Source organism: Roseobacter cerasinus (assembly GCF_009811755.1).
Lineage (GTDB): Bacteria > Pseudomonadota > Alphaproteobacteria > Rhodobacterales > Rhodobacteraceae > Roseobacter > Roseobacter cerasinus.
Window position 1 is genome coordinate 167,941 of record NZ_BLIV01000002.1, and the last position, 55,411, is coordinate 223,351.

At 61.7% G+C, this 55,411-nt stretch carries 60 protein-coding genes (2 of these 60 running past the window's edge); 28 read left to right on the top strand and 32 right to left on the bottom strand.

All coding sequences use genetic code 11. The annotated features are described in order from the left end of the window. The 6 genes from So717_RS04635 to So717_RS04660 form a co-directional block, all read right to left on the bottom strand. Positions 1-2,329, bottom strand: the 5' portion of a protein-coding gene (locus So717_RS04635; protein ID WP_159975046.1) for a GcvT family protein. It extends 122 nt beyond the left edge of the window; the window shows 2,329 of its 2,451 coding nt (coding positions 1-2,329); the start codon lies at positions 2,327-2,329; its stop codon lies off the left edge, out of view. A gap of 2 nt (positions 2,330-2,331) precedes the next feature. Further along, positions 2,332-2,706: a GFA family protein gene (locus So717_RS04640; protein ID WP_159975047.1), complete on the bottom strand. Its 375-nt coding sequence runs from the start codon at positions 2,704-2,706 to the stop codon at positions 2,332-2,334. Position 2,707: 1 nt separating this feature from the next. After that, positions 2,708-3,328, bottom strand: coding sequence for a LysE family translocator (locus So717_RS04645; protein ID WP_159975048.1), 621 nt, complete (start codon positions 3,326-3,328; stop codon positions 2,708-2,710). Beyond that, positions 3,328-3,900, bottom strand: coding sequence for a helix-turn-helix domain-containing protein (locus So717_RS04650; protein ID WP_159975049.1), 573 nt, complete (start codon positions 3,898-3,900; stop codon positions 3,328-3,330). The genes So717_RS04645 and So717_RS04650 overlap by 1 nt, the downstream gene beginning before the upstream one ends. 199 nt (positions 3,901-4,099) lie before the next feature. Further along, the gene (locus So717_RS04655; protein WP_159975050.1) at positions 4,100-4,564 is read right to left on the bottom strand and encodes a free L-methionine (R)-S-oxide reductase MsrC; all 465 of its coding nucleotides are present in this window, start codon (positions 4,562-4,564) and stop codon (positions 4,100-4,102) included. Between the two features lie 135 nt (positions 4,565-4,699). After that, complete coding sequence (locus So717_RS04660) at positions 4,700-5,095, bottom strand: RidA family protein (RefSeq protein ID WP_159975051.1); 396 nt, start codon at positions 5,093-5,095, stop codon at positions 4,700-4,702. 89 nt (positions 5,096-5,184) lie between these two features. On the opposite strand from So717_RS04660, the gene So717_RS04665 reads away from it, so the two are divergent. Then, on the top strand, positions 5,185-5,904 hold the full coding sequence (locus So717_RS04665) for a helix-turn-helix transcriptional regulator (RefSeq protein ID WP_159975052.1): 720 nt from the start codon (positions 5,185-5,187) through the stop codon (positions 5,902-5,904). A 22-nt stretch (positions 5,905-5,926) separates the two neighbouring features. Here the strand turns inward: So717_RS04665 and So717_RS04670 are convergent, their stop codons facing one another. Continuing rightward, positions 5,927-7,099, bottom strand: a complete 1,173-nt coding sequence (locus So717_RS04670) for a thiolase family protein (protein ID WP_159975053.1) — start codon at positions 7,097-7,099, stop codon at positions 5,927-5,929. Between the two features lie 77 nt (positions 7,100-7,176). On the opposite strand from So717_RS04670, the gene So717_RS04675 reads away from it, so the two are divergent. The 3 genes from So717_RS04675 (at position 7,177) to So717_RS04685 (ending at position 9,813) form a co-directional block, all read left to right on the top strand. Further along, positions 7,177-7,515 (top strand): STAS domain-containing protein, encoded by a 339-nt coding sequence (locus tag So717_RS04675; protein WP_159975054.1) that lies wholly within the window; start codon positions 7,177-7,179, stop codon positions 7,513-7,515. 27 nt (positions 7,516-7,542) lie between these two features. Next, positions 7,543-8,010, top strand: coding sequence for an ATP-binding protein (locus So717_RS04680; RefSeq protein WP_159975055.1), 468 nt, complete (start codon positions 7,543-7,545; stop codon positions 8,008-8,010). Between the two features lie 228 nt (positions 8,011-8,238). Then, positions 8,239-9,813 (top strand): gamma-glutamyltransferase family protein, encoded by a 1,575-nt coding sequence (locus So717_RS04685; RefSeq protein WP_159975610.1) that lies wholly within the window; start codon positions 8,239-8,241, stop codon positions 9,811-9,813. A 36-nt stretch (positions 9,814-9,849) separates the two neighbouring features. Here So717_RS04685 and hspQ read toward each other — a convergent pair whose 3' ends face one another. Then, positions 9,850-10,176, bottom strand: coding sequence for a heat shock protein HspQ (hspQ, locus tag So717_RS04690; RefSeq protein ID WP_159975056.1), 327 nt, complete (start codon positions 10,174-10,176; stop codon positions 9,850-9,852). A gap of 239 nt (positions 10,177-10,415) precedes the next feature. On the opposite strand from hspQ, the gene So717_RS04695 reads away from it, so the two are divergent. Beyond that, complete coding sequence (locus tag So717_RS04695) at positions 10,416-11,003, top strand: transglycosylase SLT domain-containing protein (protein ID WP_159975057.1); 588 nt, start codon at positions 10,416-10,418, stop codon at positions 11,001-11,003. A 58-nt stretch (positions 11,004-11,061) separates the two neighbouring features. Here So717_RS04695 and So717_RS04700 read toward each other — a convergent pair whose 3' ends face one another. The 4 genes from So717_RS04700 to So717_RS04715 form a co-directional block, all read right to left on the bottom strand. Further along, positions 11,062-11,667 carry a LolA family protein gene (locus tag So717_RS04700; protein ID WP_159975058.1) on the bottom strand — a complete coding sequence of 202 codons (606 nt, stop codon included), beginning with the start codon at positions 11,665-11,667 and terminating at the stop codon, positions 11,062-11,064. Between the two features lie 118 nt (positions 11,668-11,785). After that, positions 11,786-14,599, bottom strand: a complete 2,814-nt coding sequence (locus So717_RS04705) for a DNA translocase FtsK (protein WP_159975059.1) — start codon at positions 14,597-14,599, stop codon at positions 11,786-11,788. An 18-nt stretch (positions 14,600-14,617) separates the two neighbouring features. After that, positions 14,618-15,799 (bottom strand): aminotransferase class I/II-fold pyridoxal phosphate-dependent enzyme, encoded by a 1,182-nt coding sequence (locus So717_RS04710; protein ID WP_159975612.1) that lies wholly within the window; start codon positions 15,797-15,799, stop codon positions 14,618-14,620. 109 nt (positions 15,800-15,908) lie between these two features. Further along, positions 15,909-17,237, bottom strand: a complete 1,329-nt coding sequence (locus So717_RS04715) for an amidase (RefSeq protein ID WP_159975060.1) — start codon at positions 17,235-17,237, stop codon at positions 15,909-15,911. A gap of 84 nt (positions 17,238-17,321) precedes the next feature. Here So717_RS04715 and So717_RS04720 point away from each other — a divergent pair, with 84 nt between their 5' ends. Next, the gene (locus So717_RS04720) at positions 17,322-18,548 is read left to right on the top strand and encodes an FAD-dependent monooxygenase (RefSeq protein WP_159975061.1); all 1,227 of its coding nucleotides are present in this window, start codon (positions 17,322-17,324) and stop codon (positions 18,546-18,548) included. On the opposite strand, the gene So717_RS04725 is transcribed toward So717_RS04720, so the two are convergent. The 5 genes from So717_RS04725 to So717_RS04745 form a co-directional block, all read right to left on the bottom strand. After that, positions 18,545-18,733, bottom strand: a complete 189-nt coding sequence (locus tag So717_RS04725; protein WP_159975062.1) for a Trm112 family protein — start codon at positions 18,731-18,733, stop codon at positions 18,545-18,547. The genes So717_RS04720 and So717_RS04725 overlap by 4 nt on opposite strands. Continuing rightward, on the bottom strand, positions 18,730-19,374 hold the full coding sequence (locus So717_RS04730; protein ID WP_159975063.1) for an LON peptidase substrate-binding domain-containing protein: 645 nt from the start codon (positions 19,372-19,374) through the stop codon (positions 18,730-18,732). Before So717_RS04730 ends, So717_RS04725 begins: the two co-directional genes overlap by 4 nt. Before the next feature lie 27 nt (positions 19,375-19,401). Next, positions 19,402-20,319, bottom strand: coding sequence for a thioredoxin (trxA, locus tag So717_RS04735; protein ID WP_159975064.1), 918 nt, complete (start codon positions 20,317-20,319; stop codon positions 19,402-19,404). A gap of 51 nt (positions 20,320-20,370) precedes the next feature. Next, positions 20,371-21,159: an exodeoxyribonuclease III gene (locus So717_RS04740; RefSeq protein ID WP_159975065.1), complete on the bottom strand. Its 789-nt coding sequence runs from the start codon at positions 21,157-21,159 to the stop codon at positions 20,371-20,373. 254 nt (positions 21,160-21,413) lie between these two features. Then, positions 21,414-22,100 (bottom strand): response regulator transcription factor, encoded by a 687-nt coding sequence (locus tag So717_RS04745; RefSeq protein WP_159975066.1) that lies wholly within the window; start codon positions 22,098-22,100, stop codon positions 21,414-21,416. A gap of 161 nt (positions 22,101-22,261) precedes the next feature. Between So717_RS04745 and ribA the strand changes: the two genes are divergently transcribed. Continuing rightward, the gene (gene ribA / locus So717_RS04750) at positions 22,262-23,350 is read left to right on the top strand and encodes a GTP cyclohydrolase II (protein WP_159975067.1); all 1,089 of its coding nucleotides are present in this window, start codon (positions 22,262-22,264) and stop codon (positions 23,348-23,350) included. Further along, positions 23,347-23,862 (top strand): L,D-transpeptidase family protein, encoded by a 516-nt coding sequence (locus So717_RS04755; protein ID WP_159975068.1) that lies wholly within the window; start codon positions 23,347-23,349, stop codon positions 23,860-23,862. Before ribA ends, So717_RS04755 begins: the two co-directional genes overlap by 4 nt. Here So717_RS04755 and So717_RS04760 read toward each other — a convergent pair whose 3' ends face one another. Both So717_RS04760 and So717_RS04765 read right to left on the bottom strand, forming a co-directional pair. Further along, on the bottom strand, positions 23,863-24,516 hold the full coding sequence (locus So717_RS04760) for a YggS family pyridoxal phosphate-dependent enzyme (RefSeq protein WP_159975069.1): 654 nt from the start codon (positions 24,514-24,516) through the stop codon (positions 23,863-23,865). It abuts the gene before it with no gap. Between the two features lie 103 nt (positions 24,517-24,619). Then, complete coding sequence (locus So717_RS04765; protein WP_159975070.1) at positions 24,620-25,615, bottom strand: porin; 996 nt, start codon at positions 25,613-25,615, stop codon at positions 24,620-24,622. 255 nt (positions 25,616-25,870) lie between these two features. Between So717_RS04765 and So717_RS04770 the strand changes: the two genes are divergently transcribed. The 4 genes from So717_RS04770 to holA all read left to right on the top strand — a co-directional run bounded on the left by So717_RS04770 (position 25,871) and on the right by holA (position 30,472). Further along, a complete protein-coding gene (locus So717_RS04770; RefSeq protein ID WP_159975071.1) occupies positions 25,871-26,368 on the top strand; it encodes a DUF3576 domain-containing protein in 498 nt (165 codons plus the stop codon). Between the two features lie 87 nt (positions 26,369-26,455). After that, positions 26,456-29,008: a leucine--tRNA ligase gene (leuS, locus tag So717_RS04775; protein WP_159975072.1), complete on the top strand. Its 2,553-nt coding sequence runs from the start codon at positions 26,456-26,458 to the stop codon at positions 29,006-29,008. Next, entirely contained in the window at positions 28,995-29,474 is a 480-nt protein-coding gene (gene lptE, locus So717_RS04780) for an LPS assembly lipoprotein LptE (protein WP_159975073.1), read from the top strand. Before leuS ends, lptE begins: the two co-directional genes overlap by 14 nt. Further along, a complete protein-coding gene (gene holA, locus So717_RS04785; RefSeq protein ID WP_159975074.1) occupies positions 29,471-30,472 on the top strand; it encodes a DNA polymerase III subunit delta in 1,002 nt (333 codons plus the stop codon). Before lptE ends, holA begins: the two co-directional genes overlap by 4 nt. A gap of 257 nt (positions 30,473-30,729) precedes the next feature. Here the strand turns inward: holA and So717_RS04790 are convergent, their stop codons facing one another. Next, on the bottom strand, positions 30,730-31,155 hold the full coding sequence (locus So717_RS04790) for a GFA family protein (RefSeq protein WP_159975075.1): 426 nt from the start codon (positions 31,153-31,155) through the stop codon (positions 30,730-30,732). Positions 31,156-31,290: 135 nt separating this feature from the next. On the opposite strand from So717_RS04790, the gene So717_RS04795 reads away from it, so the two are divergent. Continuing rightward, positions 31,291-31,875: a glutathione S-transferase family protein gene (locus So717_RS04795; RefSeq protein WP_159975076.1), complete on the top strand. Its 585-nt coding sequence runs from the start codon at positions 31,291-31,293 to the stop codon at positions 31,873-31,875. On the opposite strand, the gene So717_RS04800 is transcribed toward So717_RS04795, so the two are convergent. Both So717_RS04800 and So717_RS04805 read right to left on the bottom strand, forming a co-directional pair. Next, positions 31,854-33,038 (bottom strand): TIGR03862 family flavoprotein, encoded by a 1,185-nt coding sequence (locus tag So717_RS04800; RefSeq protein ID WP_159975077.1) that lies wholly within the window; start codon positions 33,036-33,038, stop codon positions 31,854-31,856. The genes So717_RS04795 and So717_RS04800 overlap by 22 nt on opposite strands. Beyond that, the gene (locus So717_RS04805; protein WP_159975078.1) at positions 33,035-34,369 is read right to left on the bottom strand and encodes a mechanosensitive ion channel family protein; all 1,335 of its coding nucleotides are present in this window, start codon (positions 34,367-34,369) and stop codon (positions 33,035-33,037) included. The genes So717_RS04800 and So717_RS04805 overlap by 4 nt, the downstream gene beginning before the upstream one ends. Before the next feature lie 73 nt (positions 34,370-34,442). Between So717_RS04805 and So717_RS04810 the strand changes: the two genes are divergently transcribed. Then, positions 34,443-34,736: an HNH endonuclease gene (locus So717_RS04810; protein WP_159975079.1), complete on the top strand. Its 294-nt coding sequence runs from the start codon at positions 34,443-34,445 to the stop codon at positions 34,734-34,736. Here the strand turns inward: So717_RS04810 and So717_RS04815 are convergent. Both So717_RS04815 and So717_RS04820 read right to left on the bottom strand, forming a co-directional pair. Beyond that, positions 34,704-35,348, bottom strand: coding sequence for an enoyl-CoA hydratase/isomerase family protein (locus So717_RS04815; protein ID WP_159975080.1), 645 nt, complete (start codon positions 35,346-35,348; stop codon positions 34,704-34,706). The genes So717_RS04810 and So717_RS04815 overlap by 33 nt on opposite strands. After that, positions 35,345-36,094, bottom strand: a complete 750-nt coding sequence (locus So717_RS04820) for an SDR family oxidoreductase (RefSeq protein ID WP_159975081.1) — start codon at positions 36,092-36,094, stop codon at positions 35,345-35,347. The genes So717_RS04815 and So717_RS04820 overlap by 4 nt, the downstream gene beginning before the upstream one ends. Positions 36,095-36,324: 230 nt before the next feature. On the opposite strand from So717_RS04820, the gene So717_RS04825 reads away from it, so the two are divergent. From So717_RS04825 to lpxK, 6 genes are all read left to right on the top strand, one after another. Continuing rightward, positions 36,325-37,848: a DUF2125 domain-containing protein gene (locus So717_RS04825; RefSeq protein ID WP_159975082.1), complete on the top strand. Its 1,524-nt coding sequence runs from the start codon at positions 36,325-36,327 to the stop codon at positions 37,846-37,848. A 122-nt stretch (positions 37,849-37,970) separates the two neighbouring features. After that, positions 37,971-39,317 carry a TldD/PmbA family protein gene (locus So717_RS04830; RefSeq protein WP_159975083.1) on the top strand — a complete coding sequence of 449 codons (1,347 nt, stop codon included), beginning with the start codon at positions 37,971-37,973 and terminating at the stop codon, positions 39,315-39,317. Beyond that, positions 39,304-40,089, top strand: coding sequence for an inositol monophosphatase family protein (locus So717_RS04835; protein ID WP_159975084.1), 786 nt, complete (start codon positions 39,304-39,306; stop codon positions 40,087-40,089). The genes So717_RS04830 and So717_RS04835 overlap by 14 nt, the downstream gene beginning before the upstream one ends. A gap of 57 nt (positions 40,090-40,146) precedes the next feature. Then, positions 40,147-40,389 (top strand): DUF4170 domain-containing protein, encoded by a 243-nt coding sequence (locus So717_RS04840; RefSeq protein WP_159975085.1) that lies wholly within the window; start codon positions 40,147-40,149, stop codon positions 40,387-40,389. An 8-nt stretch (positions 40,390-40,397) separates the two neighbouring features. After that, complete coding sequence (locus So717_RS04845; protein WP_159975086.1) at positions 40,398-41,645, top strand: 3-deoxy-D-manno-octulosonic acid transferase; 1,248 nt, start codon at positions 40,398-40,400, stop codon at positions 41,643-41,645. Continuing rightward, positions 41,632-42,618, top strand: coding sequence for a tetraacyldisaccharide 4'-kinase (gene lpxK, locus So717_RS04850; RefSeq protein WP_159975087.1), 987 nt, complete (start codon positions 41,632-41,634; stop codon positions 42,616-42,618). Before So717_RS04845 ends, lpxK begins: the two co-directional genes overlap by 14 nt. On the opposite strand, the gene So717_RS04855 is transcribed toward lpxK, so the two are convergent. Genes So717_RS04855 through So717_RS04865 form a run of 3 tightly spaced genes read right to left on the bottom strand, consistent with a single transcriptional unit; the run spans position 42,615 to position 44,929 of the window. Beyond that, positions 42,615-43,727, bottom strand: coding sequence for a CaiB/BaiF CoA transferase family protein (locus So717_RS04855; RefSeq protein ID WP_159975088.1), 1,113 nt, complete (start codon positions 43,725-43,727; stop codon positions 42,615-42,617). The two genes, lpxK and So717_RS04855, sit on opposite strands and share 4 nt — an antisense overlap. A 1-nt stretch (position 43,728) precedes the next feature. Next, the gene (locus So717_RS04860; RefSeq protein WP_159975089.1) at positions 43,729-44,406 is read right to left on the bottom strand and encodes a DsbA family protein; all 678 of its coding nucleotides are present in this window, start codon (positions 44,404-44,406) and stop codon (positions 43,729-43,731) included. Between the two features lie 13 nt (positions 44,407-44,419). Further along, positions 44,420-44,929 (bottom strand): DUF721 domain-containing protein, encoded by a 510-nt coding sequence (locus So717_RS04865; RefSeq protein ID WP_159975090.1) that lies wholly within the window; start codon positions 44,927-44,929, stop codon positions 44,420-44,422. Between the two features lie 84 nt (positions 44,930-45,013). Between So717_RS04865 and mutY the strand changes: the two genes are divergently transcribed. The 3 genes from mutY (at position 45,014) to So717_RS04880 (ending at position 47,794) form a co-directional block, all read left to right on the top strand. After that, complete coding sequence (gene mutY, locus So717_RS04870) at positions 45,014-46,081, top strand: A/G-specific adenine glycosylase (RefSeq protein ID WP_159975091.1); 1,068 nt, start codon at positions 45,014-45,016, stop codon at positions 46,079-46,081. Positions 46,082-46,150: 69 nt separating this feature from the next. Next, complete coding sequence (locus So717_RS04875; protein ID WP_159975092.1) at positions 46,151-47,302, top strand: alkane 1-monooxygenase; 1,152 nt, start codon at positions 46,151-46,153, stop codon at positions 47,300-47,302. Between the two features lie 66 nt (positions 47,303-47,368). Continuing rightward, complete coding sequence (locus So717_RS04880) at positions 47,369-47,794, top strand: response regulator (RefSeq protein ID WP_159975093.1); 426 nt, start codon at positions 47,369-47,371, stop codon at positions 47,792-47,794. Between the two features lie 215 nt (positions 47,795-48,009). On the opposite strand, the gene So717_RS04885 is transcribed toward So717_RS04880, so the two are convergent. The 3 genes from So717_RS04885 to So717_RS04895 form a co-directional block, all read right to left on the bottom strand. Beyond that, positions 48,010-49,104, bottom strand: coding sequence for a site-specific DNA-methyltransferase (locus So717_RS04885; protein WP_159975094.1), 1,095 nt, complete (start codon positions 49,102-49,104; stop codon positions 48,010-48,012). A 91-nt stretch (positions 49,105-49,195) separates the two neighbouring features. After that, on the bottom strand, positions 49,196-49,825 hold the full coding sequence (rnhB, locus tag So717_RS04890) for a ribonuclease HII (RefSeq protein WP_159975095.1): 630 nt from the start codon (positions 49,823-49,825) through the stop codon (positions 49,196-49,198). Positions 49,826-50,026: 201 nt separating this feature from the next. After that, the gene (locus So717_RS04895; RefSeq protein WP_159975096.1) at positions 50,027-50,494 is read right to left on the bottom strand and encodes a hypothetical protein; all 468 of its coding nucleotides are present in this window, start codon (positions 50,492-50,494) and stop codon (positions 50,027-50,029) included. A gap of 174 nt (positions 50,495-50,668) precedes the next feature. Between So717_RS04895 and So717_RS04900 the strand changes: the two genes are divergently transcribed. From So717_RS04900 to So717_RS04920, 5 genes are all read left to right on the top strand, one after another. Beyond that, positions 50,669-50,953, top strand: coding sequence for a hypothetical protein (locus So717_RS04900; RefSeq protein ID WP_174238992.1), 285 nt, complete (start codon positions 50,669-50,671; stop codon positions 50,951-50,953). Then, a complete protein-coding gene (locus So717_RS04905) occupies positions 50,925-51,629 on the top strand; it encodes a winged helix-turn-helix domain-containing protein (RefSeq protein ID WP_174238993.1) in 705 nt (234 codons plus the stop codon). Before So717_RS04900 ends, So717_RS04905 begins: the two co-directional genes overlap by 29 nt. 41 nt (positions 51,630-51,670) lie before the next feature. Further along, on the top strand, positions 51,671-52,294 hold the full coding sequence (bluB, locus tag So717_RS04910; protein ID WP_159975097.1) for a 5,6-dimethylbenzimidazole synthase: 624 nt from the start codon (positions 51,671-51,673) through the stop codon (positions 52,292-52,294). A 193-nt stretch (positions 52,295-52,487) separates the two neighbouring features. Continuing rightward, entirely contained in the window at positions 52,488-53,264 is a 777-nt protein-coding gene (locus So717_RS04915) for an HpcH/HpaI aldolase family protein (RefSeq protein WP_159975098.1), read from the top strand. 67 nt (positions 53,265-53,331) lie between these two features. Then, on the top strand, positions 53,332-54,354 hold the full coding sequence (locus So717_RS04920; RefSeq protein ID WP_159975099.1) for an aspartate-semialdehyde dehydrogenase: 1,023 nt from the start codon (positions 53,332-53,334) through the stop codon (positions 54,352-54,354). Positions 54,355-54,422: 68 nt separating this feature from the next. Here So717_RS04920 and So717_RS04925 read toward each other — a convergent pair whose 3' ends face one another. Next, positions 54,423-55,019, bottom strand: coding sequence for a hypothetical protein (locus So717_RS04925; RefSeq protein ID WP_159975100.1), 597 nt, complete (start codon positions 55,017-55,019; stop codon positions 54,423-54,425). A 172-nt stretch (positions 55,020-55,191) separates the two neighbouring features. Next, positions 55,192-55,411, bottom strand: partial view of a pyridoxamine 5'-phosphate oxidase family protein gene (locus So717_RS04930; protein ID WP_159975101.1) — the 3' end only. The gene runs 434 nt beyond the window's last position; 220 of the gene's 654 nt are visible here — the last part of the coding sequence; its start codon lies off the right edge, out of view; the stop codon is at positions 55,192-55,194.

A 55,411-nucleotide genomic window follows, 5' to 3' on the forward strand; every position in this document is an offset into this window, starting at 1 on the left:
GCAGCATGCCAAGGGCCACGGATTTGTTGATCCGGTAGCCCCAGTCACCCGATGTGGTCTCGCCCACAACCTCGTCACCGACAAACAGCGGCGACATATACGGCGCGTCCTGATCGCCCGCATCAACCGTCAGCGTGACGAACTGCTTCTTCACACCTTGCTGCTTTTCGCTGAGCAGTGCGGCCTTGCCGATGAAGTCCTGCGGCTTGTCGAAACGGATGAACCGCTCCATCCCACCTTCGAGCAGGGAATAATCAGTCGACAGATCCCCCTTCCAGCTGCGGTAACCCTTCTCGACCCGCATGGAGTTGAGCGCGTACATGCCAAACGGCGTGGCCCCCGCATCACGGATAGCCGTATACACGGCGGCGCTGTCCTCGAAGGAGGTGTGCACCTCCCAACCCAGCTCGCCCGCAAAGGAAATGCGGAAGAGCTTGGCCGGCTTGCCCGCGACAGTCGCTTCCTGAATGGTCAGCCATCCGGTGGAGAGATCCGCATCGGTCAATCCCGCCAACATCTCGCGCGATTTCGGCCCGGTCAGCAGGTGTGTCGACCACTCCTTGGTGATGTCGGTCATCGTGAGCGATCCATCGGCGGGCAGGCGGCTTTGCAGGAACTCAAAGTCATGCCATTGCGCCACAGCCGCAGTCATCAGCCAGAAGTCATCTTCGCCCCAGCGAATAATGGTCACTTCGGTCACGATCTTGCCACGGCTGTCGGTGAAATAACCCAGGTTCATACGGCCCGCTTTGGGCAGCGCGCCTGCGATCTGGCCGCGCAGCCATTCTGCCGCGCCCTCACCGCTGAGCGTGTAACGCGAGAACCCCGGCATATCGAGCACACCGGCACCATCGCGCACGGCCTCGACCTCTTCTTTCACGCGCACCGCCCAAGGACCGTTGCGGTCCCATGTCTCGGTTGCTTCCTCGGAGGTGTCGTCACCGTCCTTAGCAAACCAGTTCGCCCGCTCCCAGCCGTTGTACGCGCCCATCTGACCGCCATCGGCCAAGAGCCGCTCGTGGTTCGGCGAAAGCTTCTTGTCACGCCCGGCAGGCCATTCGTGATGCGGGAAGTGCATCGCGTATTCGTGGCCATAGGTTTCCAGCGCCTTCGACAGGCAATAGTCGTGATCCGCATAATCGGTGTAGCGGCGCGGATCGACGGCCCACATATCCAGCTCGGTCTCGCCGTGCATAATCCATTCGGAGAGGCATTTGCCAGCGCCACCGCCCTGCGCGATGCCGAAGGTGAAGGAGTGCGCCTCAAAGGCGTTCTTCACGCCTGGCATCGGGCCAATCATCGGCAACCCGTCGGGGGCGTATGGAATCGGTCCGTTGATGTTGCGGCCAACCCCGGCGGTGCCGAGCGCCGGCACCCGCTCCATCGCGTCTTCGATGTAAAACTCCAGCCGCTCCAGATCGTCCGGGTAGAGCTGGAAGGAGAAGTCTTCCGGCATTGGATCGTCCGGCGTGACCCAATGCGCCTTGCAGTTGCGCTCATACGGCCCGAGGTTCAGACCGTTCTTATCCTGCCGCAGGTAATAGCTGATGTCCACGTCGCGGATCATCGGCATCTTGTGGCCCTTTTCCTTGGTCCACTCAGCGAGTTCAGGGATCTCATCGGTCAGGAAATACTGGTGGGACATCACCACCATCGGCACGGTGCGCCCGCCGAAGGGCTTGAACATCTCGCCCACGCGCTGCGCGTAGTACCCCGCACAGTTCGCCACATATTCGCAGCGGATCTCACCCTTCTCGGTCTTCACGATCCACTCGTCGCCGTCGCGGTCGATGCCGATCACGGGGCAGAACCGCTCAATCCGCCCGCCTGCATCGCGCGCGCCCTTGGCCAGCGCCTGGGTCAGCTGTGCCGGGTCGATGTCGCCATCAAGCGGGTCCCACAGACCACCTTCGAGATCATGGATCTCCATGAAGGGGTTGTACTCGCGCAGCTCTTCCGGCGTGCAGATGTCCATCTCCAGCCCTTGGTAACGCGCCTGCGACGCGACCTTCTCGAACTCCATCATGCGGTCTTTGGAGTGCGCAAGCCGCACCGCACCGGTGACGTGGTAGTTCATCGGATAGTCCACATCCTTGGCGAGGGTGCGGTACATGGCCAACGAATAGCGCTGCATGTTCATCACGGCCCAGTTGGGCGCGAAGTTCGGGCAGTTGCCCGCCGCGTGCCAGGTGGAACCCGCGGTCAGCTCGTTTTTCTCCAGCAGCACACAGTCGGTCCAGCCCGCTTTGGCCAGGTGATAAAGCGTCGAGGTGCCGACCACCCCGCCGCCGATGATGACAACCCGCGCTGTCGTTGGAAAATCTGACATAATTAGGTCTCCCTTTGCGGCTCATCCGCCGCGATGCTGTAGTAGTCGCCCTTGGAGGCGGTATGGATATGGCCGCGCAAGCGCAGCCCAGTCGGCCCGTCGATCGAGCCGGTGGAAAAACAGGTGAAATCGTCGTCGTCATGCGCCCAGAAGAGCGCGGAGCCGCAGATGGGGCAGAACCCCCGCCGCGCCTTAGCGGACGATTGGAACCAGCGGACCTCGCCCTTGATCTCAAGCGTGCCGTCTTCCACGTAAGACGAGGCCCAAGCGTGCCCTGATTGCTTGCGGCATTGGGTGCAATGACAGGCGGCGGGCGCGCCCAACGTGCCCTTGGCCTCATAAGTGACTGCACCGCAGAGACAGCTGCCCGTTACCATCTCAGGCCCTCCCCGGTGTGGTCGACGCGCCCAGAAGCACGCCGTAGATGACGAAACAGGCGGCTAGCACGCGCCGCACCCAGATGTTGAAGACCGCGCCCAAAGCCGCGCGCGCCAGGCCCGCGCCCAGCAACGTGAAGCCGATGTAGCTCAGCGCCGTGATGGTCAGTGCGGTGGGCACGATCACCGCCATCTGCTCCCAGATCGGCACGCCGGGCTGCACGAATTGCGAAAAGGCGGCGAGATATCCGGCGACGCTTTTGGGGTTGATCGTGGCGACAGCCAGCGCGTGCAAGTAGATCGATTTTGCAGGTCGGTCGCCCACCACGACGGGCCGCTTGGCCAAGATCCAGCCACGGACACCCAGATAGATCAGGAACCCCGCCCCCACCAACTTGGCAATGAAAAACCCCGTAGGTGAGGCTGCGATCAGCGCAGTGATCCCCAGCGCCGACAGCACCAGAAACAGCGTCGCCTGCGTGAGGATTGCCAGCACACCGACCATCGCGCGAGGAAAGCTCAGGTGCATCCCGTTGGTGATGCAGTTGACCGCATTCGGCCCCGGCGTGGTCACGAAGACCACCCAGAACAGCGCGAATATGGTCCAGGCCTCAAAGCTCATCAGTACACCGGCGGCGCGATGACCCAGATGGCCACGGCGGGTTTGTCATAAGGGTTGGCCCAGCGGAAGGCTTCGCCGCGAATGCGGAAGCTGTCGCCAGGCGTGATCGTGTGGGTGATGCCGCTGATCTCCAGATCCAGTCGCCCGGAAACCAGATAGCCCACCTCCTGCGTGGGGCGCACCACAGCGTCGGTGATCTGACTGTGTGGCTCGAAGGTGGAATGCACCATCTCGAAATCATCGGTCAGATCGGGTGAGAGCAGCTCCTCCACCAGCCCCGCGACCGTGTTGCCGATCCGCCGCCGCGCCGTGTTCCGCACCACATACCCCGCCTCATGGGCGGGAGCCGCTGCATGGCGGAAGAGGATCGAGACAGAGACCTCCAGCGCCTTCGCCATCTGCCGCAAATCGGTGATCGAGGGCTCGGATTTGTCCCGCTCCACCTGGCTCAGCCAACCCACTGACCGCCCAAGCTTTTCTGCCAGATCGCTCAGCGTCAGCCCGCGCGATTTCCGCAAGGCACGCAAATCCGCACCAAGCGTATCGGGGTGAGAGGGCAGGTCGTGGCGCATCTGTTCCGTGAAAAAATCGACGTTTTATTCACGTTAGTGATTCTGGTGAAAAAATCCAGTCGTTTTTCACGCCCGGGGCTGCTTTCTTGGCCTATCCGGCGTCAGATCGCCCATGATATCAGCACTGGCACTGACGCGCGCAGACAGCGATCCAAACGTTTGTTCAAATTCCCCGCAAAGCGCGACAACCAACCGTGATCTAGACGCGCTCAAACGTCCCGAATACCGACGTAAGAATACTGCTGAGCGCTTGCGCATCTGCTTCCCGGAACGCATCGGGCTGATCACTGTCGATGTCGAAGACCGCGATCACGTTGCCCACCGCGTCGCGCACCGGCAAAACAAGTTCCGACCGCGTGGAGCTGGCACAGGCAATATGTCCGGGGAAGGCCTCGACGTCGGGCACAAGCTGGATCTCTCCGGTGCGGGCTGCCGCCCCACACACCCCGCGCGAGAAGGGGATCACGAGGCACCCGTGTCCCCCCTGATAGGGCCCGATCTTCAGCAGCTCCGGTTCGGTCACACGGTAGAACCCGGTCCAGTCAAAGCGGTCATCCGCATGGTGCACCTCGCAGGCGACTGTGGCCATCAGCGCGACAGCATCGGTTTCGCCCTCGGTCAGGGCGAGGATGGTCTTGCGAAGGTGATCATAATCAAGGCTCATCTGGGCACCTTAGTGGCAAGCCCCTGCGCCACTGTCCAGCCCCCGGGCCCGCCCGGTCCGCAGCGCAACATCGAACGCCACACGCGGAGCGTTGCTGCGGCCACCTGGCGACATGGTCCAGATGGCCTCCTTTTTTTAGGCAGCCGCAATCGCCTCAATCTCGAAGAGCAGGCTAGGAATGGCCAGGCGCGTCACACCCAAAAGGGTCATCGGCGGCGCCACCTGATGCGGCCCGAACCGCATGCCCATGAGGTCAAAATTTTTCAAGGCTTCGTCCACATCCGTGGCATAGACGCCCAGTTTGATCACATTGCTGAGGTCCATCCCCGCCTCTTTCAAAACCGCCTCCAGATTGTCCAAAGCCAAGCTGATCTGGGCGCGCATGTCGTCGGGGTGTTGCGGAGCGCCTGTGCCATCCACAGCGGTTTGCCCGGCGCAAATGACCTGGCGGGTCGCGCCCTCAATCACCTCCGCTTGATTGTAGCCCAGCTTGATCGACCAGTCCCAAGGGTTCACAGCGGTGCGTTTCATCTCTCAAATCTCCTTGTTGGGTGTTGCTAAAACAGGTCTAAATCCTAATAGTGCCAAAATATGGCACCTTTATTTGCAAATCTCACAGTATGAACATTCGCCTGAGACAAGACGCCATTATCCGGTTTTTGCGCCGCAACGGGACAACCACCATCGACGCACTTGCCGAAGACGTCGGGGCCTCGCGCCGGACAGTGCTGCGCGACATCAGCGCCCTACGCGACGAGGGGTTCGTGATCCACTCAGACGTCGGGCGCGGTGGCGGCCTCCAGCTTGATCCACAGTCCATGCAGACCACCACACGCCTGTCAGTTCCGGAGGTCTTCGCGCTGCTGATCAGCGTCGCGGCACTGCGGGCGACGCGCAGCTTGCCGTTTTCGGATCTTGCGGACACGGGGCTCGCCAAGATCGAAAAGGCGCTGCCCTCCGATAAGGTCAAAGACCTGCGTGCCCTGCTCGATTGCCTGCATATCGGCGAGCTGTCGCCCCTGCAGGATTTGTCGGGCATGGGCAGCACCGACCGCGATCTTTTGCCAGCCTTCGAGGCCGCGTTCCTTGGGCGCCAACTGCTCCGCTTCGACTATGTCGATGCGCAAGACCGCAGAACTCAACGGACGGTGGAGCCACAGGCGATGCTGATCCTGCCGCCACTCTGGTATCTTGTGGCATGGGATCCTGCGCGGGACGGTTTTCGGCACTTTCGCATGGACCGGATCAGCCAGCCCGCAGCGCTCGATGACACGAACTTCCGACGTCGCCACGTGCCGTTTGAAGACGACGTCTGCCCCTTCACCGAATTGACCCGCTGATTGTGAAACGGGTGTCTCCGGTTCAGGGTCGCTCGATCGCAATGGCCGTACCTTCGCCCCCACCAATGCAGATGGCGGCCACACCGCGTTTCACGTCGCGTTTCTCCATAGCGTTCAAAAGCGTGACCATGATCCGGGCGCCCGAGGCGCCAATGGGATGCCCCAGAGCGCAGGCGCCGCCGTTGACATTCACGATGTCATGATCCAGCGCCATCTCCTGCATGAAGGCCAAAGGAACCACGGCAAAGGCCTCATTGACCTCCCACAAATCGACGGAAGAGACCTCCCAACCGATCCGATCCAACAGCTTTTGAGCGGCGGGCACGGGAGCCGTTGTGAAAAGCCCCGGCGCTTGCGCATGGCTGGCATGGCCAACGAGCCGCGCGCGGGTGCGCAGCCCCTGTGCCTCTGCCGCAGCCTCAGACGCCAAAACAAGGGCCGCCGCGCCGTCCGAGATGGAGGACGCATTTGCCGCCGTCACGGTTCCGCCGTCCCGGAAGGCCGGTTTTAGCTGGGGGATCTTGTCAGGTCGCGCAGATCCCGGCTGCTCGTCCGCCGAAATGGTCACCGAGCCTTTGCGCGAGGTCACCTCGACCGCAGCGATTTCGCCCTCAAAAGCCCCAGTCTTCTGCGCCTCCAATGCGCGGGACAGCGAGGCAAGCGCATAGCTGTCCTGGATCTCCCTGGTGAACTGATAGGCCTCTGCACAATCCTCGGCGAAGGTGCCCATCAGACGGCCCTTGTCATAAGCATCCTCCAACCCATCCAGGAACATGTGGTCGACCACCTTGCCATGGCCAAGCCGCGCACCGCCCCGCATTTTTTCCAACAAATACGGCGCATTGGTCATGCTCTCCATACCACCGGCGATCATCACATCAGCCTGACCAAGGGCAATCTGATCATGCGCCATCATGGCCGCTTTCATCCCCGACCCGCACATCTTGTTCAGGGTGGTCGCGGGGATGTCATCACCAAGACCGGCCTTGAAACCTGCCTGTCGGGCCGGGGCCTGACCTTGCCCGGCAGGCAGCACGCAGCCCATGAGCACCTCGTCGATGGTCGGAGCGCCTGCATCCTGTATTGCGGCCTTGATGGCGGCTCCGCCAAGGTCAGCGGCACTGAGCTCGGTGAAATCTCCCTGAAAGCCGCCCATCGGCGTCCGCGCTGCCCCGGCGATGACCACGTTCCGCATAGTTCCCCCTTTTGATGCCTAACAGATTCGTAAGATTTGCCCGCTATTAAGCAAGTGAAAGAGCAGTGAGGCCTCGAATGCAACTCTCCACCAAAACAGAAGAGCAATTGCGTATCGTCTCCGTTCGGGGGGAGCGAATTGATGCGGCCGTCGCCCTTGAGTTCAAAGACGCGATGCGCGTCCAGACCGAGGACGGCCCGAAAACCGTCGTGCTGGACCTCAGCGAGGTGCAGTTCATCGATTCGAGCGGCCTTGGCGCCATTGTCGCCGCGATGAAAAACCTCGGGATGGATCGCAAGATGGCGCTGGCCGGGCTGACACCAACGGTCGCGCGTGTGTTTCAGCTGACCCGGATGGACTCGGTCTTCAGCGTGTTTCCGACCTTGGATGGCGCATTGGACGAACTGCGCCTTTGACCAGAGCAGAGCAAAAAGGCCGGGCGCATGCCGATCTTTCAGCCCTTTACGATTTCAATCCGCAGCGACCAGATGGCCGTCCGCAGTGCCTTGAAAGACGTGCTGTCGGGGCTTGGGCCGTTGGAGCTGGGCTCGGAAGAGGCCGGTACGGTTGAGCTGGTCTTGGCCGAAGCCCTGAACAATGTCGTGGAACATGCCTATACCGACACCGAGACGGTGGGCGATATCTCAATTGCCTGCTCGCACGAACGCGACGGGCTGCATGTGCAAATCACCGATCAGGGCAAAGCGATGCCAAATGGCACCCCCCCCTTGGGTCAGCCTGCCGAGGTTGACGTCGAATTCGACGACCTGCCCGAAGGCGGGTTTGGCTGGTTTCTGATCAAGGACCTCGCAAAAGACGTGTCGTATGAACGCGTGGGGTCCGAGAATCAGTTGTCCATACGTCTGGCCGTTGCAATCCCCACGTCAGACGCCGGAAAATCGCCCTCATAGGGGCCGCGCCGATCACCTTTCTCCAAAGTGCCGCGTTTCAATCACAATTTTGCCTTGATCCTTCGGCATGATCGAAGCGTAGCTCGTTATAGCTTCCCTCGACACCGCACCTAATAGCCCCCACCCAGTGTGTGGTGTCGAGGACTTCCCCAACAGACTCGCAAGCCCACCATGGACATCACAGCCCGGGCCGTTACCTTGCTCGAAAACGGATCAAGGGGCTGCACCATGCGCGATTTTCACTTTCCCGGGCGGTCGTCCGTCCTCGCCACCAACGGCATGTGCGCCACCTCCCATCCGCTTGGCGCAAAAACCGCCATCGACATCATGGAGCGAGGCGGTAACGCCATGGACGCCGCCATTGCCGGAGCGCTGGTTCTGGGGATTTGCGAACCGCAGATGACCGGCATAGGCGGCGACTGTTTTGTGCTCTGGCAACAGGGCGATGCCGATGTGCAGGCGTTGAACGGGTCAGGCCGCGCGCCAGCCGCACTCGACGCCGCCGAGTTGCGCGCGCAGGGCGAGACCGTTGTCCCCATCCAGAGCCCGCATTCGGTCACCATCCCCGGCGCCATTGATGCCTTTTGCCATCTGGCCGACACCGTCGGCAAACTTGGCCTCGACACACTTCTGGCGCCTGCAATCAAAGCAGCGGAACAGGGGGTGCCCGTCGCACCACGCGCCGCCTTCGATTGGCGCAGCGACGCGCATGTGCTGCAAGGGTCTGCGCGCGATTTCTACATGATCGATGGACGCTTGCCGCGTGTGGGCGAGATCTTTCGCGCGCCCGGTCAGGCGGAGGTTCTGCGGCGCGTTGCGACATCGGGCCGTGATGCCTTCTACAGCGGCGAAATTGCCGAAGACATGGTCAACACGCTCACGGGCTTGGGCGGGCGCCATACGGTCGACGACTTCTCCGCAGCGGCCTGCACAGAAACGCAGCCGATCTCCGGCACTTACAAGGGGATCGAAATTGTCGAGCATCCGCCAAACGGCCATGGCGCCACGGCCCTGCTCATGATGAACATTCTCGCACAATTCGACCTTGCCAGCATGGGTCCGTTGGGCACCCAACGGACCCATCTCGAAGCTGAAGCCGCCAAACTCGCCTACGACTCGCGCAATCGGTTCCTCGCAGATGCTGACTATACCACACGCCTTGATCACATGCTCAGCATGGACACCGCCAAAGCCCTCGCAGCACTGATCGACCCCAGGAAATCCATACCAAACGCCACAAAGATCAGCGAGAATGTGCACAAGGACACCATCTACATCACCACCGTCGATCGCGACGGGATGTCCGTGTCGCTGATATATTCCATCTTCAACGGGTTCGGATCCGGCATCGCCTCCGAAAAATTCGGCATCCTGCTGCAAAACCGCGGCTCCGGTTTCACCGTAGAAGAAGGGCACCCAAACGAGCTGAAGGGCGGCAAACGGCCCATGCACACCATCATCCCCGGCATGCTGCGCCGAGGCGGCAAGGTGGTCATGCCCTTTGGCGTCATGGGTGGCGCCTATCAGCCCAACGGTCACGCGCGCTTTGCCTCGAACATCGAAGACTTCGGAATGGATCCACAAAGCGCCATCGACCTACCCCGCGCCTTCTCAGATCAGGGCGATATGAAAGTGGAGAGGGGCTACTCCGATCAGGTGCGGCAAGAGCTGTCCGAGATGGGCCACAAGGTCAGCATCCCCGACACGCCCATCGGCGGCGCGCAAGCCATCCTGATTCGAGACGACGGTGTGCTCGAAGGCGCGAGCGATCCCCGCAAGGACGGTTGCGCGCTCGGGTATTGACCGGCAGGTACGGCGGGCTTCAGGCCGCCGCCTCGCTCAATTCAGTTGAAAGTGCAGCGGGTAAGATCCGTCCTCGAACGGGCCAAAAAGATCCGGAATATCCGGGTGATCCACAGGCTCACCTGAATAGTCGGCGATCAGGTTCTGCTCAGAGACATAGGCAACGTAATAGCTCTGCTCATTCTCGGCGAGCAGATGATAGTACGGCTGCTCCTTCACAGGGCGGCTGTCCTCGGGAATCGCCTCATACCACTCTTCAGTGTTCGAAAACTCGGGGTCTACGTCAAAAATCACCCCACGGAAGGGGTGCTTCTTATGCCGGACGATCTGCCCGAGATGATATTTGGCACGCGTACTTAACATCACAAACAAGCCCCTTACCGACGCACGGTAATCGGTTCAAGGGGGGTTTGTCCAATCACAGCCTATGAATCGCTGGAAACAGTTTGTGAAGGGCGCGCGCACAGTCAGATGGGGAGGCCGCGACCAAGAGGCTCAATCCTGACAAATGCATATGTCGCCCCCGCAGGCAAAACGTGATTCCCCAAGCCGGGATTTTCATGTAAACTGCCCAAAAACAAAAAATGAAAAGCGAGAGGCAGATGAGCAGAACTCTTCGCGCTTTGGGATTGGTTGTTTTGGTTGCCTCTTGCGGGGGTGGCCAGGGCACGGCACCGCGTCATCTGGATGACGCGTGCAGAATCGCCGATGAGCGCCCGGACTACATCAAAGCGTTCCAGAGAACGGAACAGAAATGGGGTGTGCCTGTGCATGTGCAGATGGCCACCATGCATCAGGAGAGCAAATTTATCTCCAATGCCCGGACCCCGCATCGCTATGCGCTTGGGGTCATCCCCATGGGGCGCGTTTCGAGCGCCTATGGCTACGCCCAGGCCCTCGATGGCACCTGGGAGGACTATAAGCGCGCCACGGGCAAACGGTTTGCACGGCGCGACCGCATCCGCGATGCGTCTGATTTCATGGGGTGGTACATGGTGACCAGCCGGTCCAAGAACGGCATCCCGCTCTCGGACGCGCGCAACCAGTATCTGGCCTATCACGAAGGCCACACCGGCTATGCGCGCGGTAGCTACAACCGCAAATCCTGGCTGCTGAATGTTGCCAACAAGGTGGATGCGCGGGCAGATGTCTACCAGGCGCAGCTGGCGACCTGTAACCTGCGCCGCTAGGGCAAACAGCGTCGAGTGATGGGGACATCTCAGGCCCGTCACCCGACGCACCGGGGCATCAACGATCGCGGTCGCGTTGTGCCCGTTGCGGGTCGAACAGGGTGCTGCTCAGGCTCATACCGGTCTCCAGCGCATCCAGTACAACGGTGGTTTGTCCACCATTGGCGTCATAAATCACCCATTGGCGCAGCTGCACGGGATCGTCGGTAAAGCTCATGCGGATGCTGCCCTGCTCCGGGTTCTTGGGGTCCTGCGCGGTCACGACCGTCGCCTCACCATCGAAATCGTGGCCCACAACCATGCGCGCCTGCCCCAGATTGACCTGGCGCGCCAGGATCAAAGACAATGGCGTCCGACGCAGCGGATAGGTCTCAGGCGGCTGGTTCGACTTTCCATCGATGATATAGACCGCATTCGCGCTGGCCAGCACCAGCGCCTGCTCGGGCGGGTCATATTCAAAGCGCATCCTGCCGGGGCGGCTGATGTAGAGCGTGCCTGTGCTGACCGAGCCGTCATCGTTGATCTGCCGGAACGTGCCCTGCGCGGTCTTGAGACTGTTCAGATAGGCCGAAATCTCGCTCAACGGCAGTTTTTCCGCAGCCGCAGATCCGGCAGCCATCACACTCATGCAAAAGGCAGCAACGGTCGAACTCAGACGTGTCATACAGGGCTCCTCAGCCAACCAATCTCCGACCCGACATAAGATCGGGCGGGCTGATATGCGATAGCAGCGGTGAAAACCCGCCTGATATCTCAGGGATCGCGGATCTAACGCGCGAGGTTCAGCCTTGTTCCGGCACCAGAATCTCGCGCTTGCCCACGTGGTTCGCGGCCGAGACCAACCCCTGTTCTTCCATCTGCTCCACAAGGCGCGCGGCCTTGTTGTAGCCAATGGCGAGTTTCCGCTGGATGTAGCTGGTCGAGCATTTGCGGTCGTTGATCACCACCTGCACCGCCTGATCATAGAGCGCATCTTCCCCATCTGTGTTGCCACCAAGCCCCAGCACAAGGTCGATGTCGCTTTCCTTGTCGTCCGACGGCCCCTCGACCACGCCCGATACATAGTCCGGCGCGCCATAGGCCTTGAGGTGGTTCACAATCTCCTCCACCTCTTCATCGGACACAAACGGCCCGTGGCACCGCGTGATCTTGGCCCCGCCCGCCATATAGAGCATGTCGCCCATGCCCAGCAGTTGCTCCGCCCCCATCTCGCCCAGAATGGTGCGGCTGTCGATTTTCGAGGTCACCTGGAAAGAAATCCGCGTGGGGAAGTTCGCCTTGATCGTTCCGGTGATCACGTCGACCGACGGGCGTTGTGTCGCCATGATCAGATGAATGCCTGAGGCCCGCGCCATCTGCGCCAGACGCTGGATGCAGGCCTCGATTTCCTTACCCGCGACCATCATAAGGTCGGCCATCTCGTCCACGATCACGACGATGTAGGGCAGCGCCTCGGGCGTGTTCTCCTCGGTCTCGAAGACCGGCTCGCCGGTCTCATCGTCAAAACCGGTCTGCACTGTGCGGGTGAACATCTCACCTTTGGCCAGCGCCTCGCGGACACGGCCATTGAACCCTTCGATGTTGCGCACGCCCATCTTGGACATCTTGCGATAGCGCTCTTCCATCTCGCCCACGACCCATTTCAGGGCCACAACCGCTTTCTTCGGATCGGTCACAACCGGGCTGAGCAGATGGGGGATGCCGTCATAAACGCTGAGTTCCAGCATCTTCGGGTCGATCATGATCATACGGCATTCTTCCGGCGTCAGCTTGTAAAGCAGTGACAGGATGAAGGTGTTGATCGCCACGGATTTACCGGACCCGGTCGTCCCTGCGATCAACAGGTGGGGCATCTTGGCGAGGTTCGCGACCACCGGGTCACCGCCAATATCCTTGCCCAGAGCGAGCGGCAGGCGCATGTTGCTGTCGCCAAAGTCGCGGGCCGACAGGATCTCGCGCAGCACGACCTTCTCACGGCTGTCGTTGGGCAGTTCGATCCCGATGACCGAGCGGCCCGGAACGGTCGAGACCCGCGCCGACAGCGCCGCCATGGAGCGCGCAATGTCGTCGGCCAGACCAATCACACGGGAGGCTTTCAGGCCCGGTGCCGGCTCCAGCTCGTACATGGTCACAACGGGGCCGGGGCGCACCGCCACAATTTCACCCTTCACGCCGTAGTCGTCGAGCACCGATTCCAGCATGCGCGCGTTTTCTTCCAGCGCCTCATCGCTCAGTTGCAGACGCGGGACGTTGATCGGATTTTCCAGCAGGCTCAGTGGCGGCAGCTCAAACCCCGGGTGCGTGTCGTCAAAGGACAGCTTGGGCTGTGCTTCAGCCTTTGCGCGGGTCGACGGCTGCACCGGCTTGCGCGACGGTTGCTGCACCACGCGACGCGGCTCAGCCACCGGAGCAGCCGGGATCTCCACAGCCGGTTCGGCGTCAGGGGCCGCCATAATATCCATATCGTCCTCGGGTGCAGGCGGAATGGCCGCGCCAACCCGTGCAGTCAGCGGCGGTTCGACCCGGGCACCGCTGGTATCAAGCACAAGCGCATCCGGCCCCCGCCCCCGCCCACGGGTCAGCGGGGCGGTCTGCGGCGTCTGAACCGCCTTGCTGGTGCGGGCACGGGATTTGATAACATCGGCGATGCGGGCGCGGATACGGTCATCGCCGGGTGCGTCCTCGACGTCCATCACCATGTCTGCCTCGACCAGTTCCGGCTCTGGCAGGGTCTCGGCCCGTTTGATCAGGCCCGGCATTCTGGAGAACAGGCTTGGCTTGGGATCAGCCTGCATGTCCTGAAACTCCGGCGCACCATGGGCGGGCGCGACCTCCGAGTGCACGGTCTCAGCAGCGATTTGCGCTGCGCGGGCTTCGCGCGCCTCGGCGCGTCGTTCTGCATGACGGGCCGACAGGGACTGCGCCGTTGCCAGCGCCCCGCTGGCCCCTCGGCCGAGCAGCGCCAGGATACCAGCATAGATCATCACCACGCCCACCAGCAGGAAGCGCCCGATGCGCATCAACTCCGGCTTGGTGAACCCGGTCACAAAGGCCCCGAAAGCCAGAATGCCCAAGGCCATCAGAATGGACATCAGCTTGACGGTGAAGGTGGACCCGATGGGCAGCAGAGTCAGCACAAAACCCATGACCGTATCGCCAAAAAGACCGCCCAAACCAAAGCTGTGGGTATCGAGCCAATTGCCATCAGGTGACAGCGTCGCGGCATAGATGGAGCCAAGCGCAATCGCGATCGGCGCAAAGATCAGCCGTCCAATCGCGCGTTCCGAGCCCTGATGCAGTGCAAACCGCAGGCCCCAAGCCAGCAGCACAAGACCGATGCCCCAGGCCCCCCAGCCCACAATCATGAAAAGCGGCGCGGCCAAAGACGCCCCCGGACGCCCCATCCAGTTCTGCACCGGCGCATCCGTGGAGACCATCCAGTTGGGATCATCCGGTGTGTAGGAGGCGATCATCGCGCAGGCCATGCACCCCAGCGCGATCAGGACCAGCCCCAGCAGTTCCTTCCCGCGCTTCTCGACCGCCTCGGCCATGGAGCTATCCAGGAGTGGGTCGCGCCCGCGTGTCTGATATGCCATGCTCTGATCCCTCGTACTTTACTGCGGATAGAGGCAGTCGCGGATCAATTCGATCCCGCGCTCCGTCTCCGCTTTTGGGGCCACCATCGCGGCCCTGATATAGCCTTGCCCCGGGTTGCCACCGTCCCAATCCTGCGCGAGATAGCCGCCGGGCAACACCCGCACACCGGTCTCGCGCCAGAGCTTGACCGCGGCGGCCTCGTCACTTTCCACTGGCAGCCACAGGAAAAACCCGGCCTCGGGGCTGGCATAGCCCGGCACATTGCCAAGGATACGGTCGGCCAGCTCGTATTTTTCCACATAGAGCGCGCGGTTCTCGACCACATGTGCCTCGTCGTTCCAAACGGCCGCCGCAGCGGCTTGCAAGGGCTGGGGCAGCGGTGTCCCGGCGAAATTGCGCAGTTGCTGGATTTCGCGGATGTTCTCGACGCCGCTCGCGACGAACCCAGACCGCAGGCCGGGCAGATTCGAACGTTTAGAAAGCGAGTGAAAGATCACCACACGGTTGAGGTCGGCACCCTGCTCATGCGCCACCTGCAGCGCACCGACGGGCGGCGTGTCGCGGTAGATCTCGGAATAGCATTCATCCGCGAAGATCTTGAAATCATACTGCTCTGCCAGCGCGATCAGATCCTGCCAATACGCCCGCGAAGCCACGGCGCCCTGCGGATTCGCAGGCGAGCAAATATAGACAGCGGTGGTGCGGTTCAACACATCCTCAGGCACGCTGGAGAAATCCGGCAGATGGCCGTTTTCCAGTGTGGCGGGCACCATGATCGGATCGGCCCCAACCGACAGCGCGGCAATCATATAGACCTGATAGAAGGGGTTTGGCATCAGGATCGCCGGGCGCTGGCCGTTTTTTGTCTCCGGGCAGAGCGCCATGACGGCATTGTAGAGCCCCTCGCGCGTGCCGTTCAGCGCCATCACATTGCGGTCCGGGTCCAGCGGCACGCCATAGCGGCGCTGGACAAACCCGGCGATGGCTGCGCGCAGTTCCGGTGTGCCGTCATTGGGCGGGTAGCTGTTGAAGCCACTCGCGTTCTCGGCAATCACATCCATAACCCAGGCCGGAAAGGCATGTTTCGGCTCGCCAATGGTCATGTGGATTGTCGGCCCGCCGCCCTCATGGGCGTCAAGCAACGCGCGCAAGCGCGGCCACGCATGTGCCGGAAGGTTCGAAAACCGCTCAGGATACACCATCAAAACTGCCTCAGATCGGGATCGTTCACGTCCCGTTTCTTTCAAACTACCGAAGGGTGGCGGCGCCGTCCACAAAAACGCGCGGCTTTGTCCGAGTTTGTGGCTTTTAGGCCAAGGCCGCCTCAGCCGCCGCGCCAAGACGCAGCAGGGCCGCTTCGCTGTTTGGTGCGGCCATCATCATCACGCCGCAACTGGGCACACCCGTGGGCAGCGTCAGCGCACAAAGCCCCATCAGATTGCCCATGCGTGTGTTGCGCAAGGTCAGCAGGTTTTCCTGCACGTAGTAGTCGTGATCACTGTTCAGCCGCTCCAGTTTCGGCGGCAGGATCGGCGCCGTCGGCAGCAGCACCGCGTCATAGGCACAAGTCGCTCGATCATAAGCCGCCCGCGCCGCATCGAGCGCCGCCCAGGCGGCCACGTAGTCCGGGCCAGAATAGGTTTTGCCGATCCGGAACCGTTCGAGGATTTCGCTGTACATTGCGTCCGGGTTCGCCTCGATCACATCGCGCCAGAGACCGTAAGCCTCTGATGTATAGAGACAACTGGCCTGCTCCATCGCGGTTTCCATCTCGGGCATCTCAATGTGCTCAACCGATGCGCCAACTGTGGTGAACGTCAACAAAGCCTGTTGAAACGCCTCGGTCGGTTCGCCCCGAAGATCGTCGAGAGCGACGGTGTTCAGCACCGCAAACCGCTTGCCCTGCAGGCTTGCGCCGTTCAAATCCGGCGCCGGACGCCCCTCCATCACCGCAAGCAGAAGGGCAGCATCCTCGACCGAGCGGCAGAGCGGCCCCACCGTATCGAATTTCAGCGCCAGAGGCACCACGCCTTCGAGGCTCAGCCGCCCGGAGGTGGTTTTTAGCCCAACCAGATCGTTCCACGCGGACGGAATGCGCACCGATCCGCCGGTGTCAGACCCGATGCCCGCTGCGGCCAGCCCAAAGGCAACCGAGGCTGCCGCCCCCGAGGATGATCCACCCGGCACCGCCTCAGCATCGTTCACGCAAGGCGGCGTGCCAGTGTTGGGGTTATAGCCGAGGCCGGAGAAGGCCAGCTCCGACATATTCGTTTTGCCAAGACAGACCAGCCCAGCCGCAGAGGCATTCGTCAGCACCCGCGCATCGGCGTCCGGCACACGGCCTTCCAGCAGTTTGGAGCCTGCTTCGGTCACAACACCCGCTGTATCGAACAGGTCTTTCCAGCTGATCGGCACGCCGTCGAGCGGCGAGAGCCGCGTGCCGGAGGCAGCCCGCGTGGCGGCAGCCGTCGCCTCGGCCAAGGCCCGCTCCGGCGTGACGCGGGCATAGATGTCATCGCGATGCGGATGGGCGTCGATGGCATCCAGGTAGGTCTGCGTCAGCGCCACGGGGTCGATCTCTCCCGCCGCGATCCCGCGCCCAAGATCCGCCGCCGTCATCTCCAGCCATGCCTGCATGATCCGCTCCTTCTCTGCCTCGCGCGACGGTAGCGACGCTTGCGCGCATGGACAATCCCCCGCCGCGCGCCCTATGTCAGACCTATGAAAACTGACAGCGATATCCTTATCGTGGGCGGCGGGCTGAACGGCCCCGCCCTGGCGCTTGCGTTGGCCAGCGCCGGGCAGAGTGTGACCCTCATTGATGCACTTCCGCTCAAGACCCGCAAGAGCACGGGGTTTGACGGGCGCTCCTATGCGCTGGCGCTCACATCAACGCGCCTTTTCAAGGCCTTGGGCCTATGGGACACGCTTGAAAACGTGGCGCAACCCATGCTCGACATCAAGGTAACGGACGGGCGTGCGGGCGAAGGCCCCTCGCCCTTCTTCATGCATTTCGACCATGCGGAGATCGAGGAAGGCCCCATGGGCTTTATGGTCGAGGACCGGCACCTGAGGCCCGCGCTCCTGCAGGCTGCAAAGGCCTCTCCGCTGATCACGCTGGTCAACAACGAAGAGGTCCTGGCGCAGGAGGTCGCGCCCACCAGGGTGACCGTGTCGCTCGCATCCGGCAAAACACTGTGCGGGCGGCTGTTGGTTGGGTGCGATGGCCGCGCGTCGGGGACGGCCAAACGCGCAGGTATCTCGCGCACGGGCTGGGGTTACGGGCAAACGGCGCTGGTCTGTGCGATCAAACACGCGCAGCCCCACCACGGGGTGGCGCATCAGTTCTTCATGCCGCCCGGTCCGCTGGCGATCCTGCCACTGACCGGGGACCGCTCCTCCATCGTCTGGAGCGAAACCGACGCCAACGCTCAGGCCATCAACGCTCTGCCCGAGGCTGCGTATCTGGACGTGCTGCGTCCCCGCTTTGGCAGCTTTCTGGGAGAGATTTCGCTGGCAGGCGCCCGGTTCACCTATCCGCTCTCGCTGTCGCTGGCCAATGCGCTGATCGCACCCCGCGTCGCACTGGTGGGAGACGCGGCACATGGGGTCCACCCGATTGCCGGGCAAGGGCTGAACGCCGGCATCCGCGACATCGCCGCCCTTGCAGATGTGATTGCGGACGCCGCGCGGCGGGGCGAAGACATTGGCTCAACGTCGGTCCTGGGCCGCTATCAGCAATGGCGACGCTTTGACAATGTAACGCTGGCCTTGGCGACGGACACGTTCAACAAGTTGTTCTCGAATGATAATTCTTTAGTACGCGGCATTCGCGACCTCGGGATGGGCGTGGTGGCCCGTCTGCCAGGCTTGCGCCGTGGGTTCATCCGCGAAGCTGCGGGGCTGACAGGTGATCTGCCGCGACTGCTGCAAGGCAAATCGCTCTAATCGAGCACCCGCGCCTCGTCCACCAGCATGACCGGGATGCCGTTGCGGATCGGATAAGCGAGGTTGGCCGCAGCAGAAATCAGCTCCTGCCGCTCCGCATCGTATTTGAGCGTGGTCTGACTGCGCGGGCAAATCAGCGCCTCCAGCATATGCCGGTCGAACTCGGTCACTGTGATATCTGTCATTGGATCATCTCACTCTCACTGCCGCCGCGCAGCTGGTATTCAATCAGGGTGATCAGGGTCTCGCGGCGGGTTGGCAAGGAAGGGGCCTCCAGCAGCGCCTGTTTGTCCTCCGGGTCGAAATCCAGCATCATTGATAACGAGTTGATCAGCAATTCATCATCGGCGTCTTTCAAGGTGTCCCAGTCGGCTGACAGCTCCCGCGCATCGAAGTAGCGCCCGAGCAGTGTCATGAACTCCGGCCGATCAAACCCGCTGTCCTTCTCGTCAGGGCCGAGGTCGCGGTCGAACCCGTCCCATTTGACATCACAGCGCCGATAGGGCGTGAACCCCTGAACCTCCTGCACCACACGAAAACGCGATACACCACCCAATGTGATCAGATAGCGCCCGTCCTCGGTTTCCGAAAACTGTGTGATCCGCCCCGCACATCCAATGGAGTGCAAGCCAGGTCCGGCCCGCCCCGGAACCTCGTTGGGTTGAATCATCCCGATCAACCGGGCCGGGGTCTTGAGCGCATCTTCCAGCATCTGCAGATAGCGTGGCTCGAATATGTGCAGTGGCAACCGCGCCCGCGGCAGCAACAGCGCCCCGGACAACGGAAAGATTGCAATGGTATCGGGGAGCTCAGCGGCCTTTATCATGGAAGAAGATCTAGCCCGTGGGCCGCGTCAGGCAAATATCATTGAGCTGAGTTTGCGCCGCCCGTTCAGGACCACCGGGTCATTTGGTTTGAGCGCATCAAAAATGGTGAAAAGCTGTGTCTTGGCAGCACCTTCGTTCCACTCGCGGTCTCGGCGGAACAGCTCCAAGAGTTCAGCGACAGCGCCATCGACATCGCCACCGGCATGCAGCGCCAGGGCCAGATCAAACCGGGCCTGATGATCATCCGGGCTGGCCTCGACCGCTGATCTCAACTCATCCTGTGGCCCTGCACTTTCGGCCTGACGCGCCAGCTCAAGCTGCGCGTGAGCCGCTTCCAATTCGGGCGAATTCGATATTTCTGCGGGCGCCCCGTTGAGGATCGCTTCCGCCTGATCCAGCTCGCCCATGGCGATATGGGCACGCACCATGCCGCCATACGCGCCCGCGTGGTTCGCGTCTTCGCCGAGGATGGCCGCAAAGGTCTGCGCCGCATCCGTCGCGGCCCCCTCGGTCAGCATCTCTTCTGCTGCGGCCACGGCCTCATCCAGCGTGTCACCCGGCGCCTCGCCGCCCGCCGCCTTGACCACCCGGTCAATGAACGCCTTGATCTCGGATTGCGGCACGGCGCCCTGAAACCCATCCACCGGCTGGCCCTTGAAAAAAGCGTAAACCGTGGGGATCGATTGGATCTGCAGCTGACCGGCGATCATCTGCGCCTCGTCAACATTGACCTTGACCATTTTCACAGCGCCCTTGGCGGCGCGCACGGCCTCTTCCAACTGCGGGCCGAGGGTCTTGCAGGGACCGCACCAGGGCGCCCAGAAATCGACGATCACCGGGACGGTCTGCGATGCCTCGACCACGTCCGCCATAAAGGTCGCCTCAGTGGTGTCCTTGATCAAATCGGCATCGGTGGGGGCGGCGCTCAGGTTCAGGTCCATCATCTTTGTCCTTCCGGGTTGCGTCAGATCTTATATGGGAGGAACGCCCCCGATTCAAAGGTCAAAACCGGCAAAGACCGGCGCATGATCGCTGGGCTTTTCCCAGCCGCGCACGTCCCGCATGATCCGGCTGGAATGGGCGGCATTGGCGATGTCCGCGCTGGCCCAGACATGGTCCAGCCGACGCCCCTTGTCAGCGGCGTCCCAGTCGCGCGCGCGATAAGACCACCAGCTGTAAAGTCGCCCCTCCGGAATGTCATTGCGGGTCACATCGACCCAGCCGCCCGCGTCCTGCGTCTGACCCAGATGCTCGACCTCGATGGGCGTGTGACTGACAACTTTCAATAGCTTTTTATGGTCCCAGACATCATCTTCGCGCGGCGCGATGTTGAGATCACCCACAAGGATCGCCTTTTCGGGGCGGTTGTCACGGAACCAGTCCCGCATATCCGTCAGATAGTCGAGTTTCTGGCCAAACTTCTCGTTCACGTCGCGGTCAGGCACATCGCCGCCTGCTGGGACATAGAAATTGTGCACGGTCACGCCGTTTTCCAGCTGCCCGGCAATGTGGCGCGCGTGTCCGAGACTTGCAAAGTCATGCGCGCCCACCTCCTGCATCGGCAGTTTCGACAGGATGGCGACGCCGTTGTAGCCCTTCTGCCCGCGCGCAACCATGTGGCCGTATCCCGCCTCGGCAAAGGCCTCCAGCGGGATCTTGTCGACCGGGCTTTTGCACTCCTGCAGGCACAGCACGTCGGGGCCATGCTCCGCCATGAGTTTCAGGACAAGCTCTGCGCGCAGCCGAACGGAGTTGATGTTCCATGTCGCGAGGGTAAAGGCCATGTGTCTGCTCCCATCAGATGTCGCGGCACCCTAGCCCGTCACGCGGCCCTCTGCCATGGCGAAACATGCGCATCCGACAAGGGTGGCGGTTCGGCCGGATTCCGGGCAAAAAAAGACCGGGCACAAGGCCCGGCCAAGTCCAACAGGGAGGTTGTATGTCATAACCCGGACATACACGGGATTCTGTAACAGGTGTGAATGACCATCACCTGAGTCGAATATAAGATCAAAATGGTTAATAAAAACCCAACATCTTAAGCAATGAGACGATATCCGCCGGATTCTGTCACCAGCAGGCGGGCATTGGAGGGGTCAGGCTCGATTTTCTGCCGCAGACGGTAGATGTGTGTCTCCAACGTGTGGGTGGTGACACCGGCATTGTACCCCCAGACCTCGTGCAGCAGCACATCGCGCGGGACCACGCCATCGGTTGACCGGTAGAGGAATTTCAAGATGTTGGTCTCTTTCTCGGTGAGGCGGACTTTCTTCTCATCCTCGGTGATCAGCATCTTCATGGACGGCTTGAAGGTGTAATGGCCCAGCTGAAACACCGCATCCTCGGATTGCTCGTGCTGCCGCAGCTGCGCGCGGATACGGGCCAGCAGCACGGGAAACTTGAACGGCTTGCTGACATAATCATTTGCGCCCGCATCGAGGCCCAGGATCGTATCCGCATCGCTGTCATGCCCGGTCAGCATCAGGATCGGACTTTTCACACCCTGTTTGCGCATCAGGCGGCACAGCTCACGACCGTCCGTATCGGGCAGACCCACGTCGAGGATCACCAGATCATAAAGCGCCTCTTTGGCGCGCAGCATGGCGTCCGCGCCATTGGCGGCTTCGAAAACGTCAAAGTCTTCGGTCATGATCAACTGCTCGCTCAGCGCCTCGCGCAGATCATCATCGTCGTCGACCAAAAGTATTTTTTTCAACTGTGGCATGGGCTGTCTCCCTTGGATTTTGAAAAAATGTGCCTTCTGCGCCTCGCGCGCAACCGGGCGGCAAAATCTCTCACGCGGTCGTGTTGCAGCCCCGGCGAAATGTTTCAATTCTGTCCGAATTGGCCTAGAACAGCAGCGAATTTTTCAGGCATTGTAACATCATGAGCATCGGACCAGACATCACCGAACAGCTGGCGCGTGCCCGCGCCGACCTGCGCATGGGCGTGCCCGTCGTCATCGATGGCGATGCTCCGGTGCTGATTTGCGCCGCCGAGGCGATGGAGGCTGCGCGGCTGACAGCCCTGCGTGACATGCCGGGTGACAGCGTGCTAGCGATCACCGCGCGCCGCGCAGAGACGCTGAAAGCACGCGCCTATGACGGCGATCTGGCCCGCATTCTGCTGCCGGAGGATGCAACGCTGGACTGGGTGCGCAGCATTGCGGACCCCGCAGATGATCTGATGACACCGATGAAAGGCCCGCTGCGCTGTGCCCGTGGGGGAGATGCGGAAAGCCATCGCGCAGCGCTCAGCTTGGCGAAATCAGCACGGTTATTGCCTGCCGTGCTTGTCACACCGTTGCACGACGCCAGCGCCTTTGCCGCAACCCATGGGCTGACGTGCTTTTCCTTGGCGGACGCACAGCCCCATCTGGCCCTGCGCAGCCCGCTGCATGAGGTCGTGAGCGCCCGGCTGCCGCTTGAGGTGTCTGAGGCAGGACGGTTGCATGTGTTCCGCCCCGAGGATGGCGGCGAGGAGCATTATGCCGTTGAAATCGGTCGCCCGGATCGCGCGCAACCGGTGCTGGCGCGGCTGCACTCGGCGTGCTTCACCGGTGATCTGATGGGATCGCTGAAATGCGACTGCGGCCCGCAACTGCGCGGTGCATTGGCACAGATGGGCGCTGCGGGCGAGGGTGTGCTGCTCTATATGAACCAAGAGGGGCGCGGTATTGGTCTGGCCAATAAGATGCGCGCCTATTCACTGCAGGATCAGGGCTTTGATACTGTGGACGCCAACCACCGGCTGGGGTTCGAGGATGACGAGCGCGACTTTCGCCTCGGCTCCGATATCTTAAAAGAGCTTGGCTTTTCGAGTGTGCGTTTGCTGACCAACAACCCGCGTAAGGTCGAGATGATGCAGGCCAGCGGGATCAACGTGACCGAACGCGTGCCCCTGGCCGTTGGGGAGAATCCGCATAACACGGCCTACCTGCGGACTAAGGCGCGAAAGTCTGGGCATTTGTTGTGAGCCCCGATGATCTGGTCCTCACTCCCCGGGGCTTGCGGTTTCAGGGGCAGCTTTATCCCTGCACGGTGGGCAAGGGCGGCTGCACAGCGCGCAAGCGCGAGGGCGACGGTGCAACACCTATTGGATGCCACAGGATTGTGGGCATGCTCTACCGTGCAGACCGGATCGCGCGGCCTGCGGATTGGGCGCTGCCCATCGGACCTTTGGATCTGTGGTCAGATGACGTGGCGGCGCCAGATTACAACATGATGGTCCGCGCCCCTTACTCCGGCAGCCATGAAAAGCTGCGGCGTGCCGATCCGCTTTACGATATTGTCATTCTGACGGATTGGAATTGGCCTTACGCCGTGACGGGCCGTGGCTCAGCCATCTTCATACATCAGTATCGGCGCCCCGGTTATCCGACCGAGGGCTGCATCGCTCTGTCGCGTCATCATCTGCGGAGGCTGGCGCGCAGCATCCGCTTTCACACCCGACTGATTGTGCCGGAAAGCAGCGCAGACTGGGCGTAGTCACCCCGGGGTGCGCGCACCAAAGATGGCGGAGCCGACCCGAACATGTGTTGCGCCCAAGGCGATGGCCCTCTCGAAATCCGCGCTCATCCCCATGCTCAGGCCGTTCAAACCATTGCGCTCGGCGATCTTGGCCAAAAGCGCGAAGTGCAAGGAGGCCTCTTCCTCGATGGGCGGAATGCACATCAGCCCCTTGATCGGAAGATCCAAGGCCCGGCATTCCGCCACAAAGGCGTCGACCTCTGCCGGTAAGACTCCGGCCTTCTGCGGCTCCTCACCGGTGTTGATCTGAACAAAAAGGGCAGGGCAGCCCCCCGTTTCCTGAGCCAGCCGTGCGAAACTCTTGGCCAACTTCGGACGGTCCAGGGAATGGATGGCTTGAAAGAGCTCGAACGCCTGCCGCGCCTTGTTGGTCTGCAGCGGGCCGATCAAATGCAGGTCGATCCCGTCGAAGTCAGCCCGAAACTCGGGCCACTTCCCGGCGGCCTCTTGCACCCGGTTTTCGCCGAAACACCGATGCCCTTCCTTGAGCACCGCCTCAACCCGCGCATTGGGCTGGACTTTCGAGACCGCGATGAGTGTGACAGAACCTACGGGCCGCCCCGCCGCAGCCTCCGCTTTAGCGATCTGTTCGGAAATATCTTGCAGTGCCATACGTGCCTCCGACCGTTCGATTTGGGCACAAGATAACAGCGGGGCACAAAAGAAAAGGGGCGAACCGAAAGGTCCGCCCCAATTTCTAAAGCTTGGTTTCGACTTAGAAGTCGAAGCGCACACCCAGGTCGGCGCGTGTGTCGCCGCCATCGTCTTCACCGACACCGCCGCGCAAACTTACGCCACCGCCGAGGCTGTGGCGAAAGCCGAGCGAGTAGGCTGTGTCGTTGTTGTCAACACCATTGTCGCTGACAACAAAGCGGATGTCTGTCGCGGCGCTGATGTCGTAGCCAAGACCAATACCGAACGCTGTGTCAACATTGTCGGTGCCATCAATATCGATGTCCGCAATCAGCAAGTCGTAGGTGAAGGCACCGGACGAACCATGCAGCCCGATCGCTACAAATTCCGCGTCATCTGTCAAGTTGGAGTTCAGACCGTTCACTCCAGTTACGTTCTGGACCTCACCGTAAGCAAAGCCGACTTTCAGGTTGTCGCTGATCTGGTAGCCAACACCGATCTGAAACTCTTCGTAGCTTACGCCATCTCTAGAGTCTGCTTGATACGAGACTGCGAAGGTGAAAGCGTCCACCGCGTAACGCGCTTTGACTGTTGGGATGACCTCCCCGTCATCGGGGTCGCTTGTACCGAAACCAGAAACAGGCAAGACGAAGTTGCTGGAAATCTCGCCGAAGTCGGTCAGACCAACGCCTGTGTTGCCGAAGTAGTCGATCACATCACCGGAGTCGAGAACGTCCGATGTGTTACCGACGTCCAGACGGAAACCACCAGATTCAACATTGAATTCTGCTGCACTGTTTTGAGCGACGCCGCCGCCGTTATTGCCTTCGTCCGACTGGAACCGAATCCGTCCGCCGAACTCAACACCACCGTCTGTCACAGACAGAACGCTGACGTTCAGACGGAAGCGCTGCTCGATGCGTGTGTCATCGCTGGAGAAGCCTTCGTCGTGTACCAGACCGAAGCGGCCGTAGCCATCGAGTGTGACTGTTGAGCTGCCGACGCCGTTCACGACGTCCGCGCCAACAACGCTCGACGTCGCGATCAGCGCTGTCGATGCGATAAGGAGTTTTTTCATATTCTGACCCTCAGATTAAGAGATTGCCAGGATCACTAACCCGATCCCGGAATATGCTGAGCTATAGTCCTTTCGGCGCGCCAATCTCAAGGGCGCGAAAAGCGGGCCAAACTCTTTCGGACTAGCTGATGCTTGATTGCCACACCACCGAAACACAGCCACATCTCCTAGTCTTCTTTTATTGGATCTCCACCGCTTGCCGCTCCTATGCATTTTAAGTATCGTCGCGCCAAACGGAACATGGGATCACCGAAAATGAGCAAATTGAAGGTGGCGCGATGGTTGGGAATCGCCCTGCTGGCCGCTGGTGTTGCAGGCTGCAGCCCTGAACCACTGACAGAGGCCGAGCAGGAAGCGCTGGATGAGCGGTTCGACCCACGCTTCCGGGGCCGCGAAGGTGACGAGCGCGATACAACCACCATCTGGGAAGCCTTCAGCCGTCGCAACACCGAGACCAATGTCGCCGTCAACAAATACATCTGGAGCGCCTCGCTTGAGGTCCTGGAGTTTCTGCCGGTGGAATCGGTGGACCCATTCACCGGTGTGATCATCACTGGTTTTGGTCGTCCGCCCGGCGGGGGCCGCGCCTACCGTGCAACCGTACTGATCAATGACCCGGCGCTGGATGCGCGCGCGCTGAATGTTTCGCTGCAAACCCAGGGCGGGCCCGCAAGTGCCGCAACCGTGCGCGCTGTGGAGGACGCGATCCTAAGTCGCGCCCGCCAGCTGCGTATCGCCGACAACCGGCTCTAGAACAAAGATTTTTCAAATCCAAGGATACCAGCACCGGGCCCCGTCATCACCACGGCTCCCGGCGCTCACACGTGAAAAGGACGCATTATGACGCGTTACACCCCCGACGAGATCGAGGCCCGCTGGCAAGAAGCCTGGGCGCGCGACGAAATCTTCAAGGCGGTGCGCTCCGCCGACAAACCGAAATACTATGTGCTGGAGATGTTTCCCTACCCCTCGGGGCGCATCCACATGGGCCACGTGCGCAACTACACCATGGGCGACGTGATCGCGCGCTACAAGCTGGCCACCGGTCACAACGTGCTGCACCCGATGGGCTGGGATGCGTTCGGCATGCCCGCAGAGAACGCCGCCATGGCCATCGGCGGTCACCCGAAGGACTGGACCTACGGCAACATCAAGGACATGCGCGACCAGATGAAGCCGCTGGGCCTCTCCATCGACTGGTCGCGCGAGTTTGCGACCTGCGACGTGGCGTACTACGGCCAGCAACAGGCGCTGTTTCTCGACTTCCTTGAGGCAGGCCTCGTTTACCGCAAGAACGCCCAAGTGAATTGGGACCCGGTTGACATGACCGTTCTCGCCAATGAGCAGGTGATTGACGGCAAGGGATGGCGCTCGGGCGCAGAGGTGGAACGGCGCGAGCTCACGCAGTGGTTCTTCAAGATCTCGGACATGGCCGGTGAGTTGAAAGACGCGCTGGAGGGTCTTGAGAACTGGCCCGCCAAGGTCCGCCTGATGCAGGAGAACTGGATTGGTGAGAGCCGGGGGATCGAGATTCCGTTTGAGCGCACCGATGGCGACGGCACGATCCTCTGCTACTCAACCCGGCCCGACACCATGCGCGGGGCGTCGTTTATTGCCGTCTCGCCGGATCATCCGGTCTCGAAGGCGCTGGAGGGAACCACCCCGGAGCTCACCGCCTTCATCGACGACTGCCGCAAGATGGACACGACCGAGGCGGCCATGGAGAAGGCCGAGAAGAAGGGCATCGACACCGGGCTGCGGGTCAAGCACCCGGTCTATGAGGGCGTGGAATTGCCGGTGTGGATCGGCAACTTCGTCCTCATAGATTATGGTACGGGTGCTGTCTTCGGCTGCCCGGCGCACGACCAGCGTGACCTCGATTTCGCGCGCAAATATGACCTGCCAGTGCAGAACGCCTTTTACATGCCTGACGATGAGACCGAAGTGGGCACAGAAGCGCTCGTGCCCGCCAAGACCGAGACTGTCGTCTATATCGACCATTTCGCCGGGATCGCCGAGGTCACCAGCCAGCAGGGCATCGACGCGACCATCGACTATTTCGAGGCAAATGGCCTCGGCAAAGGCCAGACCAAGTATCGCCTGCGAGACTGGGGCCTCAGCCGGCAGCGATATTGGGGGTGCCCGATCCCGGTGGTGCATTGCGACGACTGCGGTGTGGTGCCGGAGAAGAAAGAGAACCTGCCGATCGAGCTGCCCTATGACGTCAGCTTCGACGTGCCGGGCAACCCGCTCGACCGGCACCCGACCTGGCGCGACGTGGCCTGCCCCACCTGCGGCAAACCGGCCAAACGCGAGACCGACACGATGGACACCTTCGTCGATTCGTCGTGGTACTTTGCCCGGTTCACAGCACCGGGTGCTGAGACACCCACCTCGATAGAGGATGCCGCATATTGGATGAACGTCGATCAATACATCGGCGGTATCGAGCACGCGATTCTGCACCTGCTTTACTCGCGCTACTTCGCGCGGGCGATGCAGATCACAGGTCATCTGCCGCAAGGCACAGAGGAGCCATTCGATGCGCTCTTCACGCAAGGCATGGTCACGCACGAGATCTACATGACCCGAGACGAAAGAGGGCGGCCCGTCTATCATCTCCCCGATGACATTCATTGGACCGAATCCGGCGCACGCCTTGGGGCAGACGGCCCCATGGTCGAGGTGGTGCCTTCGGCCAAGATGTCTAAATCCAAGAAGAATGTGGTCGACCCGGTCAATATCATCTCCGCCTATGGTGCTGATACGGCGCGCTGGTTCGTGCTGAGCGATTCGCCCCCCGAACGCGATGTGGAGTGGACTGCCGCGGGCGCCGAGGCCGCGTTCAAGCACCTCACACGGGTCTGGAATCTCTGCGACCGGATCGGCGGCATGGACAAGGCCGCCAAAGGTGAAGGCGACACAGAGCTGCTGCGCGCCATGCACGGCTGCATTCATGACGTGACCCTGGGCATCGAAAGCTTCGGCTTCAATGCGGCCATCGCCAAGCTCTATGCCTTCACGGCCACCTTGCAGAAATCCAAGGCGAGCCATGCGGCACAGCGTGAAGCGGTGATGACGCTTGCGCAGCTGATGTCGCCGATGACACCGCATCTGGCCGAGGACATCTGGGCGCATCAGGGCGGCGAGGGTCTGATTGCGACGGCGCCCTGGCCCAAGGCGGATGAGGCCATGCTGGTCTCTGACACGGTTACGCTGCCCATTCAGGTGAACGGCAAGCGCCGGGCGGAAATCACCGTGCCCGCAGACATGCCGAAAGAAGAGGTTGAAAAGGCCGCGTTGGCAGATCAGGCTGTGATCAGAACGCTGGATGGCGCCAGCCCCAAGAAGATCATCGTGGTGCCCGGACGGATCGTGAATGTTGTTGTTTGATCGCAGAACCCTGCTGATGCTGCCGCTGGCTCTCTCTGCCTGCGGCTTCACACCGGTCTACGCGCCCGGCGGTGGTGCAACACAGCTGCAAAACAGCATCACTGTGGCCGAACCCAGCACCCGCAACGGGTTCCTGATCACCCAGCGCATTGAAGAGAAGCTCGGGCGCGCCGTCGATCCGGACTACCGGATGACGCTGTCGGTCAGCACTGGCCAACAGAACGTCGCTGTGGACCGCGAAGGCAGCACCACGCGGTTCAATATTATCGGTCGAGCCAACTATTCCCTGATCGAAACCAGCACCGGCAGGGTGGTCACCTCGGGCAAGGTGGAAAACTTCACCGGCTACTCCGCCGCAGGCACAACCGTTGCGACAGTGGCTGCTCGGCGCGATGCACAGCGGCGTCTTATGATCCTGCTGGCCGACCAGATCGTGACCCGGACACTGGTCGCCGATCTGGGATGAAGCTGTCCACCCGTGATGCCAATGCCTATTTCGCCAAACCGGATGCGGGTAAGACCGGGCTGCTGATCTACGGCGCGGACGGCATGCGCGTCGCGCTGAAACGTCAGCAAATGCTGGCCGCTCTTTTGGGCAAGGGTGCGGAAGAAGAAATGCGCCTCGGCCGAATGAGTGGCGCGGACATCCGCAAGGACCCCGCCATGCTGTTGGACGCAGTGAAGGCGGTAGGTTTCTTCCCCGGACCCCGCGCCGTTTTTGTGGAAGAAGTGAACGATACTGCAGCCCCTGCGATGCTCGCTGCCCTCGCGGACTGGCAGCCGGGGGATGCCCAGATCGTGGTGACGGCAGGCGCGCTGAAACCCACCTCGAAGATCCGCAAGGCGTTTGAGGCACATCCGCAGGCCTATGCCGCCGCCATCTACGACAACCCGCCCTCGCGGGACGAGATCGAAGGCGCGCTGCGTGATGCGGGCCTCGGTGATGTCCCCTCCGACGCCATGGCAGCGCTGGGAGATCTGGCGCAGGCCATTGATCCCGGAGACTTCCGGCAGACCATCGAAAAGCTGGCGCTGTACAAGATGGGCGACGCTGCGCCCGTTTCACTGGCAGATATCACTGCCTGCGCGCCCACCTCAACCGAAGCCGATATTGATGACATCCTGATGGTTGTCGCCGAAGCCCGCACGCAGGAGATTGGCCCGGTGATGCAAAAACTGGTGGCGCAAGGCGCGACACCGGTGGGGCTGTGCATCGGGGCGATGCGTCACTTTCGTGCCCTGCACCGGGCCGCCAGCGATACCTCCGGGCGCCCTGCGATTTTCGGGCCAAACCGCGACCGGATGTTGGCGCAGTCGCGAAAATGGGGTGCTGCGAAACTGGAGAACGCAATCACCTTGCTGACAGATACCGACCTGCAGCTGCGCTCCGCCGGGCAGAACGCCCCCGGCATGGCGCTTGTCGAACGTGCTTTCATTCGGCTGTCGATGCTCGGTGGGCGCTAAAGCGTCATGCGAAAAACCTGAATCACATAACGCTGCCTGAAACCATAGATTTCAACGCGTGACGTGATATGCGACGTTTCAGGTATTTCGTCAGACGCTCTAGGTCGATCAACAGCTCCCGCTACGTTGACCCGAGCCTGCGAGACACACCGCTCCGCTCAAAACACGCGCGCAACAGGCGCTGCCACGCCACCCCTCGGAGCGGCGCTTCAACAATGCTGTAGGATGTCTCAGGTCTACGGCCCGCTCCAGGCACGCTATTCCGGCGCAAAGAGCGCCATGACCTCTTCGGTGGTCATCTGATGGGTCTTTTCGGCAAAGCTGTAGCCTTTGGGCTTGTTGTCGATAAAAAGCTCACCCGTCATCTTGGCATCGCCCAGATCGTCCACTGTCCCGGCTCCGAAGTGATAGGTGCCCGCATGCGGCCCCGGAGCGGTGACCCGGTAATACACACTGCTGCCGCAGATCTTGCAAAACGCCCGCTCCGCCCACTCGGATGACGCATATGCAGTCAGGTTCTCCGCGCCTTTGAACGTGACCGCATCCTGCTTCACTTCCAGCCCGACATAGATGCCCCCGCTCCACTTGCGACACATGTTGCAGTGGCAGGCCCCGACTTCACTCGGCTCGTTGGCCAGCTCATAGGTCACGGCGCCGCACAGGCACCCTCCGGTCTTTGACATTGTCTCACTCCGCTTGGTCATTGAATGCACGATTTGGATCGCATGGGATGCTGACATTTTTTGGCACCAGTTGTCAGCAGGCGTCCTGCGTGAAACTGTACCATGATCCGCGATTGCCAGAGGAGCGATTTGTTCATGTACAAGGTCATCGGCGCCACCAAATCCCGCGCGTTCCGCGTCATGTGGATGCTGGAGGAGATGGGCGTGCCTTACGAGCACATCGCCGCCGCCCCGCGCACCGACGAGGCCCGACAGTACAACCCCTTGGGCAAGATCCCGGCGCTTGTGGATGGGGATGCGGTGCTCACCGATTCGGTCGCGATCATGACATATCTGGCCGACAAGCACGGCCAGCTGACAGCCCCCGCAGGCACCATCGCGCGGGCACAGCAGGATGCGATGACCCTATGGCTGATCGACGAATTCGATGCGATCCTGTGGTCTGCCGCCAAGCACAGTTTTGTCTTGCCAGAAGAGCGGCGCGTACCCGCCGTGAAAGACACGCTGAAGTTCGAATTCGAGCGCGCGGCGGCTGTGCTATCCGAACGAATTGATGGCCCGTTTCTGATGGGAGATGAAATCACGCTGCCCGATATTCTGTCCTGCCACTGCCTGAACTGGGCCATTGGCGCCAAGTTCCCGCGCACGGACGACAAAGTCTTTCACTACGCCAAGGCCCTGCGCGAAAGGCCCGCGTTTCAGGCAGCTTCTAACAAATAGGCCGCAGCACCCCGCCCGGCCCACCGCCCCGTCGCAATGCAGGCGGTGATCAGATAGCCGCCCGTTGGCGCTTCCCAATCAATCATCTCTCCGGCGCAAAAGACGCCCGGGCGCGCTTTGAGCATCAAATCCTCTGTCAGCGCGTCAAACCGCACACCGCCTGCCACGGAAATCGCCTGATCCATCGGGCAGAGGCCGTCATGTCTGATCTCCAACCCTTTCAACACGCGCGCAAGGTCATCGGGCGCCTGTGGCAAAGGCCGCGCACATTCCTGAGCCAGCGCGATCTTCACCGGGTCGAGGCGTAGCGCCTTGCGCAGCCGGTTGGACAGGCTTGCCTTGGCCGGGGCGCGCCCAAGGCGTTGTTCAACTTCCGCCATATCGAGGTCGGGCAGCAGATCTACCAAAAGCGTCTGACCCAGTCGCACCGCACGGCTCACCTCATAGACCCCGCCGCCTTCCAGCCCGGTTCGGCTAACCACAGCCTCCCCACGGGACGACAGTGGCCCGGCGGTGAAACGCACACCCTTGAGGGCAACGCCTGTGTGTTTCCGCATATGCGACGACCAGCCGATCTTCAGCCCGACATTCGCGGGCGCGAAGTGGCTCAGCGCGATACCGTCGGCCTGCAAGCTACTGGCCCACAAACCGTCCGCCCCCAGACGCGCCCAGCTGGCACCGCCCAGCGCCAGAACCGTGACATCCGCCGCGATCACCTCGGCTCCTTGAGGGCCGTCAAACACCGCATGTCCATCCTGCCACCCCTGCCAGCGCATGTTGGTCCGCAGGCGCACACCCGCTGCATCAAGCCGCCCGAGCCAGGCGCGCAACAACGGCGACGCCTTCATTGCCTTTGGAAAGACACGGCCCGTGGAGCCGGTGAAAACCTCCTGCCCCAGCCCGCGTGCCCAATCCTGCACCGCCTGCGCGTCAAAGGCCTCCAGCATCGGGCGCAGAGGCTCCGCCGCCTCGACGTATCGCGGCAACATCTCTTGCAGCGGTTCATCCTTGGCCAGGTTCAGCCCCGATTTCCCCGCCATCAGGAACTTGCGCCCGACCGAGGGCTTGGCCTCGCACACGGTCACGCGCACCCCGGCAGCCGCCAGTTCCTCTGCCGCCATCAGCCCCGCAGGCCCTGCGCCAATCACCAGTGCGTGGGTCACTCGGAGACCTGCGGGAGGTCGCCTTTGAACTCCACCACCCGGTGTGGATAGGGGATCTCGATACCGTTGTCCTTGAGCGCATTCCAGATCAGGAAGAGCACATCGGAGGTGTACTTGTTTGGCCCGTCATCCAGCCCGTTCACCCAGAACTCCACGGCGAAGTCGATGCCACTGTCACCAAAGCCGCGCAGCTCGCAGTCAGGCGGGTAGGGCGCGTCGAGAACATCGGGGTGCGTCGCAACCGCCGCCTCGATGATCGGCGGCACGCGGTTGATATCGGTGTCGTAGCTGACCGAGAACGGCGCCTCATAGCGGTTGGCGGACCCTGAATCAGAGTAATTCACCACCCGCGTGGTGATGAAATCCTCGTTCGGCACCACAATCCAGCGGCCGTCGAAGGTCTCCAAAATCGCGGCGCGGGCGGTCATCTTCACGATCTGCCCGGCCTCGCCGCCGTCAAGCTCCACGTAATCGCCGACGGTGGCCTGCCCTTCGATCAGCAGGATCACGCCGGAGATGAAGTTCGACGCGATCTTTTGCAGGCCAAACCCCAGACCCACGCCAACCGCGCCGCCGATGACAGCCAGCGCGCTGAGGTTGATGCCCATAATGTTCAGCAGCAGCAGGAAGGCGACGGTGAAAATCGCGAACTCGATGGTCTTTGCCGTCAGCTGCCGCAGCGAGGGCCGCATCTCCTCCTGCGCCTCGATGAATTGCGAGGTCTGGCGGGTGGACCACCCACCCAGCCAGAAGAGGATGCCGCCAGCAATCACCCCACGGACCAGCGCCATCACCGAGAAGGAGATATTGCCAAGCGTGACGGTCATTTCGTTCATTTTCGCGGCCAGCGGGTCGAGCAGCCCCACGGCATAGAGCGCTGCAACCGGCAGCAGCACATAGCGCCCCAGCAGCTTGAGCAGCGGGTCGGAAATGATCTCGCGCACCAGCGTGCGCACGGCGAGAAACAGAAAAAGCCGCTTGCCAAAAGCAATCACTGCGCCACTGTCAAAGAGCGAGCGTACCACACTTTCGCCAATGGCCGTGAACCCATAGGCCAAGAGTGGCAGCAGCAAGGGCAGACCCAGCAGCAACGTGCGGCGGGTCTGTGACAGCATCGTCTCGGACCCCGTTGGCGGGGTCAGCACGCGGGTCAACATCCCGCGCAGCCGCCGGGCGACCAGCACGGCCAGCAGATACGCGACGATCAGCAGCGCAAACTGCGACCACGCCGCCGGGCTAAGCGCCCAGCTTTTGGCCAGCTCCCAGACAATCAGCGAATATTCCGCTGCCTGCTGCACGATCTCCGGCTGTGCCGATAGGTCAAACTCCACCCGCGCGCTCTCTTTCCATTTGTGATCTGCCCCCTAGACTCTTGCCGATCAGCGACTTGTGGAGCAAGCCCGGATGTCAGACCCGATCTGTCCGTTGTGCGAACGTCCGATCCCTGCGGAGGTCAAACAGAGCCTGCATCACCTGATTCCCAAGCTGAAGGGCGGCAAGGGCGGGCCGACAGTGCTGCTCCATCACATCTGCCACCGGGAGATCCACGCAACACTGACGGAAGCGGAACTGGCGCGTGATTATGCAACTGTAGAGGCGCTCCGTGCGCATCCGCGGTTGCAGAAGTTCGTCGCCTGGGTGAAAAAACGCCCACCCGGGTTTCTGTCAAAAGTGCCCGGCGGGCGGCGCAAGCGATAGCGATGCGTGGCACATGTCCTTGATCTGGCGGGCAAGCTCAGACTCAGCGGCAACCGTATCGGCAACCAGCGTCTGCGCGTGAGCCAGCAGATCCTCCGGCGGCACAATCCGGTCAATCAGACCAAACCGCAGCGCTTCCTCTGCGTCAATCTTCTGTCCGCCCATCAGGATCAGCTTGGTGCGCGCCGGCCCGGTCAGCGCGGCCATGCGCGGCGGATCGCTCGGCTGCGGCAAAAAACCCAGCTTCATCACCGGGTAGAAGAACCGCGCAGACGGCACGGAAATGCGGATATCGCAGGCCAGCGCCATGCCCATGGCGCCGCCCGCCAGCGTGCCGTTCAGCGCCGCGACCGACAGCCCCGGCAGGCTGACCACGGAGGCTGAGAGCTCTTCCCATAAAGGCGACGTCGCCAACCCTGCCCGTGCGGCCTCCAGATCGGCACCCGCGCTGAAAACCTTGCCCGCCCCGGTCAGGATCACCGCGCGAGCGGCCTGCGCGTCGCGCATCACGTCCGTCAGACCGCGCAACATCTCTTCGGTCAGCGCGTTGGCCTTGTCAGGCCGGTTCAGCGTGACGGTCCAGACCTCACCGGCGCGGTCGACGTCGATCATATGAGGCCCGCCTTGCGGCGAATGTCCTCATCACGCAGCGAGATCTCCTGCCCGCACCAGCCATCCGCCTCGGCGCTGCACATCCACAGCATCGCACGTGCGGGCCAATCAGCGGGAATATGCACATCCCAATCCAACTGGCTCACCGGGTTCACACCGCTGGCCTTGATCTCGCGCTGCATCTGCGTGGCGACCGTGCCGGGAGACAGCCCCATCGCGCGGATGCCATGCTCCGCCTCCTCCTTGTCGAGACAACGGGTGAGCATGTTTACCGCCGCCTTCGAGGCGCAATAGTGACTCCAGGCCTCGACCGGCCCATGTGCCGCCCCCGAACTGATCGTCAGCACTGTACCCCCGCCCGCCGCCTTCATCACCGGCACAGCCGCGCGCATGCCGTAATAGACCCCCTTGAGGTTGATATCGATCACATCCCCCCAGGCCTCGACGTCAGAGGTCGTCAGATGCGAGATTGGTTCGATCACACCTGCGTTATTGATCAGCACATCCAACCCGCCGAAAGTATCCACCGTGGTCTCTACCGCAGCACTGACCTCGCGGTTGCTGGCCACATTGCAGGGAATCGCAATCGCCTGCTGACCAATCTCACCCGCCAGATCGGCAATCTGCGACTGCCCGCGCGCAACAAGCGCCACATTGGCCCCCGCCTTGGCAAAGACGCGTGCTGTCTCAGCCCCGATACCCCGGCTTGCCCCGGTGATCAGAACAGTCTTTCCCGTCATATCCATCGGTCACCCTCCATTTTCTTGGCCTCAGTCGTAGAGGGCCAAAGCAGGCGGGTCCAGAGCCACTTCCCCTTGACCATCCCGGAGCCTTAGCAGAGCATGCGCGCGGTAAAGCGTTTCGACTTTGCATTGGATTTCGGTTCGCGGTCTTTCGCCTGTGGCTTGCACGCCACCGACGATCATCTGCGGTCAATGACATCCGAAGCGCTGGAGTTGGTGATAAGGACAAAAGCATGATTTTTTTTGGTATCCGGACGGCCCTGGGCATGACGGCATCTCTGGCTTTGGCTGGGGTCGCGCAGGCAGATGTGACCGCGCAGGACGTCTGGGGCGACTGGCAAGCCTATATGGCTGGTGTCGGCTATGAGATGACGTCGGAGGAAAGCCGCTCAGGAGATACTCTGAGCGTGGAAAACATTCAGATGACGGCCCCCGATCTTGGCGACGACAGCTCAATGGTCATGCGTCTCAGCGGGCTTGAGTTTCGTGAAAACGGCGACGGGTCTGTCAACGTGATCTACCCCGAAACGCTGGCCATAAACTTGCTGCTGTCGGACCCCTCCGGCACCGACTTCGATATCGATCTGGAGGTGCGCGCGGGTGATATGGACATGGTGGTCACCGGCGTGCCGACCGACATGAAAAACACCTATGCCGCAGACACCCTTGAAATGGTGCTGACGGATGTCACCATGGACGACGAGGACATTGACCTTGACGACGTGGCTGGGCGACTTGTGATGTCCGATCTCTCCGGCACCACGCAATCCATCGTCGGAGGCAAGCGTGTTTACGATCAGAAGATGCGCGCCGCCAAGACATCCTACGAGATTAAATTCGCCGATCCTGAGGGCACCGGCACCTTCGCATTCAACAGTGACATCGATGATCTGACCTTTTCCGGCAGCAGCGCATTGCCGCTGGCGGTTGTACAGGCGAGCGACATGTCGGCGCTCCTGAACGCTGGCATGACGGCCGACGGGCGTTTTGGCTATTCGAGGGGATCTTCGAACATGCGCATCGAGGAAGATGGCACGGAGGCCTTACTGGCCGAGACCTCTTCCTCCGGCGGCACGCTGGGTGTGGAAATGACCGCAGACGGGCTGGCCTATTCCGGCACGCAGGATGACTTCAAGATTTCCGCGTCGGGCAGCGAACTGCCGCTGCCCATGGATTTTAATATGGTCTCCGCGGCGTTCAACCTGGCAATGCCGGTGCAAAAGTCGGATGACCCGCAAGACTTTGCCCTGGGCTTTTCTTTCAACGACTTTTCAATGTCCGAGACCTTGTGGTCCATGTTCGACCCAAGCCAACAGCTGCCGCGCGACCCCGCAACGCTTGTCCTCGATCTGGCGGGCAAGGCACGGCTGTTGTTTGACTTTCTCGACCCGTCCGCAGCCACAGTGGCTGCAAGTCCGGGCTTCACACCCGGAGAGCTCGATGCGCTTGACATCAACCGGTTGCAGATCAGCCTGGCCGGGGCCGAGTTGACCGGGGAAGGTGCCTTCACCTTTGACAATTCCGCACCTGTCGGCCCGCCGCAACCCATTGGTGCCGCAGATCTGAAGCTGGTGGGGGGAAACACGCTGCTTGACCGTCTGGTGGAAATGGGCCTGCTGCCCCAGGATCAGGCTATGGGTGCCCGCATGATGATGGGGCTGCTCGCGGTCCCGGGCGACGCACCGGACACGCTGACCTCCAAGATCGAGGTCAATGATCAGGGCCATGTGCTGGCCAATGGCCAGCGCATCCAATAGCGCGAAAAATACGCGCTGACATTGCAGGCAAGGGGCGCATCAGGCGCCCCTTTTTGCGTCGTGACCTTGCAGCAGGGGCATCACACCGCTACGTGACGGGTCATTGGTTTGGAGCAGACGGCATGACATCACCCCCCGAAGGCCTGTGCGCACAGCTTCTTGATGCCGCTCGCAGCGCTGGCGCAGATTCCGCTGATGCGGTTGTGATGCAGGGCACATCGCTCAACATCGACGTGCGGGCCGGCGGGTTGGAGCAAGCGGAGCGTGCGGAAGGGGTCGATCTGGGACTGCGCGTCTTTCTGGGGCAGCGCAGCGCCACCGTCTCGGCTTCGGACATCCGCGAGGCCACGCTCGCTGAGATGGCCGAACGCGCGGTTGCGATGGCGCGGGAGGCACCCGAAGACCCGCATGTGGGTCTTGCAGACCCGGAGCAACTGGCGCGAGACCTTGATGCCGCATCGTTGGAGCTGAGTGACCCGAGCCCGGAGCCGTCGCCAGACGCGCTGCAACAGGACGCGCAGGACGCCGAGGCCGCAGCCCTGGCCGTCGCTGGCGTCAGCCAGGTTCAATCCGCCTCTGCGGGTTACTCCGCACGCAAGCTGCATCTGGCCGCAACCAACGGGTTCTCTGGCAGCTATGCGCGCACCAGTCGCGGCCTCTCCTGCGTTGCCATCGCCGGAGCGGGCGTCGATATGGAGCGCGATTACGATAGCGACAGCCGGACCTTCCAGTCCGATCTGCGCAGCCCGGAGGAGATTGGCAGACAGGCGGGGGAACGTGTCTTGCGACGGCTGGATGCACGCAAGCCACCGACCGGCAGCTACCCGGTGCTCTTTGACGAACGCGTGTCGGCCACGCTGATCGGCCATCTGTTGATGGCGGTGAACGGCGCGTCCATCGCTCGTGGCGCCTCCTGGCTGCGCGACGCCCTGGGAGAACCGGTGCTGCCGGATCACCTGTCGCTGGTGGAAGATCCGCATCGCCCGCGCGCCGCAAGCTCCCGCCCCTTCGACGCCGAAGGGTTGCCGACGCGGCCCCGCACGATCATCGACAAGGGCGTCCTGACGGGCTGGACACTGGATCTTGCGACCGGTCGCAAACTTGGCCTGCCCTCGACCGCGAATGCCGGGCGGGGCACCTCCTCAGCCCCCTCACCTTCCACCTGGAATGTGGCGCTGACGCAAGGAACGGCGAGTCGCGGCGATCTGATCCGCGATATGGGCACCGGGCTGCTGGTCACCTCGATGATCGGCTCGACCATCAACCCCAACACCGGCGACTACTCACGCGGTGCCGCGGGCCATTGGGTCGAGAACGGCGAAATCACCCATGCGATCAACGAATGCACCATCGCCGGCAACCTGCGCGACATGCTGCGCAGCATCCTGCCCGCCAACGACGCCCGCCCGCATCTGAGCCGCGTTGTCCCCTCCCTGCTGGTTTCGGGAATGACCCTTGCAGGACAATGACCTCGCCCTGATCACCGATGCCATCCGGCTGGCCGGGCGCGTGGCCACGGGCTTTGTCGGCAAGGATGCGCAAAGCTGGGACAAACCGGGCAACGCCGGGCCGGTCACCGAGGCCGATCTGGCTGTGAACACGGCTTTGGAGCGGACCTTGCGCAGCGCGCGGCCTGACTATGGCTGGCTCTCCGAGGAAAGTGAGGATTCAGGCGCGCGACTGCAACAGGACACACTGTTCATTATCGATCCGATCGACGGCACGCGCAGCTTTGTCGAGGGCTCGCGCACCTGGGCGCATTCGGTGGCCGTTGCCCATCGGGGGGAAATCACTGCCGCCGCCGTCTATCTGCCCTTGCGCGACAAGCTCTATACCGCTGCGCGCGGAGGCGGTGCCTTTTGCAATGGCGTGCCGCTTAGCACCTCCAACGGGACGGATCTGAATGCCGCTGAGGTGCTGGCCACCAAACCGGTGATGGAGCCGCGCCACTGGGCCGACGGCGAGCCAGGTTTTCATCGCTCCCATCGCCCTTCGCTGGCCTACCGGTTGGGGCTGGTGGCTGAGGCCCGGTTTGATGCGATGCTGACCTTTCGCCCCAGCTGGGAGTGGGACATCGCCGCAGGCGCGCTGATCGTGAGTGAGGCAGGCGGGATCTGCACCGACAAATCCGGTGCACCGCTGCGGTTCAACAACGTCCGCCCCCAGCTCAACGGGGTGATCGCCGCGGGGCAGCATCTGCACCCCGAAGTGCTCGCCGCCCTTGCGCCCGACGCGTCTTGACCCCGGCTGCCAGACACGCGACATTTCGCCAACTCTCCGTTTCAAAGGACAAAACCCATGACCCAACGGCTGCATCTCGTGTTCGGGGGTGAATTGATCGACCCTGCGCACAATACCTTCAAGAATGTGGATGACATTCATATCGTTGGGATTTTCCCGAACTACCAGGCCGCATTCAATGCCTGGAAATCGGAGGCACAGCGTACGGTCGACAACGCGCATATGCGCTATTTCATCGCGCACCTGCACCGTCTGCGTGACGAGGAAACGGCGGCCTCTGCTACAGAAGAGCTGGGCTGACAACCGCCATGGGCCGCTCATTCAGCATGGCGGCGTACCGCGCGCTGTCACGCAGATCAGCGGCGCGCGGGTTCACCCCCGCAGAACCCAGACCAGAGGGGGAGCTGGTCTGGCTGCATGCGGCCGAGGCGGGCAACCTGCTGGCGATCCTTGATCTGGCGCAACGACTCTGCACCGCACGCGATGGTTTGCATGTGCTGGTGACACTGCCCGAGCGCGGCGACCTCCAGCAGGCCCGCTCCGCCGTCAATCGGACGGATCTTGTCCACATCGAAGAGCTGCCGTCAGAACACCCCTCCGCCGTGGATACGTTTTTGGGGCACTGGTCACCCGACATGTGCATCTGGACATGGGGCGAGCTGCGGCCAACGCTGATCAGCGAAGCTGGCGCCCGCGCCTGCGCGATGGTTTTGATTGACGCCGACACCGGCGGCTTTGACGGGCGGCGCGACCGTTGGTTGCCGGATCTGACACGCGAGCTATTGTCCGACTTCGTGGCCCTGATGGCGCGTTCCTACCCCGCCGCGGCCCGGCTGGAGCAATTGGGCATACCGCGCGGCGACGTCGAGGTGGCGCCAGCGTTGCAGGCCGGTGGTCAGGCCCTGCCCTGCGATGACACCGATCTGGCAGACATGATCACGACACTGGGCGGGCGCCCGGTCTGGTTGGCTGCGGGGGTGCGCAAGACAGAAACCGACGTCATCTTTGCAGCGCACCGCCATGCGGTCCGCTATTCGCACCGGCTGCTGCTGATCTTGCAACCCGCCGTGCCCGAAGATGTGCAGAGCATGACTGAACAGGCCGCAACGGAGGGGTTTCGCGTGAGCACATGGTCGGACCCGGGCGAGCCGGGAGAGACCACGCAGGTCATGATCGCAGAGGATGCGGAGGATCTTGGCCTGTTCTATCGGCTTGCGCCTGTGTCTTTCCTGGGCAGTTCCCTAACGCCCGGGCACGGTGGATGCGACCCCTTTGAGGCGGCGGCCCTTGGGTCTGCGGTGCTCTACGGCCCGAATGTGCGCCGCTATATGCCGTTTTATACAAGGCTCGCAAATGCAGGCGCCGCGCGCATTGTCAAAGATGCGCACACATTGGGCGCCGCTGTGACGCGCTTGATCGCGCCTGATCAGGCCGCTGCCATGGCGCATGCGGGCTGGGATGTCATCAGCCACGGGGCTGAGCTGACCGACCGGGTGATCGAGCTGGTGGAAGACACGCTAGACACCCGGCAGGAGCAGCACAATGCGCACGCCTGACTTCTGGTTCAGACCTCCTGACCAGCCCGGCGCCCTGGCGCGGGTACTGTCACCGCTAGGCTGGCTCTATGCGCGGGCAACCGCCCGGCGACTCGCCGCGACATCCTCCCATAGGCTTGGCATCCCGGTGATCTGCGTTGGCAATATCAACGCGGGCGGCACCGGCAAGACACCAACGGTCATGGCCATCATCGAACGGTTGATCGGCACCTCCCACACACCACATGTGGTCAGCCGGGGCTACGGCGGGCGTTTGGCGGGCCCTGTGCGCGTTGACCCCACCACGCACAGCGCCGAAGATGTGGGGGATGAGCCACTGTTACTGGCGGCCTTCGCAGAGGTCTGGGTCGCCAAAGATCGCGCGGCAGGCGGCAAGGCGGCGGAGGCGGCGGGGGCCAGCATCGTCGTGCTGGATGATGGGTTTCAGAACCCCGCGCTGCACAAGGATCTCAACATCGTTGTCGTTGACGCGCAACGCGGCTTTGGCAATGAGCGGTGCCTGCCGGCCGGACCGCTGCGCGAACCGGTGGCCGCCGGTCTGGCGCGGGCGGATATTCTTCTGAGCCTCGGCGACGCGCAGGCGCAGGCACGGTTTCGCGCGCCAAGCGGCGTGCCACGGGTGCAGGCGCATCTGGCACCGCTGCAAACCGGCATGGACTGGGCAGGCCAGCGGGTGGTGGCCTTTGCCGGGATCGGTCATCCGGAGAAGTTCTTTGCAACCCTGCGCACCCTTGGCGCCGAGGTGACCCATGCCGAAGCGCTGGAGGACCACCAGCCGCTGACTCCCGCGCTGATGGCGCGGCTGGAGGCGGATGCCAAAGCGCGCGGCGCGCAACTGGTCACCACGGAAAAAGACGCTGTCCGCCTGCCCGCCAGCTTTCGCACCAAGGTCATCACCCTGCCCGTGCGTCTGGCTTTTGAGGACGCCCACAATGCGCTCTTTGCTGCGCTGGACGCGCTGCCCAGACGCTAGTTGTGCTCACCCAGTTTGGGGGAGGGACGGGACAGGTCCAGATCCGCATCCGAGAAAGTGAAGGGCGAACGGACCCCCGGCACACCACCGGGCTGCACCTGCATGTCGCGCGCCAGCACCTGCGGGTCGGCCATGACCTCGGCCATGTTGTTGATCGGGCCTGCGGGAACACCTTCGGCCTCGCAGGCGGCCAGCAAATCGACCCGTGTGCGCGTGCGGGTGACTGCCGTCAGCCGCGCATCCATCTCGGCGCGATTGGCGATGCGGTCCACGTTTTTCAGGAACTCCGGCGCCTGCGCCATGTCATCAAGACCCAGCAGATGACACAGCCGCTGATACTGTCCGTCATTGCCTGTCGCGATCACGATGTGACCATCGAGGCAATCGAACACCTGATAGGGTGCGAGGTTGAGATGCGCATTGCCCATCCGTTTCGGCGGCACGCCCGTTGTCAGGTAGTTCATCGCCTGGTTCGAGGTGATGGCCACCGCCACATCCATCAGCGCCATGTCGATATGCTGTCCGCGTCCCGTGCGTTCGCGCTGGTGTACCGCCGCAAGGATCGCCGTGGTGGCGTAGACCCCGGTCAGAATATCCGTGATCGCAATGCCGTATTTCTGCGGCTGGCCCTCTGGCTCGCCCGTGACGGACATCAGCCCCGACATACCCTGCACGATGAAATCATAGCCCGCGCGCGGCGCATAAGGACCGGTGTGCCCGAACCCGGTGATCGAGCAATAGATCAGGCGCGGAAACGCCTGCGACAGGCTCTCATAGTCAAGCCCATATTTTGCCAGACCGCCGGTCTTGAAATTCTCGATCAGGATATCCGCGCCTTCGAGCAGGGCATGCACCTTGGCCCGGCCTTCCTCAGTCCGGAAATCCGCCGTGACAGAGGATTTGCCGCGATTTGTCGAATGGAAATACGCCGCCGACTGGTCATCCCCGCGATCGACAAAGGGCGGACCCCACTGGCGCGTGTCGTCACCCGCAGGGCTTTCGACCTTGATCACCTCACAGCCAAGATCGGACAGGGTTTGCCCGGCCCAGGGGCCTGCCAGCACCCGGGCGAGTTCAACGACCTTTAAGCCCTCAAGAGGTGCTGCCATGCTACTCCGCTGCCGCGTCGATCAGTTCTGCCATCTCGGCATAAGACATATTGGAGTATTTTTGCCCATTTATGACAAAGCTTGGCGTGCTGTCGATTCCATCAGCTTCGGCATTTTCCTGATACCAGGCCACCAGCGTGCGCGCCTTGTCACCGTCCTGCAGGCAGGCTTCCATCGTGTCGCTGTCCAGCCCGGCCAGACGGCCGATCTTGCGCAGCTCCCCCACGATCTCTGTGGGATCACCGGCCCGCGCCCAGGTCGACTGCCCGGAGTAGATCAGATCGCTCATGCCAAAGAAGCTCTGCGGGCTGCCCGCGCAGCGCGCGATCATCGACGCCCAGAGGCCGTAGCGGTCAAAATAGACCTCGCGATAGACAAAGTTGATCTTGCCCGTGTCGATGTAGTCTGCCTTCAACTGCTTGAAGGGACCTGAGTGAAAGGTCGCGCAATGCGGACAGGTGTAGGAGGCGTATTCGATCACCGTGACCGGCGCGTCGGGGTTGCCCAGGCTCATCTCGGCAATGCTGGAGGTGTCGATGTCCGCCTCCGCGCCCTGCGCGTGGGCCGCGCCCAGCGGGTCAGCGGGCGACACGGATGTGGAGGGACCGGGCGTGGTCACAAAATAAGCCCCGACCCCAAGGGCGGCCACGGCGGCGGAGATGATCATCAGTCGTGACATCAGCAGTTCCTTTTCAGCGGTGTGTTTTCGTCAGTATGTTTTCGCCAAGCTTTGTGAGCGCATCCCGCAGCCCGGCATCCTGAATATCTTCTGCCGTCTCAACCGCCTGTTTTTGCACGGTGGGTGAAACGGGGTGTTTTGTGGTTTTGGCTGGCGCCGGGTCAAAGGCCACCTGCCCTTCGGCAAAACCGGTTGCGGCCGTCTGCGTGATGCGCACGCGCGCGATGGCATTATAGCCGTAGACGGCATTGACGCGTGCCCGCAGCTGTTCTTTCTGCATCTCAAGCATCGGCGCCTGCGCGCCGGTGGTCAGAAGCGTCAGGGTGGCCCCCATGCCACCGCGCCCGTAACTCACCTCGACCGGGCGCGCGATGGCAGCCAAATCCGCGCCCACCACCTCGACCCACTGGGTCAGAAGGCGGCTTTGCGCAAACCCACGGCTTTCCGACGCCGCTCTGATCCGGCCCGTGAGCAGGCTGGCGGTGCGGGTGAACCCTTTTGTTGTGGCGCGTCTGCTTGGCATCGCTATCTTCATCAGAAACGGTTGCCTGACCATAGCCCGTCCAGCCCTCAGCAACCAGCCAAAGCGAAAAGACGATCATAAATATTGCGTGACCTTGCCTCTCCTCCCGAAGAATTGAACGCGGCTCTGCTGGCGTGGTACGATGTGCACGCGCGCAAGCTGCCCTGGCGCGTGCCCCCGGGAGCGGGGGTGCGGCCCGACCCCTATCGCGTCTGGATGTCGGAAGTGATGCTGCAACAGACCACTGTTGCCGCCGTGAAAGACTATTTTCACCGCTTCACCACCCGGTGGCCGACGGTCGGCGATCTGGCAGCCGCCGAGGATGCGGATGTGATGGGGGAATGGGCAGGACTGGGGTACTATGCCCGGGCGCGTAATCTGCTCAAATGCGCACGCGTCGTCGTGGCTGATCATGGCGGCAGGTTCCCCGCTGACCACGCGGCTTTGCTCGCGCTACCGGGCATCGGGCCGTACACGGCGGCGGCCATCGCCTCTATCGCCTTCGATCTGCGGCACACCGTGCTCGATGGTAACGTGGAACGGGTGATGGCCCGGCTGCATGATGTCCACAGCCCTCTACCCGGGGCAAAACCGGAATTGATGGCGCTTGCGGAGACGCTGACACCGGACACGCGGCCCGGAGACTATGCGCAGGCGGTGATGGACCTTGGCGCCACCATCTGCACCCCGAAATCCCCCGCCTGCGGTTTGTGCCCGTGGAGGGCGCCGTGCCAAGCACGCGTGCTTGGCACGGCGCCCGACCTCCCTCGGAAAACGCCCAAGAAAACCAAACCGACGCGCCATGGCATTGCCTTTGTGGGCTGCCGGACAGATGGCGCGTGGTTGCTCGAAACCCGCCCCGAAACCGGCCTTTTGGGTGGCATGTTGGGCTGGCCGGGCACCCCTTGGGTGGACAGCGGCGACGCGTTGCCGCAGGTTACGCCCCCCGCTGAGGCAGACTGGGACACCCTGAACGGTGAGGTGCGCCATACCTTCACCCATTTCCATCTGCGGCTGGAGGTGCGCGTGGCCCAGCTCGATATCGACACACCGGTGTCCCATGGCCAGTTCATCGCCAAGGACGACTTTCGCCCCAGCGATCTTCCCACGGTCATGCGTAAGGCCTTCGATCTGACCCGCAACGCGTTTTAGGCGTTACGTCACACTTGGAAGGGCCGTCTCGGCTGATCTAGACTGTTGCGACACCAACGAGCCCCGAGCATGACACCACACAAACCCACCGTGCCCCTTGCAGACCTGATACGCCCGACGCGCGCCGCCCCCTTCTGGGTCTCGCTGCTGCTGGTGCCCGTGGCCTGGATCAGCGCGACCCACGGCGGCTGGACCTTACTGCTTCTGCCTGTGTTGACGTGGTTTCTGTTCTCCGCACTCGATACGGTCTTCGGACACGACACCAGCAACGCCGACCCGCAGACCGACACCCGCCATCTGTTCTGGTATCGGGCCATCACGATGATCTGGGCGCCGGTGCAGTTCTGCCTGCTCTTCAGCCTGATTTGGTATGTGCCACAGGCCGAGCATCTGAACGAGGTCGAGAGGATTGCCATGTTCTTCGGGGTCGGCGTCATCACCGGCACCATCGGTATCAACTACAGCCACGAGCTGATGCACCAGAGGAACAAGACCGAGCGGTGGCTGGCCGATATCCTGCTCGGCATGGTGCTCTATTCGCATTTTCGCTCCGAACATCTGCTGGTGCACCACCGCTATGTCGGCACACCCAAGGATGCGGTGACCGCGCGCTATAACGAGGGGTTTCACCGCTTCTATCCCCGCGTCTTGTGGCAGTCTTTGGTCTCTGCTTTCGTGGCCGAGAAACAGATGCTGGCACGGCGCGGGCAGCCCTGGTCGCACCACTCCAACCCGTTCTTCCGCTATTGGGTGTTGCAAGCCGCGTTCCTCTTGCTGGCCTTGGCGCTTGGCGGCCTGTCAGGGCTGATACTTTTCCTGATCCAGGCGGGCACGGCGATCTGGCAGCTGGAACTGGTCAACTACATCGAACACTACGGGCTGACCCGAAAACACTTGGGCGACGGAAAATACGAACACGTCAAACCGCAGCATTCCTGGAACGCCGATCACCGCATGTCAAACTGGCTGCTAATCAACCTCCAGCGCCACTCAGATCATCATTTCAAGCCTGACCGGCGCTTTCCGGTCTTGCAGACCTATTCAGCCGAGGAGGCGCCGCAGCTGCCCTATGGCTACCCGATCATGACAATGGCCGCGATGATGCCACCCCTATGGCGGCGCATCATGAACCCGCGTGTGCGCAGATGGCGACAGACCTACTATCCGGAGATCACCGACTGGGCCGCTTACAACAGCGGTCAGACCCCGATGCCGCGGTAGTCTGACACGATATTTTAACCGACTTTGGCTAGCCTGCTCAAAAGAACGACAATGTGAGAGCAGACCATGCAAGAGCAAAACGCAGCAGTCCGGTCCTCGCCCTCTGGGCCGACGTGTTTGGTGATCGAAGACAGCCTTTTCGATCAGGAACGAATCCGTCGCATCCTGAACAAAAGCTTCAAGAATGTTTCCGCCGTATTCGCGTCTACGATTGAGGAAGCGCGCCAACATATGGCCAATCAGCGCACCACGATCATCCTGCTCGACAACAATCTGCCGGATGGCACCGGCGCAAACTTCGCGCTTGAGCTGTCGGACGATCCGGATTTCGCAAAAATCCCGATTGTGATGGTCAGTGACTGGCCCACACCCTTCATGTTCGACAAGGCACAGTCGGCTGGCGTGATCCATGTGGTCAACAAGTCGGACTTCGGTGCGCGCTACATTCACTCAGCGCTCAGTCACAACGTAAGGCCCAAGAGGATCAATTGATCCGGCGAAAAACGCACCAGCTTTGACCCCCCTCAAACTGGCCGGATCTACAGGCATCCATATTGAAACCAGCGCTACACCACAGGAGTGATGCGCTGCCGTGCATGACGACAAAAAAAACCTCGCCACACTGGGCGAGGTTCAGGTGTGTGCCTCACATTGGCAGCCCCTTCAGAAAGGCCGCAGGCACCGGCGGTGTTCGGTAAATCTGTGAGTTAACTCGCCATCTCTGATCTGATCTGCTGACGCAGCACATCGATCGGAACTTTCTTGCCGTCTTGCTTGAAGGTCCAATAGGTCCAGCCGTTACAACTGGGTGCGCCTTCCAGATGCGCGCCCACCTGGTGGATCGACCCCTTTACATCCGTGCCAATCAGTGTGCCATCAGCCCGCACCTTCGCAATCTGACCGCGCGGAGAGTACAGTTCCTCGCCCGGGCGCAACATGCCACGCTCGACCAACTGGCCAAAGGGCACGCGCGGCTCAGCCCGTTTCGAGGTGCTGACCTGCAATGCCTCGCGGTCAAACTTGCGCACCTTCGAAATCCGCTTTTCAGCCACCTTTCGATAGGCCGCCTCGCGCTCGATCCCGATGAATTCGCGCCCCAGCATCTTCGCCACGGCACCCGTCGTGCCCGTGCCAAAGAACGGATCAAGCACAACATCACCGGGATTGCTGGACCCCACGAGCACACGGTGCAACAGCCCTTCCGGTTTCTGTGTCGGATGCGCCTTGTCGCCCTTGTCGTCTTTCAGACGCTCGTGCCCATTGCAAATGGGCAGCACCCAGTCCGAGCGCATCTGAATCCCTTCGTTCAACGCCTTCAGCGCCTCATAGTTAAAGGTATATTTGCTGTCCTCGGACTTCCCGGCCCAGATCATCGTTTCATGCGCATTGGTGAAGCGCTTGCCCCGGAAGTTCGGCATCGGGTTCGATTTGCGCCAGACCACATCGTTCAAGATCCAGAAGCCCGCATCCTGCAGCGCCGCACCCACCCGGAAAATATTATGATAGCTGCCAATGACCCAGATCGCGCCATTCGGCTTCAACAGACGCTGCGCCGCGGCAAGCCAGTCGCGCGTGAATTTGTCATAGGCGGCAAAGCTGGAGAACTGATCCCAAGCATCATCCACCGCATCAACGCGGGAGTTGTCAGGCCGGTGCAACTCACCCTTCAGCTGCAGGTTATAGGGCGGATCAGCAAAGATCAGATCAACCGATGCCTCGGGCAGGCTGTTCATCACCTTGATGCAGTCACCATCCAGAATCGCGTTCAATGGAAGCGCCGCAGCGCTTTTCGTCTTTGTCATCAATGTCTGCCTCTGTCCCGGCGCTTTCAAGCACTCGTTGGTTGAGTTCAGCATGAGTCAAAGGCGATTCGTGGTCAAATTCTTTTTTGAATCAAGGCTTTACAATTTTATCTTGATACAACATGTTGTGGACCGGCTTGAAGGTTCGTCTATGATGTGGGGTCGGCCCCAGATTTTGAAGCGCCGAGATGTGGCTTTTTGATCCATAGCCCATATTGGTCTCCCAGCCATAGCCGGGATACTGTTGCGCCAAATCCACCATCAGCCTGTCACGGGCAATTTTCGCGACAATCGAGGCTGCGGAAATCGACAGGCAGCGCATATCTCCCTTGGGCACGGCCAACGCCTGCGTGTTCAACTCCTGCGGCACCATGGAGCCATCAATCAGCACGTAGTCGACCGCCTCCGGCAGCCCCGCCAGCGCGCGCCGCATCGCCATATGACTCGCCTGAAGGATATTGTACTGCTCGATCTCCTCGACCGAAGCATGGGCCACCGAGATCGCCGCACAGCCCATCAGCTGCTCCGACAGATCCTTGCGCCGCTTGATCGATAACTGCTTAGAATCGTTCAGCCCTTCGGGAATGCAGGTTGGGTCCAGCACCACCGCTGCCGCCGTCACAGGCCCCGCCAACGGCCCGCGCCCAACCTCATCAACGCCGGCAACCCGCCGGAACCCCTGCGCATAAGCCGCGCGCTCAAACTCGAAATCCGGCTCCATCCTCCGGTGATCCAACGAACCGGCCGGACACACAAGCCCCTCGTTTCTTCTGGCGACAAATATCCCCGCCGGAGGCAAGAAAACACGCGCTCCCCGTGGGGAGCGCGCAGCACTTGTTAAGAAAAGGAAGGGAGCGCCCGAACGCCCCCTCCAAGGTCAGAGCCGGTTAAGGGGAGCCCTCCAGCCCTGATCGACCCGGTTTTAGGACCGGGCCAATTTGTATCCCGCACGGTTGAGACAACGCGCCTCATACCCCCGGCGAGACCGATCTTCCCCGCGGAACCGCACGGCACACCGCTGCGGCAAGCGATCGACATGGCGGTAGTTGCGCTCCAGACAGCGCTTGCCGAAATAGCGCACGCGCCCGTCCCAGGTGTCCACCGACCGCAGGCAATTTCCAGGCAGCAAGCGGCGGTTCGCGCGCTGCGGCAATGGTCGGGGCTTCAGATCATAAACACGACCGTTTGAATGACTGCTGCTCTTGCGAGTGACGGTATGCTGCTCGGACTTGCGCTTGTTGCGGTCGTGAATAACCTTCCCGATGATGGCGATCCCGGCGATAGCCGCGAGCGCCTTGAGCGCATCATCATCCGCCCGCGCCGGGGCGCTGCCGATGGCGGTCACCGCCAGAGCGGCGGCAATGATCGTGGCAATGAACTTGCGGTGCATGGGGTGGTCCTTCTCTGATCTGATGACCACACGCAAACACCGGCGGCCTTGTCCCGATCAAACTGGGGCCACCCCCCTCAGACAGGCAATATCAGCCCTTGGTTATCGGATAACATGAGTGCCAAACCCCTTTTGTTATTGAATATCCCGGCCCTCACGCGCAGGATCACGATCATGAAACAGACAGCCCTCATCCTCGGTCTGGTCCTTGCTCTGATGCTGCCGCAGGTGGCGACGGCCGGGTGTTATGCCGACTACAAAGCCAAGCAGGACAACCCGCTGCGGCTGCACTATGGCGTCGCGGAAATCTCGCAGTGCTCCATGGGCGGCGCCAAGACAGAACTGGCCGCACGCCTCGCCACCCGGGGCTGGACCCTGCTCAACATCGTATCGGTCTTTGATGAAACCGGGCTGGAAGAAAGGAAACAGAGTGCAGGAGCAAACTTCCTCCGCTTCTGACATGCGCCGGTCCGGCGCGCGGATTGTCATCTTCGGAATTGCCGGTATCGTGCTGGTGCTGCTGATCGCAGCAGGGCTGATGTTCTGGGCCCTGCCGGATGGCAACGCCTTCAACGCCCGGGTTGAACAGCTGTTCATCGAAAACGACGACCTGACGACCCAGGCCGAGGTCAAGCTGCTGGAGATCCTCGCACAGTCCGGCACCGCCTTTTCCGACACGCTGATGAGCTACCGTCTGGTGATCTTCGTGCTGCTGGTCTTTGCCACCGCCATGTTGACCGCTGCACTCGTCTTCCTCGTCATGCTCGTGAATATGAACCGCCGCGTGGCCCAGATCGAACGGGCGGGCATTCAGGTGAACTCCCTGCTGATCAGCCGCGAGGAGAACACCGTCTATCTCAACAACCTTGGTTTCAAGCTGACCGATGCCGCGATGGAGACGATGTCGGTTCTGGCCGAGGCGCGAATGGATGATGACGTGCTCTCCGGCTCCGAGATCGAGGGCGTGATTTCGGGCCGCAGCCCGACGGACTGCGAGGAAGCAGCGGGCGCCACGCGCATCAAACGCCTGCGCGATACGCTTGGCAACCAGATCGTGGCAGAGCTGCTGGTCAAGAACATCGCACGGCGCGGCTACATGCTGGCCATCGACAAAGACGTGATCAAGGTGATTTAAGGGCCTCGCACGGGCCTTTGCCCGCGACGGGGACGCATGACGTGAAATTGACCAGCAGGCATCGCAACGCATTGGACGAGCTGCTCACATGGCGGCGCGACGTGCGGTATTTTCGCACCGATCCTTTGCCCGACCCGCTGCTCGACCGGCTGCGCGCCCGCATGCAGCTATCGCCCTCCGTCGGCAACGCGCGGCCCTGGCGGGTGATCCGTGTCGACAGCGCCGACAAACGTGCCGAAATCATAAACAGTTTCGAGAGCTGCAACAGTGCTGCGGCAAACGCCTACGCTGCACGTGAGCGGCAAAAGTACCTGACCCTGAAATTGGCGGGGCTGCGCGAAGCACCCGTGCATCTCGCAGTCTTCACCGATCTTTCCGTCGAAGAAGGCAAAGGTCTCGGTCGGCAGACCATGCCCGAGATGCTCAGCTATTCCACGGTCATGGCGATCCATACGCTCTGGCTGGCGGCCCGGGCTGAAAACATTGGTGTCGGCTGGGTGTCGATCCTCGACCCGATAGCGGTGGCCGAAACACTGGAAGCCCCGCCCGCCTGGTCGCTGACCGGCTATCTCTGCCTGGGCTATCCTGAGGCCACATCCGACACACCGCTGCTGCACGAAAACGGCTGGCAGGAAAACACCGCAACGCAGTGGGAGGTGCGCTGACCCCCGCGCGCCGCCCGTGACCACCTGCCCCGATGGGTGCCGCCTGCGGACCCGGCTGACAAGCCGGGCAGCGGCCGACCCCCCCTCGACGGGGGTGAGGGCGCTTCCTCCGCAACGCCCCGCCGCGCATGTTCATTGCAGACCCTCTCTCTTCCGCTCTAAGCTCCCGCCAGGACGATCAAAAGGAAGACACATGCCCGCGCCTCTCAATACTTTCAAGAAAGCCCTCGCAGAGGGCGAAACACAGTTCGGCTGCTGGATGAGCCTCGCCGAAGGCATTACCGCGGAAATCCTCGGCGGCGCAGGCTATGATTGGCTGCTGATCGATGGCGAGCATTCCCCCAACGACATCCGCTCCATCCGCGACCAACTGGTGGCGCTCAAAGGCAGCAACAGCCACCCGGTGGTGCGCGTCCCCGTTGGAGAGACCTGGATCATTAAACAGGTACTGGATGCGGGCGCGCAAACGGTCCTTGTGCCGATTGTCGAAACCGCCGAGCAGGCGCGGGAGCTGGTGCGTGCCTGTCACTATCCGCCAAACGGCACCCGTGGCGTCGGCTACGCCGTGGGCCGCGTGTCGAACTTCGGGCAGATGGAAAACTATGGCCCCACCGCCGACGCACAAATCTGCCTTCTGGTGCAGGTCGAGACAAAAACCGGCCTCGACAATCTCGATGAGATCCTTGCCGTCGAGGGCGTCGATGGGGTCTTCATCGGCCCGGCCGACCTCTCCGCCAGCATGGGCTACCTCGGGCAGACCAATCATCCCGATATGCAGGTGACGATCCTCGCAGCGCTCAAGCAGATCAGCGACAGCGGCAAAGCGGCGGGCATCCTTACACCCAACGACGAGATGATCCAGGCCTCGCTCGACGCAGGCGCGCGGTTCGTTGCGGTGGCGATGGACATCGCGCTGCTGCTGAACTCCGCCAAGGCCGTCAGCGCCAAATGGAAGGCCAAGACCGGCTGAGGCCCTTTCCCTCAAGCGCCCTTGCGTATAAGACGCGCGGACCATCCCCTGAATCGGAGTAAAACAGATGGGTTACCGCGTCGTTATTGCGGGTGCCACAGGCAATGTGGGCCGCGAAATGCTGAACATCCTTTCCGAACGCCACTTCCCGGTGGACGAGCTCACAGTTCTTGCTTCACGCAAGTCGCTGGGCACGGAAGTGAGCTTTGGCGAGACGACGCTCAAGACCAAGGATCTGGACACCTTCGATTTCACCGGCTGGGACATTGCGCTCTTTGCCGTGGGCTCGGAGGCGACCAAGACATACGCGCCCAAGGCGGCCAAGGCGGGTTGTGTCGTGATCGATAACTCCTCGCTCTACCGCTACGACCCCGATGTGCCGCTGATTGTTCCGGAAGTGAACCCGGACGCCATCGAGGGTTACGCGAAGAAGAACATCATCGCCAACCCCAACTGCTCCACCGCGCAGATGGTTGTGGCGCTGAAACCGCTGCACGACCGCGCGACGATCAAACGCGTTGTGGTCTCGACCTACCAGTCGGTGTCGGGCGCGGGCAAGCAGGGTATTGATGAGCTTTGGGATCAGACCAAGGCGATCTACAACCCGGTCGATGAGAAGCCCGCGAAGACATTCACCAAGCAGATCGCCTTCAACGTGATTCCGCATATCGATGTCTTCATGGACGACGGTTCCACCAAGGAAGAGTGGAAGATGGTGGCTGAGACGAAGAAAATCGTCGATCCGGCGATCAAGGTCACGGCCACCTGCGTGCGCGTGCCGGTGTTCGTCGGCCACTCGGAAGCGGTGAACATCGAATTCGAGGACTTCCTCGATGAAGACGAAGCCCGCGAGATCCTGCGCGAAGCGCCGGGCATCATGGTGATCGACAAGCGCGAAGACGGCGGCTACGTCTCGCCCGTCGAATGCGTGGGCGATTTCGCCACCTTCATCAGCCGCATCCGTCAGGACAGCACGATTGAGAACGGCCTGAACCTGTGGTGCGTGTCGGACAACTTGCGCAAGGGAGCCGCACTCAACGCCGTGCAAATCGCCGAGCTTCTGGGCAACCGCGTCCTGAAAAAAGGCTGATTGCCGCCCCACAACAGATCCGCCGCCATCAGGCGGCGGAACCAGTGCTTGCGCGCAGGCATATGGGCTCACTCGGGCAGAGGTCTGCAGCCATCAAAGGGACCGTCATGCGCAAACGGCGCGGCATAGGCGATTTCCGTGTAGCTCCACAGGTATGTCTGGCCATCCACAAAAGCCGACCCATAGGCATAACTATGGTGCATATCCCAACCTTGCCAAAGCGGAACGTGAGAGAAGAAACTCCCACCTGAGATACAGGACGCCCCAAGCCGCTTCGCCTCTTCGATCTTGATGGGCTCGACAATCAGGTTCCCTGTATGGCCAAACAAAAAGACGCCGCAGATCATCGCGATGGCCATCGCGCCATGCCAATTCAGGCGCCACCACCTCAGGCCCCAAAAGATGGCGCCAGTACCCGTAATGCTGACCGCTGTTGGAATTCCCGCAAAAGGGTACTGCGTTAGGATGTCAGGCATCGAGAGCAGCCACACCTCTAACATGATGAAGATCAGTGGTGGAAGGAAAATCACCACAATCAGCGCGCCAGGCACCAAAACAAAGATGTAGACCACTGCAAAGATCAGGTGAAAGCTGAGCACGCGCAGGACCCAGCGCTTGAGAAACGCACACCACTTGGCACCGCGGGTTGCCTGATCATCGGTCAACGGTCACATGTCCTGTTTGTCGTCAAAAGCACAAACGTCTCTAGAATGGTCTGGGAGCTTTGCAGCAAGTGGTCTTGATGAAGGCTGCGCGAGACAGGCCATTTGGCCAGGTTCACCCATCGTGCGTCGCAAAAGGGGTAGATCAGTTTTGGCGCAGCGCGATATTCACAAATCAATACATTGTTTTGCGGTATTCTTCCTCCAAACCCTCATCAAGCTTCTTTTGCGCGTCAGGGTCGGAAGGCGCTCCGCTCGTCTGATCGAGAATGATCTTCATCAAGGACGGAACATCCCCCCTGTCCTGAAGCTGATCAGGATCCCAGAGCTTTGAACGCCGGAGCGCCTTGGCGCAGTGGATGAACACCTCTTCGACATGCACAACGATGGCGAGG

Excerpts from the sequence above, each read along its gene's own strand:
- So717_RS04815 (WP_159975080.1), bottom strand. The coding sequence starts at position 35,348 with ATGATCGACGTCGACCGCGCCGGTGAGGTCTGGACCGTCACGCTGAAC.
- So717_RS04640 (WP_159975047.1), bottom strand. The coding sequence starts at position 2,706 with ATGGTAACGGGCAGCTGTCTCTGCGGTGCAGTCACTTATGAGGCCAAG.
- So717_RS04920 (WP_159975099.1), top strand. The coding sequence starts at position 53,332 with ATGGGTTACCGCGTCGTTATTGCGGGTGCCACAGGCAATGTGGGCCGC.
- So717_RS04795 (WP_159975076.1), top strand. The coding sequence starts at position 31,291 with ATGTACAAGGTCATCGGCGCCACCAAATCCCGCGCGTTCCGCGTCATG.
- So717_RS04900 (WP_174238992.1), top strand. The coding sequence starts at position 50,669 with ATGAAACAGACAGCCCTCATCCTCGGTCTGGTCCTTGCTCTGATGCTG.
- So717_RS04645 (WP_159975048.1), bottom strand. The coding sequence starts at position 3,328 with ATGAGCTTTGAGGCCTGGACCATATTCGCGCTGTTCTGGGTGGTCTTC.
- So717_RS04725 (WP_159975062.1), bottom strand. The coding sequence starts at position 18,733 with ATGACAGATATCACAGTGACCGAGTTCGACCGGCATATGCTGGAGGCG.
- So717_RS04830 (WP_159975083.1), top strand. The coding sequence starts at position 37,971 with ATGACATCACCCCCCGAAGGCCTGTGCGCACAGCTTCTTGATGCCGCT.
- So717_RS04820 (WP_159975081.1), bottom strand. The coding sequence starts at position 36,094 with ATGGATATGACGGGAAAGACTGTTCTGATCACCGGGGCAAGCCGGGGT.
- trxA (WP_159975064.1), bottom strand. The coding sequence starts at position 20,319 with ATGATGGACCTGAACCTGAGCGCCGCCCCCACCGATGCCGATTTGATC.
- holA (WP_159975074.1), top strand. The coding sequence starts at position 29,471 with ATGAAGCTGTCCACCCGTGATGCCAATGCCTATTTCGCCAAACCGGAT.
- So717_RS04790 (WP_159975075.1), bottom strand. The coding sequence starts at position 31,155 with ATGTCAAAGACCGGAGGGTGCCTGTGCGGCGCCGTGACCTATGAGCTG.
- lpxK (WP_159975087.1), top strand. The coding sequence starts at position 41,632 with ATGCGCACGCCTGACTTCTGGTTCAGACCTCCTGACCAGCCCGGCGCC.
- So717_RS04865 (WP_159975090.1), bottom strand. The coding sequence starts at position 44,929 with ATGCCAAGCAGACGCGCCACAACAAAAGGGTTCACCCGCACCGCCAGC.
- So717_RS04880 (WP_159975093.1), top strand. The coding sequence starts at position 47,369 with ATGCAAGAGCAAAACGCAGCAGTCCGGTCCTCGCCCTCTGGGCCGACG.
- So717_RS04840 (WP_159975085.1), top strand. The coding sequence starts at position 40,147 with ATGACCCAACGGCTGCATCTCGTGTTCGGGGGTGAATTGATCGACCCT.
- So717_RS04685 (WP_159975610.1), top strand. The coding sequence starts at position 8,239 with ATGCGCGATTTTCACTTTCCCGGGCGGTCGTCCGTCCTCGCCACCAAC.
- So717_RS04705 (WP_159975059.1), bottom strand. The coding sequence starts at position 14,599 with ATGGCATATCAGACACGCGGGCGCGACCCACTCCTGGATAGCTCCATG.
- So717_RS04660 (WP_159975051.1), bottom strand. The coding sequence starts at position 5,095 with ATGAAACGCACCGCTGTGAACCCTTGGGACTGGTCGATCAAGCTGGGC.
- So717_RS04770 (WP_159975071.1), top strand. The coding sequence starts at position 25,871 with ATGAGCAAATTGAAGGTGGCGCGATGGTTGGGAATCGCCCTGCTGGCC.
- So717_RS04825 (WP_159975082.1), top strand. The coding sequence starts at position 36,325 with ATGATTTTTTTTGGTATCCGGACGGCCCTGGGCATGACGGCATCTCTG.
- So717_RS04875 (WP_159975092.1), top strand. The coding sequence starts at position 46,151 with ATGACACCACACAAACCCACCGTGCCCCTTGCAGACCTGATACGCCCG.
- So717_RS04895 (WP_159975096.1), bottom strand. The coding sequence starts at position 50,494 with ATGCACCGCAAGTTCATTGCCACGATCATTGCCGCCGCTCTGGCGGTG.
- leuS (WP_159975072.1), top strand. The coding sequence starts at position 26,456 with ATGACGCGTTACACCCCCGACGAGATCGAGGCCCGCTGGCAAGAAGCC.
- rnhB (WP_159975095.1), bottom strand. The coding sequence starts at position 49,825 with ATGGAGCCGGATTTCGAGTTTGAGCGCGCGGCTTATGCGCAGGGGTTC.
- So717_RS04765 (WP_159975070.1), bottom strand. The coding sequence starts at position 25,615 with ATGAAAAAACTCCTTATCGCATCGACAGCGCTGATCGCGACGTCGAGC.
- hspQ (WP_159975056.1), bottom strand. The coding sequence starts at position 10,176 with ATGTTAAGTACGCGTGCCAAATATCATCTCGGGCAGATCGTCCGGCAT.
- So717_RS04855 (WP_159975088.1), bottom strand. The coding sequence starts at position 43,727 with ATGGCAGCACCTCTTGAGGGCTTAAAGGTCGTTGAACTCGCCCGGGTG.
- So717_RS04860 (WP_159975089.1), bottom strand. The coding sequence starts at position 44,406 with ATGTCACGACTGATGATCATCTCCGCCGCCGTGGCCGCCCTTGGGGTC.
- So717_RS04650 (WP_159975049.1), bottom strand. The coding sequence starts at position 3,900 with ATGCGCCACGACCTGCCCTCTCACCCCGATACGCTTGGTGCGGATTTG.
- So717_RS04845 (WP_159975086.1), top strand. The coding sequence starts at position 40,398 with ATGGGCCGCTCATTCAGCATGGCGGCGTACCGCGCGCTGTCACGCAGA.
- ribA (WP_159975067.1), top strand. The coding sequence starts at position 22,262 with ATGAGCATCGGACCAGACATCACCGAACAGCTGGCGCGTGCCCGCGCC.
- So717_RS04665 (WP_159975052.1), top strand. The coding sequence starts at position 5,185 with ATGAACATTCGCCTGAGACAAGACGCCATTATCCGGTTTTTGCGCCGC.
- So717_RS04715 (WP_159975060.1), bottom strand. The coding sequence starts at position 17,237 with ATGCAGGCATGGCTGGAGATGACGGCGGCGGATCTTGGGCGCGGGATC.
- So717_RS04670 (WP_159975053.1), bottom strand. The coding sequence starts at position 7,099 with ATGCGGAACGTGGTCATCGCCGGGGCAGCGCGGACGCCGATGGGCGGC.
- So717_RS04730 (WP_159975063.1), bottom strand. The coding sequence starts at position 19,374 with ATGATAAAGGCCGCTGAGCTCCCCGATACCATTGCAATCTTTCCGTTG.
- So717_RS04740 (WP_159975065.1), bottom strand. The coding sequence starts at position 21,159 with ATGGCCTTTACCCTCGCGACATGGAACATCAACTCCGTTCGGCTGCGC.
- So717_RS04720 (WP_159975061.1), top strand. The coding sequence starts at position 17,322 with ATGAAAACTGACAGCGATATCCTTATCGTGGGCGGCGGGCTGAACGGC.
- So717_RS04915 (WP_159975098.1), top strand. The coding sequence starts at position 52,488 with ATGCCCGCGCCTCTCAATACTTTCAAGAAAGCCCTCGCAGAGGGCGAA.
- So717_RS04700 (WP_159975058.1), bottom strand. The coding sequence starts at position 11,667 with ATGACACGTCTGAGTTCGACCGTTGCTGCCTTTTGCATGAGTGTGATG.
- So717_RS04655 (WP_159975050.1), bottom strand. The coding sequence starts at position 4,564 with ATGAGCCTTGATTATGATCACCTTCGCAAGACCATCCTCGCCCTGACC.
- So717_RS04675 (WP_159975054.1), top strand. The coding sequence starts at position 7,177 with ATGCAACTCTCCACCAAAACAGAAGAGCAATTGCGTATCGTCTCCGTT.
- So717_RS04745 (WP_159975066.1), bottom strand. The coding sequence starts at position 22,100 with ATGCCACAGTTGAAAAAAATACTTTTGGTCGACGACGATGATGATCTG.
- So717_RS04760 (WP_159975069.1), bottom strand. The coding sequence starts at position 24,516 with ATGGCACTGCAAGATATTTCCGAACAGATCGCTAAAGCGGAGGCTGCG.
- So717_RS04885 (WP_159975094.1), bottom strand. The coding sequence starts at position 49,104 with ATGACAAAGACGAAAAGCGCTGCGGCGCTTCCATTGAACGCGATTCTG.
- So717_RS04695 (WP_159975057.1), top strand. The coding sequence starts at position 10,416 with ATGAGCAGAACTCTTCGCGCTTTGGGATTGGTTGTTTTGGTTGCCTCT.
- lptE (WP_159975073.1), top strand. The coding sequence starts at position 28,995 with ATGTTGTTGTTTGATCGCAGAACCCTGCTGATGCTGCCGCTGGCTCTC.
- So717_RS04810 (WP_159975079.1), top strand. The coding sequence starts at position 34,443 with ATGTCAGACCCGATCTGTCCGTTGTGCGAACGTCCGATCCCTGCGGAG.
- So717_RS04680 (WP_159975055.1), top strand. The coding sequence starts at position 7,543 with ATGCCGATCTTTCAGCCCTTTACGATTTCAATCCGCAGCGACCAGATG.